Source organism: Kitasatospora sp. NPDC096204, from assembly GCF_044763205.1.
Lineage (GTDB): Bacteria > Actinomycetota > Actinomycetes > Streptomycetales > Streptomycetaceae > Kitasatospora.
The window spans coordinates 557-55,473 of sequence record NZ_JBIWFT010000041.1 but is presented as its reverse complement, the minus strand read 5'-3'; the positions used below and the strand labels follow the sequence as shown (position 1 = coordinate 55,473).

Genomic DNA, 54,917 nt, shown 5'->3' with positions numbered 1-54,917 from the left:
GCTGGCGGTGACGGCGTCGGCGACGGCGAGGAGTTCCTCGTGGGCGTTGGCCATGGCGACGCCGTGGGCGGCCCAGCCGAACATCGGGACATCGTTGGGCATGTCGCCGAAGGCGATGGTGTCGGCGGCGCGGACGCCCAGCCGGCGGGCGGCGACGGCCAGGCCGGTGGCCTTGGACAGACCGAGCGGGAGCAGCTCGACCACGCCGGCGCCGGCCATCACCACGCCGACCAGGTCGCCGGCGGCGCGGCGGGCGGCCTCGGCGAGGGCGTCGTCGGTGAGGGCGTGGTGCTGGATGTACAGCTTGCTGAGCGGGGCGTCGAACAGACCGCCGCGCTCGACCCGGACGACCGGCAGGTCGGAGCCGATCAGCAGTTCGTAGCCGGGGCCGGCCAGGACCTGGCCGTCGAGGCCGTCCTGGTTGGCGGCGACGGCCAGCGGGCCGGTCTCGGCCTCGATCTTCTCGATCGCGACCGCGGCGAGCCGCCGGTCCAGGGTGAGCGAGGTGAGCAGCCTGTGCGCGCCGGCGTCGTACACCTGGGCGCCCTGGCCGCAGACCGCTATCCCGGTGTAGCCGATCTCGTCGAAGACCGGGCGGGCCCAGACCGCCGAGCGCCCGGTGACGATGATGTGCAGCGCGCCCGCGCCGGTGGCCGTGGCCAGGGCGGCGCGGGTGCGCTCGGAGACGGTCTCCCCGCTGGTGAGCAGGGTGCCGTCGAGGTCGGTGGCGACCAGCCGGTAGGGCAGGTCGCCACCGCCGCTGGCTCCGGGGGAGGCGGGGCTGGGGCTGGTGGTGCTCATGGGCCGTGCGTCTCCCGGGAGTTGCGGGTGGTGCCGGGTGGTGCGGACCGGGTTACTTGACCGGCTCGAGGACGGTCCGCCCGCCGAGGAACGGCCGCAGCGCCTGCGGCACGACGACCGAGCCGTCGGCCTGCTGGTGGTTCTCCAGGATCGCCACGATGGTGCGCGGGATGGCGACCAGGGTGCCGTTCAGGGTGGCGAGCGGGCGGGTCTTGCCCTCCTCGCGCATCCGGATGGACAGCCGGCGGGCCTGGTACTCGGTGGTGTTGGAGGTCGAGGTGACCTCGCGGTACTTGCCCTGGGTGGGGATCCACGCCTCGATGTCGAACTTGCGCGCGGCCGAGGCGCCGAGGTCGCCGGAGGCGACGTCGATCACCCGGTAGGGCAGTTCGAGGGCGTTGAGGAAGTCCTTCTCCCACTGGAGCAGGCGGCGGTGCTCGTTCTCCGCGTCCTCCGGAGTGGTGTAGACGAACATCTCCACCTTCTCGAACTGGTGGACGCGGATGATGCCGCGGGTGTCCTTGCCGTAGGTGCCGGCCTCGCGGCGGAAGCAGGAGGAGTACCCGGCGTAGCGCAGCGGCAGCTTGTCGGCGTCGAGGATCTCGTCCATGTGGTACGCCGCGAGCGGGACCTCGCTGGTGCCGACCAGGTACCGGTCGTCCTCGGCGAGGTGGTACACGTTCTCGGCGGCCTGACCGAGGAAGCCGGTGCCGTCCATGGCGGCCGGGCGGACCAGGGTCGGGGTGATCATCGGGATGAAGCCGGCCGCGGTGGCCTGGGCGATCGCCATGTTGACCAGGGCGAGCTCCAGCAGCGCGCCGACGCCGGTCAGGTAGTAGGAGCGGGCACCGGCGACCTTGGCGCCGCGCTCGGTGTCGATCGCGCCGAGGATCTGGCCGAGTTCGACGTGGTCACGGGGCTCGAAGCCCTCGGCGGCGAAGTCGCGCGGGGTGCCGATCTCCTCCAGGGTGACGAAGTCCTCCTCGCCGCCGACCGGGGCGGCCGGGTCGATGAGGTTCGCCAGGGAGCGGAGCAGGCGGTCGGCCTCCTCCTTGGCCGCACTCTGCTCGGCGTCGGCGGCCTTGACCTCGGCGGCCAGGTCCTTGGTGCGCTGGAGCAGGGCGGCCTTTTCGTCGCCCTTGGCCTGGGCGACCTGCTTGCCGAGCACCCGCTGCTCGTTGCGCAGTTCGTCGAAGCGGCTGCCCGAGGACCGGCGCCGCTCGTCGGCGGAGAGGAGGGCGTCGACCAGGTCGACGTCCTCGCCACGGACGCGCTGCGAGGCGCGCACTCGGTCAGGGTCCTCACGGAGCAGGCGAAGGTCAATCACAGGCCCAAGCGTACCGGGAGACCGTTCCTCCACCGGTACGGCTTTTCCCCTGGGGATAACTCGCCCTCACCTGTGGATAACTTCTGTGGGGAACGCTCTGGCGGCGGGTTATCCACAGGCTGCGCCCCGAACCTGTGGATCAAAGGGGAGGATTGCCTTCCGCGTGAACGAACCAGGGAATTGAGGTTTCAAACCTCAATCAACCTTCTCGGGTGAGGGAATTGAAGCACTCGGACGGGTGATTTGCTGGCAACCGGGTGACTCTGGTCCGATTGGTCATCTCTGCAACGCAAACCGATGGTCCGACCGGATCCGGGTAATGGCTATACCGGTTTGTCGACTCGTCCCCAGACCTGTGGATAACTCCGGGCTGTGGACAGTAGGGGACCCCTGTGGACAGCGGCCGCCGGCCGGTGGTCGCCTGTGGACGACGGGTGGAGTCGTCCGCCCCGCCCGGTCGACCCGGTCAGAAACGGTCGGAAAAGGCCGGAAAGACAAAAGATGCAAGCAGGATGTCCGGAAGGCGACGGAACCCGGGCGCGGACTCGAACCCGGGCGCGGACCCGAGTCCGCGCCGGACTCAGATGCCCCCGCGGCCGTCGAGCGCGCGGGAGAGCCAGTCCGCCGCCGAAGTGAAATCCTCGTCCGAGGTCCCCGGCCGCCGCTGGGTGGACTCCTGCCGGTCGGCGCGCGGATAGGAGCCGAGGTACCGCACCTTCGGGCAGGTCCGCTTGAGCCCCATCATCGCCTCGCTCACCCGGCGCTCGGACAGGTGGCCCTCGCAGTCGATCAGGAAGCAGTAGCTGCCCATGCCCTCGCCGGTCGGGCGGGACTCGATCCGCATCAGGTTGACCCCGCGCACCGCGAACTCCTGCAGCAGCTCCAGCAGCGCGCCCGGGTGGTCGTCCGGCAGCCAGACCACCATCGAGGTCTTGTCCGCGCCGGTCGGCGAGGAGACCCGCCCGGGGCGGCCGACCAGCACGAACCGGGTGGCCGCGCTCTTCGCGTCCGCGATCTCCTTGACCAGCGGCTCCAGCCCGTAGATCGGCGCCGCGAACTCGCCCGCGAACGCGCCGTCGTAGCGGCCCTCGGCGACCAGCCGGGCGCCGTCCGCGTTGGAGGCGGCCGACTCCCACGTCGCCTCCGGCAGGTTGGCCGCCAGCCAGCGCCGCACCTGCGGCTGGGCCACCGGGTGGCTGGTCACCGTCTTGACCCCGGACAGCTCGGTGCCGGGCCGCACCAGCAGCGCGAAGGCGATCGGCAGCAGCACCTCACGGTAGATCATCAGCGGTGCGCCGGAGGCCAGTTCGTCGTTGGTCGCGGTGACCGCGCCCTCCACCGAGTTCTCGATCGGGACGAACGCCCCGGCCGCCTCCCCGCCGCGCACCGCGTCCAGCGCCAGCGCCACCGAGGACAGCGGGACCAGCTCCCGGGTCGCCGCCTCCGGCAGGGTGTGCAGGGCCGCCTCGGTGAACGTGCCGGCCGGTCCGAGGTAGGTGTAGCGGGTGGCCGACATGACGCCTCCGGGGATCTCGGTGCTGCGCGGTCAGGGTGTGCCGAAGCAGTCACCATAACGATTCCGCGGCCCCGGTAGGAAAGCGTTCCAGTGGCCGGGACCGCGGCGGTGGATCCGGGTGAACCCGGGGGAACTACCCCTCCAACAACTGCTGGCCGAGGTAACCTCCGGGCGGTGCGCCCGGCGGCAGCGCGTACAGGCCGCTCGCCTCGTGCCGCAGGAAGCGGGAGAGGCCGTCGCCCCGGGAGAGCTTGCGCTGCACCGGGGTGAACCCCTTGCGCGGGTCGGCCTGGAAGGCGAGGAAGAGCAGCCCGGCGTCCGGCGAGCCGTCCGGCAGCAGCCCGTCGTGGTACGAGAAGCCGCGCCGCAGCATCGCCGCCCCGCCGTTGGCCGCCGGGGCGGCGACCCGGATGTGCGCGTCGGCGGGGATCGCCAGGGTGCCGTCCTGGCCCTGCGCGGCGAGGTCGACCGGGGTGCGCTCGCCGGCCCCGGCGGGCGCGCCGAGCGGGGCGCCGTCCGACTTGCGCCGCCCGATCACCCGCTCCTGGCGGTCCACCGGCAGCGCCTCCCAGTGGTCCAGCAGCATCCGGATGCGCCGGAACACCAGGTACGAGCCGCCGGCCAGCCAGGCCGGCTGGTCGCCGCCGGCGGCACAGAACACCTTGGCGGCGAAGCCCTCCTCGTCCGGCCGGGGGTTGTTGGTGCCGTCGATCTGGCCCATCAGGTTGCGTCCGGTCACCGGCCGCGCGGCGGCGCCGGGGGTGCGGGCGAAGCCGGCCGACTGCCAGCGCAGCGTCGCCGTCCCGGCCGCCAGCCGCTGGAGCACCCGCAGGGCGTGCACCGCGACCAGGGCGTCGTCCGCGCCGATCTGGACGAACAGGTCGCCGTCGCCGCGGGCCGGGTCGAGCGCGTCGCCGGGGAAGGCGGGCAGCGGTTCGAGCCCGGGCGGGCGGCGGTCGGCCAGCCCGGCCTTGTCGAACAGCGCGGCGCCGAAGCCGACCGTGACGGTGAGCGAGCAGGGCCCGGCGTCCAGCGCGACCTGGCCGTCGAACTCCTCGGCCGGCTCCCCGGCGGTCAGCCGCTCGGCCGCCCTCGTCCAGCGCTGCAGCAGGGTGCGCAGCCCGTCCCGGCCGACGCCCTCGGCGAGGTCGAAGGCGGCCAGCTGGACCCTGGCCTGCGCCGGGTCGGTGATCCCGGCCTGGTGCTCGCCGCGGAACGGCACCCGGGCCGTGCCCAGCGCCCCGCCGGACGGGCCCGTCGCGACGGCCGTCCCGCCGCCCCGCCCGTCCAGGGCGACCGCCCCGGCGACGCCCGCGCCGGCTCCCGCCAGCAGCCCGGCCCCGGCGGTGCCGAGCAGCGCCCGCCGGGTGAAGCCCGCGGATCCCGCCGACCCCGGCGACCCGTTCGAAGCCGACTCGTGGGCCGTCGGGCCGGCCGCCGTCGGACCGTGTTCCGTGGAAACGTCCGTCACCCCGCTCACCCGATCCTGAACTGCTGGGTCGGGGTGGTCTGGTCGATGTCGGAGGAGCGGACCTGCACCGACACCACCCAGTTGCCCGCCAACGGCAGCTGCGCGATGCCGCTCCAGCGGCCGGTGCCCTCCGGGGTGAGCTGGACCGGCAGCGGGCCGAGGTCGCGGTCCGGCAGGGTGAAGGCGAGCTGCACCTCGGGGACGTCCACCGGCTGCCCGTCCGCGCCGTCCAGCGCGAGCTGCACCTCGTTCGGCCCGGTCCGGGCCGGGTTGAGGCTGACGGTCGCGGTGCCCTTGGCGTTCGGCGTCCGGCCCTTGGTGTCGTACGGGAGCTTGAGCTCGACGGTGCGGCCCGGCTCGGTCTGCGCCGCCGCCCCGGGCCCGCCGGCCACCGCGGCGCCGGCCGCCCGGGCCTTGATCTCGTCCGCGACCCGTCCGGGCGGGGAGTTGGTGAGCATCGTGGTGACCACCAGCACCGCCACCGCGACCAGCGCCTCGACCAGCACCGAGCGGCGCAGCCCGGCCCGGGTCGGGGTCAGTCCGCGGTCGCGTCCGGCGCTCTGCCGGGCGGCCCGCTGGCGCTCCAGCTGCGCCTGCCGGACCGGGTCCTCGCCGTGCGCCGTCACGGCGACCGGCTCCGGCAGTTCGACCGGCGCGACCTCCTCCGCCTCGGCCGGCGCCGAGCGCAGCCTGGCCAGCCAGGTGCGGGACATCCAGGCGACGCCGAGCATCGCGACCACGCAGCCGCTCTTCACCAGCAGCAGCCGCCCGTACTCGGTGCCGGTCAGCGCGCTCCAGCTGCCCAGGCCCCGCCAGGACTGGTAGATCCCGGTCACGGCCAGCACGGCCACCGAGCCGAAGGCGATCTTCGAGAAGCGGTCCACGACCTCGACGCCGACGCCCTCGCGCAGCGCGACCAGCAGCGCGGCCAGCCCGCCCAGCCAGAGCGCCATGGCGATCAGGTGCAGGATGCCGAGCGGCAGCGCCAGCCAGACCTGGATGCCCACCGAGGCGTGGTCGGCGCCGACCCAGGTCGCCGCGAGGGCGACCGCCAGCACCAGTCCGGCCACACCGAGGCCCAGCCGGACCTCGCGCTGCGGCCGTTCGGCGGCCCGGCGCTCCAGCTCGCGCAGCTCGGCGGCCTCGGCGTCGTCCCCGGCGGCGGTGCCGTCCCCGTCCTCGTCCCGCGGCTTGGGCACGACCGGCCGCGGCGGCTGCCCCAGCTGTCCGACCAGGAGCGACAGGAACACCCCGCCCGCCGCGAGCAGCAGCAGCCGGGCGGCCAGCCCGGTGCCGATCCGCTCGTCCAGGGTGGCGCGCATCAGCGACAGGTCGAAGGCCTGCCCGACCCCCGTGCCGCGCTCGTACGGCCCGCGCAGCATCAGCACCGCGACGGTGGAGACCAGCAGCGCCGTCCAGCCGGTCATCAGCAGCCGCTGCACCCGGCGCCGGGCGGTGCCGGCCGGCCAGCAGACCAGCACGAAGGCGGCGACGCCGACCAGCAGCGCGAAGGCCGTGTACGCGACGGCGCGCCCGGTGCCGTACAGGGCGGCGACCAGGCCGTCGGCCTCGGCGCCCTGGAACGCGGTCGCCGACACCGTGGTGTCCGAGGGAGCGCCGATGGAGAAGGTGAACGCCCCGCCGACCGGGTGCGAGTCGTCCGAGACGGCCCGCCAGGCCACCGTGTACGTGCCGTTGGCGAGCCCGTCCTGCAGCCCGACCCGGGCGGTGTTGCCCTTGCCGTCGGCGTGCGCCGGGTTGCCGGTGTCCACGGCCTTGCCCGCCGGGTCGAGCACCCGCACGGAGTCGCCGGAGAGCGAGACGGACTCGCTGAAGGTCAGCGTCACCGCCCGCGGGGCGGTCCCGACCACCGAGTTCTGCGACGGGTCGGTGGAATCCAGGGTGGCGTGCGCGGAGGCCGGCCCGGCGCCCGCGAGCATCAGCGCGAGCAACGCGCCGAGCACTCCGAGCACCCCGGCGATCCGGCGGTGGGTGGCCTTCTCCAGGCCGGCCGACTGCATGCTGGCGGTCCCCTTAACTCTGGCCGGGTCGGTAGGTGAGCTCCTTGACCGGCACCTTGACGGAGATGGTGCCGGACTTGGCGAAGGTGAGGTCGAGTTCCAGCTCGTCGCCGAGGGCGGGGGCCTTCTGCCAGCCCATGATCATGAGGTGGTTGCCGCCGCGGGCGAGCTGCAGGGCGCCGTGCGCGGGGACGTCCAGGCTGTCCACCTGCTCCATGGTCGACGCGGTGGAGCGGTGCATGGTGACGGACTCGGCGGCCGGGCTGGTCACCTTGAGCAGCTGGTCCTTCCCGCCGTCGTTGCGGACGGTCAGGTAGCCGGCCGCCATGCCGCCGGCCGGGGGCAGTGGGATGTACTCGTCGGCGACGCTGATCCTGGCCGGGCCGGAGGAGGCGCCGTTCTGGCCGCCCGTCCCGCACGCGGCCAGGATCGCGCCGCCGCCCAGGGCGGTCGCGACGACGGCGCCGAGCAGGGCACTGCGGCGGAACCGGCTGGTTCCGGTCTGGACCGGGCTCACGCCGCGACCCCCTTGGCGAGCAGCGGCAGGTCGTGCTCGTAGGTCTTCTCCTCGGTGCCGCTCATGTAGAGCACGTGCGCCTTGTCGTCCGAGGGGAGGAAGGCCAGCACCTGCGCGCCGTGGGTGGAGGTGACGGTGCCGTCCCCGTTGACCACCGGGTCCTCGATCATGATGCCGAGCGACCTGGCGGCGGTCTTCACCTTGGCCAGGTCCCCGGTGAGGCCTATGAAGTCGCTGCCCATCGAGTCCAGCCAGGTGCGCAGCACCTTGGGGGTGTCGCGCTGCGGGTCGGTGGAGACGAAGACGACGTTGATCTTCTGCCGGTCCTCCGCCGGGAGCGCCTTCATCGCGACGCCGATGTCGCCCATGGTGGTCGGGCAGACGTCCGGGCAGCTGGTGTAGCCGAAGAACAGCAGGGTGGCCTTGCCGTTGGTCTGCTGGCGCAGGTCGAAGGGCTGGCCGGAGGTGTCGGTCAGCTGGAGGTCCGGCTTCTCGAAGTTCTTGGCGAGCTTGGTGCCCTGGTACGGGGTGTCCTCCTTCTGCCGGGTGACCTTGGCGGCGGTGGAGTCCCCGCCGCCGGAGGACCCGCAGGCGGAGAGCGTCAGGGCGGCGGCCAGCGCGAGGGCGGCCGCGCCGGCCAGGCGGGTGGTGCGGGTGGTGCGGGACATGCGGGTTCCGATCGTGCGCGGTGGACGGCCGGCGGTGCCGCACCCGGTGCGCGGGTGCGGCACCGCCGGCGCGGTGGGTCAGGAGGCGGAGCCGCCGCTCTTGCGGCGCAGGCCGAGCACGCCGACGGCGGTGCCGATCACGCCGACCACGATGCCGACCACGCCCAGGGTGCGGGCGGTGGAGTCGCTGGACTTGGCGTCGCTGGAGGCGGCCTGGTCGGAGCTGTCCCCGTGGGCGCCCGCGGCGGGGGTGGCGGTGACACCGTGGCCGTCGCCCCCGGCGGCCTTGGTGAGCTTCAGGACGGGCGCGGGCTTGGCCGGCTCGGGCTGGCCCTCCTTGGACTCGTCGATCCAACGGGCGACGTCGCCGTTGTCGTAGGTCTGGAGGGTCTTGAACTCCATGCTCTCGGTGTCGGTCGGCAGCGGGCCGAGCGAGACCCGGAACTCCTGGAACTGGCCGGGGGCGATCTTGGTGCCGGCGTCGGCGGTCCAGGTGATCTTGGAGACGGCCTCGGTGACGTCGTTGCCGTGCACCTTGATCGGCTTGTCGAGCTTGGCCTTCTCGACGGTGGCGGTCCAGCCCGGCAGCGGCAGGGTCCGGACCGAGGCCAGCGGGTGGTCCAGCGGGAGGTTGACCTCCAGCTTCACGGTGCTCGCGGTGTCGCTCTCGTTCGGCACCCGGAAGTCGACGGCCGTGTAGCCGCCCTGGGTGGCCGAGCCCGGGTTCACGGTGACGTGCGCGAAGGCGGGGCCGGCCAGCGCCACCACGGAGGCGGCGGCGGTGAGGGCGACGGCGGCGAGACGGCGGGTGGGAAGGGAACGCATGATGCGGGTCTCCGATCGGAGCTCGGCGGCGGCCGGAACCGGGCGACGGACGTGAGCCGTGCCGCGGGGCCGCGCGTGGGGAGGTGGGGGCAGAGCCTCGGGCCGCCCCGGTGGTCGGGGGAACGGCCGGACGGTGCGCACGCCGCGAACCCGGCCCGCACGGGGCACCAGGAACGTCGGGTCAGTACGCGAGGGCCCCGCATGGCGGGCCGCGCCGCACCACGCTGTGCCGCAGCACGGCACCCGCCGGGAGCAGGCTCTCCCCGCCCCGGGCACCGAACCGGCGGGCCGGACCGGCCTCGCCGAACAGACCGCGCAGCAGCGCGGCCACCAGCGCGAACACGGTGCGCAGCGGAGCCGCCCAGTGCTCCCGGGCGGCCGCGGCGGCCACCCGCAGCAGCCGCCACAGCGCCGCCTCGCCGCGCCGCAGCCACCAGCCCGCGACCAGCGCGGCGCCCAGGTGCCCGACCAGCATCGACGGCGTCATGCCGAACAGCCCGGCCTGCCACCAGGGCACGGTGGCGAACGCGTGCGGGTCCAGGCCCGCGGAGGAGACCAGCTGCTCCGGGGACGAGCCGCCGGGCAGGCCGACCAGCGTGCCGGGCCTCGCCTCGTTGCAGATCAGCCGGCCGGCCACCTGCGGGACGGTCAGCGGACCGGCACCGCCGTGGTGCATGCCGGACATCGCGCCGTCGAAGCCGTGGAAGAGGAAGTGCAGCCCGAGCTGCCCGGCGCCGAGCGCCCCGGCGATGGCCGCCAGCGAACGCTCCCGCCCGCCGCAGACCGCCGCGAACGCCAGCACCGCGGCGAAGCCCAGCGCCAGCGCCGTCGGCGGCACGTTCCCGCCGCCCGCCAGGGAGTGCCCGGCGGCCGCGATCAGGGTGCACACCAGCGCGAACGGGACCGCCCGGGCAAGCCGCAGGTCCCAGGCGGCGGACCCCACCGGCTGAGCCGGTCCGGGGGCGCCCGGGAGCGGGGCGGCGGCGAGGGCAGTCATGGCCGGGCCATCCTCTCATTGCGTACGCCGCTGACACGGGCAGGGTGGGAAATCCCTACGAATGCCCCTTTCGGCCGCGGCGTGCGGAGGGGCGTACGCGTCGCCCGGCACAGACCACGTCCCCCGGTCCATCCGCCGAACGGGCGGTAGCGGGCCCCGGGCACGGTTCACCCGGGAAACGCCCGGAGATACCTAGTTGTATGTGGAGCCGCAGCCAGGAGGGACCTCCCGTGGACATCTGGTGGACTCTGCACCTCAAGCGCGACCCGGCCAGCGTTCCGCTGGCCCGGCGCATCCTGCTCGGTGCGATGGCGACCGCGGGCGTCGACCCGCAGATCGCGGACGACCTCGGTGTCGCCCTCACCGAGGCCTGCGCCAACGCCGTCGAGCACGGCGCCACCGGGCGGCCCGACGACGGCTTCCAGGTGACCGCCTCGATCTGCGGCGACCGGCTGCGGATCGAGGTCACCGACTCCGGGCCCGGACTGCCCACCCCCGCGGTGCCCGCCGCACCCGCCCGCCGCCCGGCGGCCCCGGCCGAGGCCCGCCCGGCGCCGGCCGGCCGGGCGGCCCGGCGCACCCGCCGCGGCCGCGCCACCGTCCCGGTCCGCGTCCTCGCCGCCCACCGCCCCCGCCGCGACGGCCACCCGTACGACACCCACGTCCTGCCGTCCCGCCCCAGTGCCCCCACGCTGCGCCCGGTCGACCTGGACACCCTCCCCGACCTCACCGCCGAATCCGGCCGGGGCCTCTTCCTCATCCACGCCCTCACCGACCACGTCCAACTCCGCAACCACCCCCTGCGCGGCGCGATCGTCAGCTTCGACAAGATCCTCAAGTGGCAGGACGGCGCGCTGCTGCAGGCGGCGTCCTGAGGACGGACGTGCGTCGGCGCGCGGCCGGGGGCGCGGTCCCCGGCCTGCGGTTGCCGGGGGTGGGGGCCGGCCGGACGATGGGGGCATGAGGCACCAGATGCGGGCTGAGTACGGCCAGGGCGGTGCGGCCGCGGGGGTGCGGCTGTGGCACGTGGTCCGGGGCGAGGAGAGCGTCGCGATGTGCGGGCGCGAACTCGAGCCGGGCGCGCGGGTGCGGGAGGCGGTGGACTGGGGGAAGACCCCGGAGCTGTGCTGCCACACCTGCGGGGCGTACTTCCTGCGCGAGGCGCCGTACTTGGCGGCCGAACACCACCAGTGAGGCCGGTCGCGTGAGGCCGTCTACTGTGACCGGCATGGAGGAACCCCTCGTCCGGCCGCGGCCGTTGACCACCGAGGCCGCCGGACTGCGCGCCGGTGCGCCCGAACTGCCCGAGTACGTCGACCGGTTGTGCGCCCTGGTCGAGCGGGTGGACCCGATGATCCACGCGTTCGTGCCGGAGCCCGGGCGGCACGGGCGGCTGCGGTCGCAGGCGCGGGAGCTGGCCGAGCGGTACCCGGAACCGGACGGGCGGCCGCCGCTGTACGGGGTGGCGGTGGGGGTCAAGGACATCGTGCACGTGGACGGGCTGCCCACGCACGGCGGTTCGGCGCTGCCGCCCGGGGTGCTGGCCGGGCCGCAGGCCGCGGTGGTGGACCGGCTGCGGGCGGCGGGAGCGCTGGTCGCGGGAAAGACGGTGACCGCCGAGTTCGCCGCGAGCGCTCCTGGCCCGACCCGCAACCCGCACCATCCGGGACACACCCCGGGCGGTTCCAGCAGCGGCTCGGCGGCGGCGGTCGCGGCCGGGCTGGTGCCGCTGGCGATCGGCACCCAGACCGTCGGCTCGGTGATCCGCCCGGCCGCGTACTGCGGGGTGGTGGGCTTCCGGCCGACGTACGGGCGGATCCCGGTCACCGGGGTGATCCCGAACGCGCCGAGCCTCGACACCCTCGGGACGTTCACCGCCGACCTGGCGGGCGCGGCCCTGGTGGCCCCGCTGCTCTGCGACGGCTGGCGCGCGGAGCCCGCGGCGCCGTCCGCGCCCGTGCTCGGGGTGCCGGACGGGACGTACCTGGAGCACGCCGAACCGGCCGCGCTGCGCGCCTTCGAGGAGCAGGTGGCGCGGCTGGCGCGGGCCGGGTTCACGGTGTGCCGGGTCGAGCTGTTCCCGGACTTCGCCGGGATCGTCCGGCAGGTGCAGGCGGTCAACCGCTTCGAGCTGGCCCGCAGCCACGCCGACTGGTTCGCCCGCTTCGGCGGGCTCTACCGGCCGGAGACGGTGGCGAGCATCCGGACCGGGCAGGGCGTCCCGGCCGAGGACCGGGCGGCCGGGCTGCGGTTCCGGGAGGAACTGGGCGAGCGGGTGGCCGCGGCGGGTGCGGCGGCCGGGGTGGACCTGTGGCTGGCGCCCTCGGCCACCGGCGGGGCGCCGGAGGGCCTGCACAGCACCGGGGACGCGGTGATGTCGCTGCCGTGGAGCTTCCTCGGGCGGCCGGCGCTCGGCCTGCCGGCCGGGCGGACCGCGCGGGGGCTGCCGCTGGGGCTCCAGGTGGTCGGCGCGGCGGGCGGGGACGAGCGGCTGCTGGCGCAGGCGGCGCTCCTCGAGGGCGTTCTGGCGGAGCGTTAGGCGCGCTGCCGGGGCTGCGCGCGGCCCTTCAGGAGGTCCGGGAGGCGCCGGTGCCCCCGGTGTTCGAGCTCCGGGCGGTGTCGGGGCCGCGCGGCTCGTCGGGGAAGCGCGGCCCGCCGATCAGGTAGAACAGGGCGGCGGTCGGGAAGCCGAGCGAGGCGGCCAGCAACACGATGAACTCCCAGAACATCTTCCGCTCCTCGTCAGTCGCGGGCGGCCCGGGCACCCGAAGGTGATCCCGAACCCGGCCCGCTCCGATGGGCCGAATCGTCCGGTCACTGTCCGACGGTATGGCCGAATCGCCCCGGCTGCCACCGGGCGCCGCGCCCCGGCCCGCGCCACACCGGCGCACGGGTCTGGGCGCGGGCGGGGGGCGGCGGCCACACTGTCGGGATGCAGCTACAGCTCGCAGGGGAAGCACGGCGGCCCGACCGCGAGAGCGAGGACTTCGCGGCGGCCTCGCCGGAGGCGGTGGTCCTGCTGGACGGCGCGAGCTCGCCGGCCGGCCTGGAGTCCGGGTGCCGGCACGGGACGGCCTGGTACGTGCGCAGGCTGGGCGTGCACCTGCTCGCCCGGCTCACCGACCGGGCGGACCGCTCGATCGCCGAGTGCCTGGCCGACGCCATCGTGGAGACGGCCGCGCTGCACGGCGGCCGCTGCGACCTGGCCCACCCCAACACCCCCGCCGCGATGGTCGTCGCGGCCCGGCGGCACGGCGAGGCGCTGGAGTACCTGGTGCTCGGCGACTCCCTGCTGGTGCTGGAGTTCAAGGACGGTCCGCCGAGGGTGATCGGGGACAACCAGCGCTTCCCCGGCGGGGAGGAGCTGCGCCGCCAGGTCTGGGAGACCGTCCCCGGCTCGGCCGAGCGGGCCGCGCTGCACCTGGAGTACGCGCTGGCCGTGCGCGCCGCCCGCAACCGGGGCAACGGCCCGTGGATCGCCGCCGCCAGCCCGCGGGCGGCCGAGCACGCCGAGACCGGCTTCGTGCGGCTGGACCGGCTGCACGCGCTGGCGGCCCTCACCGACGGTGCCTCGCGCTACACCGAGCGCTTCGGTCTCGGCAGTTGGGGCGACGCGCTGCGGCTGCTCGCCGAGTCGGGGCCGGGCGAGCTGATCGCCCAGGTGCGGGCGGTGGAGCGGGCGGACGCCGACTGCGCGCGCTGGCCGCGGGGCAAGACGCACGACGACGCCTCGGCCCTCTACGCGCTGCTGTAGCGGGGGACGGCGAGAACGGCGGAGCGGCCGCAGGTGGCACCTGCGGCCGCTCCGCCGTTCCGGCTCCGGAGCCCTCAGCGACCGGAAGCGGGGATGGTGCCGAGGCGGCCGGCCTGGAAGTCCTCCATGGCCTGCTGGAGTTCGCGGTGGCTGTTCATGACGAACGGGCCGTAGTGGGCGACGGGTTCGCGGATCGGGAGGCCGCCGAGGAGGACGACCTCGAAGTTGTTGTCGCGGGAGTCCTGCTTCTCGTCGGCGCGGATGGTGATCGAGTCGCCGTCGCCGAAGACGACGGCCTGGCCCCGGTGGAAGGGGCGCCGCTCCGCGCCCGCCGAGCCGCCGCCGGCGAGGCCGTAGGCGAGGGCGTTGAAGTCGGAGCGCCAGGGCAGGGTGATCTGGGCGCCGGGGCTGACCGAGGCGTGGATCATGGTGATCGGGGTGAAGGTGGTGCCGGGGCCCTGGTGGCCGTCGAGCTCGCCCGCGATCACCCGGAGCAGCGCGCCGCCGTCCTCGGTGCTGAGCAGCTTGACGCTGCCGCCGCGGATGTCCTGGTACTTCGGGGCGATCATCTTGTCCGAGGCGGGCAGGTTCACCCACAGCTGGAGGCCGTGGAAGAGGCCGCCGGACATCACCAGCGACTCCGGCGGGCTCTCGATGTGCAGCAGGCCGGAGCCGGCCGTCATCCACTGGGTGTCGCCGTCGGTGATGGTGCCACCGCCGCCGTGCGAGTCCTGGTGGATGAACGTTCCGTCAATGATGTAGGTGACGGTCTCGAAGCCGCGGTGCGGGTGCCAGGGGGTGCCCTTGGGCTCGCCGGCCGCGTAGTCCACCTCGCCCATCTGGTCCATCATGATGAACGGGTCGAGGTACTTCTGGTTGATCTTGGCGAAGGCGCGGCGGACGGGGAAGCCCTCGCCTTCGAAGCCCTCGGGGGCGGTCGCCACGGTGAGGACCGGCCGGGCGCTCGTGACGGCGGGGTCCGGCGTGGTGACGCGCGGGAGGGTCAGTGGGTTGTCGACGGTCACGGCGGGCATGTCGGCCTCCTTCGGGGGGTCTCTGGCCTACGTGCACGAGGTTAGTTCAATCCTCAACAACAAGCAAGTTGAATGTTGAACTATGTAGGGACAAAGGAGCGCGGGCTCCTCGTCCAGGATGGATCAGCCGTACATCCGGCGCATCGTGAAGTCGACCATCTGCTCGACGGCCTTGGCGTCGAACACCATCCGGTGCTCGCCCTCCATGTCCAGCGCGAAGCCGTAGCCGGTCGGCAGCAGGTCCAGGACCTCGGCGCCGGTGACGGTGAAGTGCTTGGAGTCCTTGCCGGCGTAGCGGCGCAGCTCCTTCAGCGAGCTGAACATCGGGATCACCGGCGTCGGGGTGTTGTGCAGCGCCAGGAAGCCGGGGCGGTCGCCGCGGGGGCAGTGCACCTTCGAGGTGATGAAGATCGCCTGGAAGTCCTCGACCGCCATCGAGCCGGTGGTGAAGGCCCGCACGGCGTCCGCGAGTGAGGGCGGCGAGGGTTCGGGGTACAGGGACTGCTGGGGGGCTTGCGCCTGCCCGCCGTAGGCGTCCGGTCCGGGCATGCCGTTCATGCCCTGCTGCGGTCCCGCCTGCTGCTGGTAGGGGTCGCCCGGGTATGTGTTCTGGTCATATCCGTACACACGGACAGGCTAGCGGTCGCGCACCCTCCTCCGCTGGCGCCGATCCTGACAAAGGAGTGGCCGTCCCGACTGTGGGACGTGACCACGTTCATAGCGGCGGATTCCCCGGCGGGGGCTTGCCCAAGTTACCGCTGGGTAGCATCATGATGCCTACTGGTGGGTACGGGACGCCGGAACGCGGCGGTCTCCCGGAAGCGACGAACCGGAGATAACGGCCATGGGTCACTACAAGTCCAACCTGCGGGACGTGGAGTTCAACCTCTTCGAGGTGTTCGGCCGCGAGCAGGTGTACGGCACCGGACCGTTCGCGGACATGGACGTCGAGACCGCGAAGAACATCCTCAGCGAGATCTCGCGCCTCGCCGAGAACGACCTCGCGGCGTCCTTCGCCGACACCGACCGCAACCCGCCGGTCTTCGACCCGGAGACCAACACCGCGCCGATCCCGGCGGCCTTCAAGAAGAGCTACCAGACCTTCATGGACGCCGAGTGGTGGCGTCTGGGCATCCCGGAGTCGATCGGTGGCCAGGTCACCCCGAACTCGCTGATCTGGGCCTTCGCCGAGCAGATCCTGGGCTCCAACCCGGCCATCTGGATGTACTCCTCCGGCCCGGCCTTCGCCGGCGTCATCGCCGAGGAGGGCACCGAGGAGCAGCTCGAGGTCGCCAAGCGGATGACCGACCGCCTGTGGGGCTCCACCATGGTCCTCACCGAGCCCGACGCGGGCTCCGACGTGGGCGCCGGCCGCACCAAGGCGATCCAGCAGGAGGACGGCTCCTGGCACATCGAGGGCGTGAAGCGCTTCATCACCTCGGGCGAGCACGACATGTCCGAGAACATCATCCACATGGTGCTGGCCCGCCCCGAGGGCGGCAAGCCCGGCACCAAGGGCCTGGGCCTGTTCATCGTCCCCAAGTTCGACTTCGACTGGGAGACCGGCGAGCTGGGCGAGCGCAACGGCGTCTACGCCACCAACGTCGAGCACAAGATGGGCCTCAAGGCCTCGAACACCTGCGAGATGACCTTCGGCGCCAAGCACCCGGCCAAGGGCTGGCTGCTGGGCGAGAAGGTCGACGGCATCCGCCAGATGTTCAAGATCATCGAGTTCGCCCGGATGATGGTCGGCACGAAGGCCATCGCCACCCTCTCCACCGGCTACCTGAACGCCCTGGAGTACGCCAAGGAGCGCGTGCAGGGCGCCGACATCTCGCAGTTCCTGGACAAGACCGCCCCGCGCGTCACCATCACCCACCACCCGGACGTGCGCCGCTCGCTGCTGACCCAGAAGGCCTACGCCGAGGGCATGCGCGCGCTGGTGCTGTTCACCGCGTCCACCCAGGACGACATGATGGCCGCCAAGCTGCGCGGCGAGCGCGACGAGGCCGCCGAGCGCCTCAACGACCTGCTGCTGCCGATCGTCAAGGGCTACGGCTCGGAGAAGTCCTACGAGCAGCTCGCCCAGTCCCTGCAGACCTTCGGTGGCTCCGGCTACCTGCAGGAGTACCCGATCGAGCAGTACATCCGGGACGCCAAGATCGACACCCTGTACGAGGGCACCACCGCCATCCAGGGCCAGGACTTCTTCTTCCGCAAGATCGTCAAGGATGGCGGCCAGGCGCTCACCGCGCTGTCCGAGCAGATCCAGAAGTTCATCGGCTCCGCCGCCGGCGGCGACGCCCTGGCCGCCGAGCGCGACCTGCTCGCCAAGGCCGCGGGCGACCTCGAGGCCATCATCGGCAAGCTCCTGGCCGACCTCTCCTCGGTCGAGCAGGACGTCAAGAACATGTACAAGGTGGGCCTCAACACCACCCGCCTGCTGATGGTCTCCGGCGACGTCGTGGTCGGCTGGCTGCTGCTGCGCCAGGCCGCGGTGGCCCTGGCCAAGCTGGAGGCCGGCGCTTCGGAGAAGGACGTCCCCTTCTACCAGGGCAAGGTCGCGGCGGCCCGCTTCTTCGCCAAGAACGTCCTGCCGACCGTCGCCCCGCAGCGCCTGATCGCCGAGGGCATCGACAACGAGATCATGGAGCTGGCGGAGGAGGCCTTCTGAGCCTCGGTCGCTGACCTGACCGCCTGACACACCCTCACACCGAAGGGCCCGGCTGCCACCGGGCCCTTCGGTGTGTCGGTGCCGAGGTGCCGAGGTGCCGATGCGCTGTGGTGCCGCGGTGCCGAGCCGTCGACGTGCCGTGGTGCCGTGGTGCCGTGGTGCCCGGGGCGGAACCCCCCGCTCCCGCAGGGCGGTTCGCGGGCACGTGCGGGGCACATCTCGAACGAGGTGTTCCGAATGCCCTGTCTGTGTACGGGCATATGCTCAGGTGCGAAGCCGACTCCCCATCCGGCTTCGGCCCTCACTCGACCCAGGAGCAGTATGTCGACCGCCGCCCGCCAGGCATTCTTCGACCGGACGCACAGCGACGACCTGATCGCGTTCCTCGGCACCTCGCCGTCTCCGTACCACGCGGTGGCGAGCGCCGCCGAGCGGCTGGAGAAGGCGGGCTTCCGGCAGGTCTCCGAGACGGACGCGTGGGACACCGCGGCCGGCGGGCGCTACCTGATCCGCGGGGGCGCGCTGATCGCCTGGTACCTGCCGGAGGGAGCGGGCCCCGAGACGCCGTTCCGGATCGTCGGCACCCACACCGACTCGCCCAACCTGCGGGTCAAGCCGGTGCCGGACACCGGTTCGGAGGGCTGGCGGCAGGTCGCCGTGGAGATCTACGGCGGCGTCCCGCTGAACACCTGGCTGGACCGCGACCTCGGCCTGTCCGGCCGGCTCGCGCTCAAGGACGGCACCGCCCGGCTGGTCCAGCTGGACGAGCCGCTGCTGCGCGTGCCGCAGCTCGCCATCCACCTGGACCGCCAGGTCAACGAGGGCATGAAGCTCGACAAGCAGCGCCACCTCACCCCGATCTGGGGCCTCGGCCCGGTCGACGAGGGCGCGCTGATCTCCTACGTCGCCGAGCGGGCCGGCCTGGCCGCCGCCGACGTGGTCGGCTGGGACCTCATGACCCACGACGTCCAGCCCGCCTCCTACCTGGGCCGCGACCGCGAGCTGCTGGCCGCCCCGCGCCTGGACAACCTGCTCTCGGTGCACGCGGCCACCGCCGCGCTCGCCGCGGTCGCCACCGCCGACGGCGCCGCCCGGCTGCCGTACATCCCGGTGCTGGCCGCCTTCGACCACGAGGAGACCGGAAGCGAGTCCGACACCGGCGCGCAGAGCCCGCTGCTCGGCAACGTGCTGGACCGGACGATCCACGCGCGCGGCGGCACCACCGAGGACCGGGCCCGGGCGCTCGCCGGCACCGTCTGCCTCTCCTCGGACATGGGCCACGCCGTCCACCCGAACTACAGCGAGCGGCACGAGCCGGGCCACCACCCGATGCCGAACGGCGGGCCGATCCTCAAGGTCAACGTCAACAACCGCTACGCGACCGACGGCGTCGGCCGGGCGGTGTTCGCGGCCGCCTGTGAGAAGGCGGGCGTGCCGTGGCAGACCTTCGTCTCCAACAACGCCATGCCCTGCGGTACGACGATCGGCCCGATCACGGCGGCGCGGCTGGGCATCAGGACGGTGGACTGCGGCATCGCGGCGCTCTCCATGCACTCGGCGCGCGAGCTGTGCGGGGCGGAGGACCCGTACCTGCTGGCGAGCGCGCTCAAGGCCTTCCTGGAGGGCTGAGCACGGCTCGCGGAAGGGGCCCGGCGGACGACCGCCGGGCCCCTTCCCGTTGCTCCGCTCCGTGCGCCCCGGGCTACTCCATCCCGGCCAGGACCAGCGGGAGGCGGCGGGCGCCGTCGGCGACCAGCTTCACCGGCACGCCCCAGTCCTGCTGGTGCACGTGGCAGGCCGGGTACTCGATCTCCGGGTCGTCGTCGCAGGAGGCGGCCATCGCCGAGACGTGCAGCACGCCCTCGGCGACCTCGGCGGAGAGCACCAGCTCGCGGGAGAGGTCGCTGTCCGCGCCGGCTCCGGAGACCAGCAGCTCGGGCGGGGTCGCGCTGACCAGCAGCCGGGTGGACGGGCCGTAGCGCTCGTCCAGCTTCTGGCCGTTCGGCGCCTCGAAGACCACGTCCAGCCGGAAGGCGCCCGGGGCGACCTCGGTGGCCGCGCGCTGGGTGCGGTGCGCCACCGACTCGACCCGTACCGCCTCCTCCGGCAGCCGCAGCCTGGTCAGCCGGTGCCGGGCCGACTCGACCACCACCACGTCGCCGTCCACCAGCACCGCCCCGGAGGGCTCGCGCAGGTCGGTGGCCAGCGTCCCGACCTCGCCGCTCGCCGGGTCGTAGCGGCGCAGCGCGTGGTTGTAGGTGTCGGCGACGGCCACCGAGCCGTCCGGCAGCACGGTGACGCCCAGCGGGTGCTGGAACAGCGCCTGGTCGGCCGCGCCGTCGCGGTGGCCGAAGTCGAACAGGCCGGTGCCGACGGCGGTGTGGACCGTTCGTGTTTCACGTGAAACCCAGCGCAGCGCGGAGGTCTCGGAGTCCGCCACCCAGAGCCGCTCGCCGTCCGCCGAGACCGCGAGGCCGGATGGCTGGGCGAACCAGGCCTCGGCGACGGGCCCGTCCACCAGGCCCTCGTTGGTGGTGCCGGCCGCGACCGCGACCGTGCCGGCGGCCGGGTCGTACGACCACAGCTGGTGCACGCCGGCCATCGCGATCCACACCCGGCCGTCGAACCAGGCGACGTCCCACGGCGAGGAGAGGTCCACCTCGCGGGCCGGGCCCTCGGTGGCCGAGCCCTGCCACCACTGCCGGCCGGTGCCGGCCAGGGTGGTCACCAGGCCGTCGGAGAGCCGGACGCCGCGCAGGGCGTGGTTGACGGTGTCGGCGACGACCACGTCGTACTCCGAGCCCTCCGGCAGCAGCGCGAGGCCCTGCGGCTCGCTGAACCGCGGGCCGGCGCCGTCCGTGCCGTCGCCGTCCACCAGGCCGCGCTGCCCGTCGCCGATCCGGCGCACCACCGTCTCGCCGTCCTCGGCCAGCTCGACCAGCGAGTGGTGGCCGGAGTCGGCGACCAGGAAGTGACCGTTCGGCAGCCGGAGTGCCTTGCCGGGGAACTTGAGGTCCCCGGCGGTCGGCTCCGGCGCCACGTACGGGCCGTCGCCGCGGCGCAGCGTGCCCTTCGCGGCGTGCTCGGCCTCCAGCTCCTCGACCAGCCGGGCGAGCGCGTGGGCGTGGCCCTCGCCGGCGTGCTGGGCGACCACGTAGCCCTCCGGGTCGATCACCACCAGGGTCGGCCAGGCCCGGACGGCGTACTGCTTCCAGGTGGCCAGCGCCGGGTCGTCCAGCACGGGGTGGTGCACCTCGTAGCGGGCGACGGCGTCGACGACGGCCTCGTGGTCGGCCTCGTGCACGAACTTCGGCGAGTGCACCCCGACGATCACCACGGTGTCGCGGTGCTTCTCCTCCAGTTCCCGCAGCTCGTCCAGGACGTGCAGACAGTTGATGCAGCAGAAGGTCCAGAAGTCCAGGATGGTGATCTTGCCGCGGAAGTCGGCGAGGGTGAGCTCCTTGCCGCCGGTGTTCAGCCAACCGCCTGCCCCGACGAGTTCGGGGGCGCGTACACGTGCACGAGATGCCATGCGTCAATCAAACCGCACGGCGGGGGCCCGCATTCCGGGTGAGGTCGGCCTGCCAGCGGGTCTCGCCGTCCTGGGTGCGGGTGGTGGGGTGCAGGCCGAGGGCGCGGGCGACCTTGGCGGAGGCGTGGTGGTCGGGGTGGATGTGGGCGACGGCGGTGCGGACGCCGGCGGCGGCGAGGTGGGCGAGCAGGGCGCGGGCGGCCTCGGTGGCCAGGCCGCGGCGCTGCCAGGGAGTGCCGACCACCCAGGCGAGTTCGGCCTCGTCGGGGCGGACGGTGGTCTGCACGTAGCCGGTGAGGGCGCCGTCGGCGCGCAACCGCAGCACCCAGTTGCCCCAGGCCTCGGCCGGGTCGGGGGAACCGGCGGCGAGCCGGGCGCAGCGGGCGCGCTGCTCCTCGACGGTGGCAGGTCGGCCGCCGGTGTGGGCGTGCAGGGCCGGGTCGGCGAGCGCGGCCGCCAGCTCCTCGGCGTGCTCGGGCGCGATCGGCAGCAGGTCGAGGCGCTCGCTGCGCAGCTCGGCGGTGGTGAGGTCGGGGTGCATGGCGGTATTGAAGGGGATCGGGGGCCGCCGCGCGAAGGGGTTTCCGGCCGGTGTTCCCGTGGCGGTGCTTCTCCGCGGCCGGGGGCTCGGGGTCGAATGGGACGACGTCAACACGAGGAGGTCGCACGGTGCGGTACCTGGTCAGGGAGAAGCTGTTCGCGGTCGGCGACGACTACTGGATCGAGGACGACCGGGGCCACAAGGCGTACCTGGTGGACGGCAAGGTGATGCGGGTGCGGGACACCTTCGAACTGAAGGACGCGCACGGGCGGGTGGTCGCGGTGGTGAAGGAGAAGATGCTCACCGTCCGCGACGCGATGAGGATCGAGGACGCCGACGGCGAGGTGGTCGCCACCGTCCGGGAGAAGCTGTTCACCCCGTTCCGGGACAAGTACCTGGTGGAGCTGGCCTCCGGCGGCGAGCTGAAGATCCACGGCAACCTGATCGACAAGGACTACCGGATCGAGAACCAGCACGGCGACGAGCTGGCCAGAATCAGCCGCACGTGGTTCCGGATCCGGGACACCTACGGGGTGGAGATCGCCGACGGCGCCGACACCGGTCTGCTGCTCGCCGTCGCGGCCTGCGTCGACCACCTGGTGCGGGAGGAGGACTGACCCGTCCCCGGTTTCCTGATCCCGGTCCGCCCCTCACCCGGGTGGGGTATCTTTTGCCAACCCTTGACCGTGTCGGTCGGGGGCCCTGACCGACAGGTCGAGGGGTACGGCGTGAGCGGACCGGGGGCTGGAACCACGATGAACGACATCCTGCACGGGCTCGGCGCGGCGGCCGCCTACGGCGCCCTCGGTGTGGTGCTGCTGCTCCTCGGCATCGGCTTGGTCGACCTGCTGACGCCCGGCAGGCTCGGCCACCAGATCTGGGTCGAGCGCAACCGCAACGCCGCCGTCCTGCTCAGCTCCGCGCTGCTCGGCATCGGCGGCATCGTCTTCACCGCGATCGTGTACACCTACGCCGACTTCGCCAAGGGCCTGGTGTCGACGGCCTGTTACGGCCTGCTCGGGCTGGTGCTGATGGCCGTCGCGTTCTGGCTGGTGGACCTGCTGACGCCGGGCAGGCTCGGCGCGATCCTGGTCGAGCCGGAGCCGCACCCGGCGGTGTGGGTCTCCGCCGCCTGCAACATCGCGGTGGCGGCGGTGGTGTCGGCCGCGATCGCCTGACGACCGCTCCGGGTGCCGGGTCGGGCGTTCGGCTGCCGGGCCGGGCCGGGCCTTCGGGAGCGCTACGCCAGGTGCGGCGCCTTGCCCAGGACGTGCTGCTCCCCCCAGTCCCCCAGCGGCCCCAGCGCCGTGTTGAGCCGGAGCCCCGCCTCGGTCAGCTCGTACTCGACCCGCGGCGGCACCTCCTCGTACGCCTCCCGGTGCACGATGCCGTCCGCCTCCATCTCGCGCAGGTGCGCGGCCAGCACCTTCTCGGTGATGCCCGGCAGCAGTCGGCGCAGCTCGCCGAAGCGGCAGCGCGGGCGTTCGGCCAGGGCCCAGAGGATCGACACCTTCCACCGGCCGGCGATCACGTCCATCGCGGCGTCCGTCCCGCAGACGTGTGCCCCCGGCCTCGGCACGATCGCCATGCCCACCCCTCCCGGTCCCTGTGAGCTCGATGCTCACCCCAGGGTAACCGCCCACTTCGAAGTGCGTACTTGATCGTTCACCGGGGTCGCGCGGAGGCTGACTGCCATGGCAACCAACCCCGCTGAGAACCCGTCGAAGACCCCGCTCACCCTGCTCGGCCTCGGTGCGATGGGCACCGCGCTGGCCGAGGCCTGGCTCGCCGCCGGGCACCCGCTGACCGTCTGGAACCGCACCGCCGCCCGCGCCGAAGCGCTCGCCGCCCGCGGCGCCACCGTCGCCGCCACCGCCGCGGAGGCCGTCGCGGCGAACCGGCTGGTCGTCGTCTGCCTGCTCGACGACGCCTCCGTGCTGGAGGCGCTGGACGGCGCCGACCTGACCGGCAAGGACCTGGTCAACCTGGTCACCAACACCCCCGGGCAGTCCCGCCTCCGCGCCGCCTGGGCCGAGCGGCACGGCGCCCGCTACCTGGACGGCGCGATCATGGCCGTCCCGCCGATGATCGGTGTCCCGGTCTCCGGCGGGTACGTGTTCTACGGCGGCTCGGCCGAACTGTTCGAGGAGCACCGGGACACCCTCGCCGCCCCGGCCGACACCCGGTACGTGGGCGCGGACGCCGGGCACGCGGCGCTGTACGACGTGGCGCTGCTCAGCGGGATGTACGGGATGTTCGCCGGGGTCGCGCAGGCCTTCGCGCTGATCCGCGGCGAGTCCGTGGCCCCGAGCGAGCTGGCGCCGCTGCTGGGCGACTGGATCTCAGCGATGTCCCACTCGGTGGGCACGACCGCGGAACAGCTGGAGAGCGGCGACTACACCAAGGGCGTGGTGTCCGGCCTGGCGATGCAGGTGGCCGCCAAGGGGACCATCCTGCGCACCGCCGAGGAGCAGGGGGTGAGCCCCGAACTGATCGAGCCGTACTTCCGGTTGATGGAGCGTCGACTGGAGATCGGCAGCGGCGAGGAGGACCTGTCCGGGGTCGTCGACCTGCTGCGACGGTGAGGCCCGGCCGGTAACGTACCGGCATGGCAGACCTAGAAGAACGCGCCACCGTCGTCGCGTCCGACCCACGGCAGGCCGGGGCGGGGGTGGTGGTCCGACCGCGCCGCGCCGACGACCTCGCCGACTGCGTCCGGGTGCTGGGCGACGTCCACGCCGCCGACGGCTACCCCGCCGACTGGCCCGACCGGCCCGCCGCCTGGCTCACCCCGGACGGCCTGCTGGCCGCCTGGGTCGCCGAGTCGGACGGCCGGCTCGTCGGCCACGTGGGCGTCGCCCGCAGCGCCCCGGGCGACCTCGCCCCCGCCCTGTGGAGCCACCGCACCGGCGGCCGCCCGGAACTCGCCACCGTGATCGGCCGGCTCTACGTCGCCCCCGGGGCGCGTGGTCGCCTCATCGGCGCCCGGCTGCTGGCCTGCGCCGTGGCGCACGCGCGGGCGCTCGGCCTGCACCCGGTGCTCGACGTGCTCGCCACCGACACCGCCGCGGTGGCCCTCTACCGCCGCCTCGGCTGGACCCACCTCGGCGGCGGCGACCAGCGGTGGGCCTCCGGACGGACCGTCACCGTCCACTGCTTCGCCGCGCCGAGGGGGTGAGCCCGGGCCCGCCCGGCCGCCGTGGCCGGGCGGCCTCACGGCGGCCGGGAGAACGGCGGACCACGCCTCCAGGCCTACCGGCCGTCGGGCCCCGGCCGGTGTCCCCGCCGGTGTCCCAGCCGGGGCCTCGGCCATGGCGACGTCCTGGGAGGACTCGGCCGGCAGGACCGAAGCCACCGTGGCCTCGACCGCTGGGAGCCGAGGAAGACCGGTCGCCGCGTGGACGTCGAGCCGGCCGGGTCGGAGCCGTCCGTTCACGCGTGCCCCCGAGGGGCGCCGCCGACCCGGTCCTCGTCGCCGTGGAAGGCGTCGGCCTCGGCCTCGGCCCGCATCCGCGCGGCCTCGACCGCGGGATCGCCCCGCCACCCGCGTCGGAGCTCTGCCACGGGAACGAAGCGCCGGCGGTTGTCGATCGGCCGGATCCCGGCGATCTCCGCACCGGCGCGGGTGATGCGGTAGATCTCGCCGGCTTCGACGTCATCGGGTACGGCCTTGGACCGCGCCGCGAGTTCGCGCTGCGTGACGGTCTTCATGGCGCCACTGTCCCGCGCCGTGGAGCTTCGTGTCGCGCTTCGGGGGCCGCCCCGGTCCCCCGGGTGGGGGAGCCGGATCACCGCGTCGGGGGAGGGGCGGTGCGGGCGGCGCGGGCGAGCCTGGCGGCATGGTGAGAAACGGGTGGGCGGTGACCGGCTGGGGCCTCGGGTGCGCCGGGTTCGGGCTGGGGTGCGCGCTGAACGGGACGGAGCTGTTCGGGGCGGGGCGGTCGGGGTGGGTGGTGGCCGGGGTGGGGGTGGTCTCGGCCGCCGCCGGCCTGGCGGTGGTGCGGCGGCAGCCGGTGCTCCGGCTCCGATGGCTCCGGTGGCTGCTGTGGGCGCTGTGCGGGGCGGCCGCGGTGGGGGCCTGGGGACTGCTGATGGACGGGGTGACGCTGCTGTTCGGCCAGTCGGTGGACAGCGTCCCCGACTCGGTGGAGCGCGCCCTGGCGGCGGTGGGGGCGGTGCTGCTGGCCCGCACCGCCCTGGGGGCACGGCCCGGTGGCCGGGGCGGTCGGGCCGGACGGGCCGTGCCCGCTCCCACGGCGGCTCCGCCGCTCGTCCAACTCGCCGCCTGGGCGGGAACCCTGGCGTTCGTGCCGTATGTGCTGATGAAGCTGGTCTGGGCGCTCGGCGGTTCCTTCGCCGGAGTCGGCGGCGACCGGATGTACGACGACTACGTGCGCAACGGGTCCTCCGGGCTCTGGCTCGCCCTGGAGCGCTGGGGGCTCGACGGCACGATGCTGCTGGCGCTGCTCGGGGTGTTCCTGCTCTGGGGGCTGGTCCGGCCGTGGGGGCAGGTCTTCCCGCGCTGGACCCTGCCGCTGCGCGGCCGCCGGGTGCCGCGCTGGCTGCCGCTCACCCCGGCCCTGCTGGGCGCGGCCACGCTGGCGCCGTACGGGGTCCTCGGGATCGGCTACCTGACGCTGTGCACCGCCGGGGTGACGCGGATCAGGCTGGGCGCCTTCGCCAGTGAGCAGAGCGCGTTGGAGGTCGGTTGGGTCGGGATGTGCGGGTTCGCCGGGTACGGGGTCGCGCTGATGGTGGCCGCCCGGTCGTACTGGCGGCGGACGGGTGGGTCGGCCGGGGTGCGCTGAGGCCGGGGTTTGCCGAGGCCGGGGTTTGCTGAGGCGGCAACAAAGCTTGCCGGTGTCGTGAGGCGGGCCGCAGCCTGGCGGTGGAGGTGAGCGCCATGGGCGAGACGGCCGGGATCGGGAAGAGCGAGCGCTACGACGCGGTGGTGGTCGGCGCCGGAGCGGCGGGACTGAACGCCGCACTGGTGCTGGGCCGGGCCCGGCGCCGGGTCGCGGTGGTGGACGCGGGGGAGCCGCGAAACGCGCCCGCCGCGCACATGCACGGCTACCTGAGCCGGGACGGCCTGCCCCCGGCGGCGCTGCTGGCGGTCGGGCGGGAGGAGGTCGCCCGGTACGGGGTGGACCTGATCGACGCCCGGGTGGAGCACATCGAGCACATCCGGCCGGAAGGGCCGGACGGGCCGAGCGAGTCGGACGGGCCCGGCTTCGCGGTCCACCTGGCCGGCGGCCCGGTGCTGCACGCGCGCCGGGTGGTCGTCGCCACCGGGCTGCGGGACGGCCTGCCGGAGCTGCCGGGCCTGGTCGAACGGTGGGGCCGCGACGTGCTGCACTGCCCGTACTGCCACGCCTGGGAGGTCCGCGACCGGCCGCTCGGGGTGCTCGGCACCGGTCCCGGCGCGGTCGACCAGGCGCTGCTGCTGCGGCAGTGGTCGGCGGACGTGGTGCTGCTCGCGCACACCCTCCGGCCGACCGACGCCGAGCGGGAGCGGCTCGCCGCCCGGGGTGTCCGGGTGGTCGAGGGCCGGATCGTCCGCCTGGTGTCCGAGGACGGGCGGCTGCGCGGCGTCGAACTCGCCGACGGGCTGGTGGTGCCGCGCGAGGCGGTGTTCGTCTTCCCGCAGCCGGTGCCCAGGGACGCGCTGCTCTTCGGCCTCGACTGCGCCCGGGACGACAACGGCTGGGTCACCACCGACCGGACCGGCCGCACCAGCCTCCCGGGCGTCTGGGCCGTCGGCAACGTCGCCGACCCGCGCGCCCAGGTGGTCACCGCCGCCGGGGCGGGCGCGGCGGCCGCCTTCGCGCTCGACCACGACCTCGTGGCGGAGGAGGTCGACCGGGCGGTGCGGCGGTACCGCGCGTCCGGCGCCGCCCTGCCCGCCTGAGCGGGGAAGCTTTCGTCAACCCACGATCGGAGAATCCGGATGTCAGCGCACCAGCACGACCCCGCCCACTCGCACGGGCACTCCCACGGCCACGGCCACGGGCACGTCCCCGCCGCCGACTTCGACTGGGACGCGCTCGCCGCGCACCTGGAGCTGGAGGCCGACCTGCGGGCCGATGCCGTCACCGAGGCCGGCCGGTGGCTGCTCGGCCTGCACGGGGAGGGCGCGGTGCGGCGGGTCCTCGACGTCGGCAGCGGGCCCGGGGTGATCGCCGGACTGCTGGCGGAGGTCTTCCCGGCGGCCGAGGTGGTGGCCGTCGACCAGTCGGCCGCCCTGCTGGAGCGCGCCAGGACCCGCTCCGGCGGTCGGCTCGGCACCCAACAGGCCGACCTGCCCACCGAGTTCGGCAAGCTCGGCGAGGCCGACCTGATCTGGTCCGGCAACGCCATCCACCACCTGGGCGACCAGCAGGCCGCGCTCAGCTCGCTCGCCGGCCTGCTGCGGCCCGGCGGTCTGCTCGCCGTCGCCGAGAGCGGCCTGCCGGCGCGCTACCTGCCGCGCGACTTCGGCCTCGGCCGGCCCGGCTTCCAGGCCCGGATGGACGCCGCCCACGAGGACGGCTTCAGCGCCATGCGGGCCGAACTGCCCGACAGCATCCGGGAGATCGAGGACTGGCCGGCCATGCTGCGGCGGGCCGGGCTGACCCCGACCGGGACCCGCACCTTCCTGGTCGACCGCCCGGCCCCGCTCGCCGGACCGGTGCGCGGCTACCTGCACACCCAGCTGACCCGGCGGTACGACCAGCTCGCCGAGCAGCTCGACGCCGAGGACCGGGCCACCCTGGAGGCCCTGCTCGCCGAGGACGCCCCGACCGGCATCCTGCACCGCCCGGACGCCTTCTACCTCTCCGCGATGACCGTCCACACGGCCCGCCGGGACTGACCCGCCGGGACCGACCTGCCGGGACCGACCTGCCGGGACCGACCCGCCAGCCGCGGGCCCGTCCGGCCCGCGGCGTCAGCGGGTGAGGAAGCCGGCCACCGTCCGGCAGAACGCGGCCGGGTCGTCCAGCCACGGGTAGTGGCCGGCGGCGGGCTGGACGGCGGTACGGGCGTGGCGGAACAGCGCGGCCGTGGCGCGGACCGCCCCGGGCCGCGGGTCGGGGTCGTACGCGCCGGCCAACAGCAGTGCGGGGGAGGCGAGTTCGGCGACAGCGGCGCGAACGGCAGCGGGTTCGTAGCCGCCGCCGTGGTACCCGGCGGTGGCCGCCGGGTGGCTCTGGGCGGCGCGGGTGGCTTCGTGGGCGCGGGCGACGGCGTCCCAGCGGCCGTGGAAGAGCGGCGCCAGGTCGTCCGCGTCGGCGGCGCCGCCGGCGAAGGCGGTGCGGACGGCGGCCCGGGCGGCCGGGTACCACTCCTCGTGGGTGGCGCCGCGGGCCTCGGCCGCCTCGCGGTAGTCGTCCTCGGTGGAGGCGCCGCCGAGGATCCGGAGGCTGGGCGTGACCAGCACCAGCCGGCCGGTGCGCCCGGGGTGGCGCAGCGCGTACAGGACGGCGAGCGAGCAGCCGGCGGAGTGGGCGAGGAGGTCCACCCGGTCGAGCCCGAGGTGCGCCCGGAAGGCCTCGACGTCCGCCACCTGCCGGTCCACCCGGTAGCTCGTCGGGTCGGCCGGGTGCTCCGACCGGCCCGTTCCCCGCAGGTCGAGGACGTACAGAGCGCGGTGCGCGCCGAGGCCGCCGAGGTCGCCGAGGTACGCGGAGTCGCGCATCGCTCCGCCGGCGAGGACGAGTAGCGGCTCGCCCTCGCCGAGGACCCGGAAGCGGAGCCGGGTGCCGTCGTGGCTGGTGAAGGTCGTCACCGGGTGATCGTGGCAACCGTTCGCGGCCCGGGCAACGGGATTGCGGGCCGGGCAACGGGATTGCGGGCCGGGTACCGTCGGGGCATGACAGCGAGCGAGCAGCGCTTCGTCGTGGTGACCACGACCCACGAGAGCGAGGAGCGGGCCAGGGCCCTGGCGTCCGCCGTGGTGCGGGAGCGGCTGGCGGCCTGCGCCCAGGTGTACCCCGTACGGTCGGTGTACTGGTGGGACGGCGAGGTGCAGGACGCCGGGGAGTGGCGGATCGACCTCAAGACCAGGGCCGAACTGGTGGACCGGCTGGGCGCGTTCGTGGCCGGGCGGCACTCCTACGAGACGCCCGAGCTGATCGCCGTGCCGGTGACGGGCGGCAGCCCGGGCTACCTCGCCTGGGTGGCCGGGGAGACGGCGGGGGCGTGACGGCGCCGCGGGCACCACGGCGGCGGGGCCCGGGATCCACCCCGGGCCCCGCCGCCGTGCGTCCGCTACTCCGCCGAGCCGCCGAAGCGTTCCGTCCAGGCCGCCACGTCGTCCTCCGTGACCTTGGCGAACAGCACCGGCGGCACCGTGAACGCCGTCCCGGCCGGCACCAGGTCGAGCGCCCGGGCCTCCTCCGGGGCGATCCAGTCGCGGGTGGCGGCCGGCGAGTCCTCGGGCAGTGCGAAGGCCCCGCGCATCGCCGCGGCCGTGGCCGGGACGAACGGCTCGGAGACCACCGCGTAGAGGTGGATCAGGTTCATCGCGGTGCGCAGGGTCAGCGCCGCCGCGTCCGGGTCGGTCTTCACCTGGAGCCAGGGCGCCTTCTCGTCCAGGTACGCGTTGCCCGCGCTCCACAGCGCGCGCAGGGCCTGCGCCGCCTTGCGGAAGTTGAGCGCGTCCAGCTGGGCCTCGTACTCGGCAAGCAGGCCGGCGATCTGCTCGCCGAGGCGCTGCTCGGCCTCGCCCGGCGCGTGCCCGCCGGGGACGTCGTCGCCGAAGCGCTTGCGGCTGAAGGAGAGCACCCGGTTGACGAAGTTGCCGAGGGTGTCGGCGAGGTCCTTGTTGACCACCGAGGCGAACAGGTCCCAGGTGAAGCTGGAGTCGTCCGACTCGGGCGCCTGCGCCATCATGAAGTAGCGCCAGTAGTCGGCGGGCAGCAGGTCCAGGGCGTCGTTGCCGAAGACGCCGCGCCGCTGGCTGGTGGAGAACTTCCCACCGTAGTACGTCAGCCAGTTGAAGGCCTTGACGTAGTCGACCTTCTTCCACGGGCGGCGCGAGCCGAGCAGGGTGGCCGGGAACATCACGGTGTGGAACGGGACGTTGTCCTTGCCCATGAACTCGGTGTACCGGACGGTCTCGTCGGCCTCGTACCACCAGGACTTCCAGTCCCGCAGCTGCCCGGCCGGGGCCGCGTCCGCCCACTCCTTGGTGGCGCCGATGTACTCGATCGGGGCGTCGAACCAGACGTAGAACACCTTGCCCCCGGCGGCCAGTTCGGGCCACACGTCGGCCGGCACGGGGACGCCCCACTCCAGGTCGCGGGTGATCGGGCGGTCCTGGAGGCCTTCGGTCAGCCACTTGCGGGCGATCGAGGAGGCGAGCACCGGCCAGTCGTCGGCGTGGCCGGCGACCCAGTCCTCGACCTCCTCGGTGAGCTTGGACTGGAGCAGGAACAGGTGGCGGGTCTCCCGGACCTCCAGGTCGGAGCTGCCGCTGATGGCCGAGCGCGGCTCCAGCAGGTCGGTCGGGTCCAGCACCCGGGTGCAGTTCTCGCACTGGTCGCCGCGGGCCTTGTCGTAGCCGCAGTGCGGGCAGGTGCCGACGATGTAGCGGTCCGGCAGGAAGCGGCCGTCGGCGTTGGAGTACACCTGGCGGATCGCGCGCTCCTCGATGAAGCCGTTGCGCTGGAGTTCGCGGGCGATCTCCTGGGTGATCTCCCGGTTCTGCGGGGAGGAGCTGCGGCCGAAGTGGTCGAAGGAGAGCTCGAAGCCGTCGTACACCGCCCGCTGCGCGTCGTGCGCCCGGGCGCAGAACTCGGCGACGGGCAACCCGGCCTCCTGGGCGGCGAGTTCGGCGGGCGTGCCGTGCTCGTCGGTGGCGCAGATGAACAGCACCTCGTGCCCGCGTCGGCGCAGGTAGCGGGCGTAGACGTCCGCCGGGAGCATGGACCCGACCATGTTGCCCAGGTGCTTGATCCCGTTGATGTACGGAAGGGCGCTGGTGATCAGGTGCCGAGCCATCCTCGGATGCTCCGATTTCTCCCGCACGCGCACCCCCACCCGGAGTGCCGTGCCAGGCGCAGGGATCCACTGTGAGCCGCAAGCCTAGCGGGCGGTCGGGCGCCGGGCCGGGACGTCACGGCCGGGTGAAGTCGCCGTACCGGTCGAACTCCCCGGACTTCACCCCGCGGACGAAGGCGGCCCACTTGCGCGGGGTGGTCCGTACGACGACCTCGGGCCGGTCCGACTCGCGAATCTCCACCAGCTCGCCCGCCGACCTGACCTCGACGCAGTCGGTGCTCTCACCGCTGGCCGAGGCCTTGCGCCAGCCACTCATGCGAAGTCTTTCAGTAAGGCCCGGATGAAGTCCCGGGACTCGTCCGGTCCGAGCGCGATCGCCGCGGTCTCCTCCTTGATCCGGCGGTAGGAGGCCAGTTCGACCTGGGTGTGCACGAACGTGGGCCCGTGGGAGAGATCGATCTGGACGGTGTCGAGTTCCGGGACGGGACCGCGGGCGAGGTACAGGCTCTCCCCGGAGCCGGTGTAGGTGGGCACGCTGAAGGGGATCACCCGGATCTCCACCCCGGGCCTCTCGGAATTCGCCAGCAGGCTCCGCAACTGCTCGCGCAGCACGTCCGGTCCGCCGAACTGCATGCGCAGTGCGGACTCGTGCAGGAACGCGCTGTACGGCTTCGGGTGGTCGTCGAAGAGCTGCTGGCGCCGAATCCGGAACGCCTTCCGGACCTCCGCCTCCTGCCGGTACTGCGGGGGCAGCCGCTCGAACACCGCGGCGGCGTACTCCGGGGTCTGCAGCAGTCCGGGGATGAAGGTGCTGTTCAGGATGGACAGGGAGGACGCGTGGTGTTCCATCTCCGCGATGTCGATGATCGCGCTCGGCAGTCGGCCGCGGTAGCCGTCCCACCAGTACTTGCGCCGGTCCTGCGTCATCGCCAACAGGGCGTCCAGATAAGGGCCGTCCTCGCACGCGCAGGTGCGGGCCCAGATCCGGAGCCGCTCGGCGCTGATCCCCGACTTCCCGTTCTCCATCTGGGAGATCTTGGGCAGGTCGGTGCCGATGGTGGCGGCCAGGCTCTTGGGCGTGACGCCCACGCGTTCGCGCATCCTGCGCAACTCGATCCCGAGGCGCTGCTGGCGCACGGTCGGCGACAAGCGGGGTGGCATGACTCTCTTCTCCGGGTCGCGGCTGGCGTCGATGCTTCCGGTGAAGTGTGCCGCGCACACAGGGCCCTAGCTACTGAAACGGGGGATACCCCACGATGGAGTGAACGTCCTCGCGCTCGGTAGCAACTCTGGCACCTTGACCCTATGGTCGTCCGTGTCACTCGCTGACTTGTTGCCGTCTAAACAGTCGTCAATCGGCCCTCGACCGGCCGTAATGACACACCAGATGCATGGTCGCGGCACCCGAAATCACCGACCGGAGACTGCCATGCCCCTCCCCTCGCCACCAGGCCCTTCCCGCCGGCCCCACCCTCCCCAGCGCTTTTCCGCATCCGGGTGAATGCGCTTCTCGTCGCCGGACTGTCGGCGCTCCTGCTCGCCGTCCTGTTCGTCGGCTGGCTGGTCTGGCTGGTGAACATCCAGCCCTATGAACTCCGCGCGGCGAAACGCGAGTTGGCTGCGGCCCATGCCGCCCGGGGCAAGCGGAAGTAGTCGCTGCGGGCCGGGCCGCCGGGGCGCGGCCCGGGGCCGGACCGCGCCTCAGCCCCGGGAAAGCCGTTCGGTCAGACGGGACTTGGCCGCCGGCCACTCGTCGGCGAGCATCGAGAAGTAGGCGCTGTCCCGCCAGGTGCCGTCGGGGCGCCGGCGGTGGCGGCGGAAGGTCCCCTCGTACTGGGCGCCGAGGCGCTGGATCGCCGTGCGGGAGCGCTCGTTGCGGGCGTCGGTCTTCCAGAAGACGCGGCCCATGCCGAGGTCCTCGAAGGCGTGGCCGAGCAGCAGCAGCTTGGCCTCGGTGTTGACCGCCGTGCGCCAGACCGAGCGGGCGTACCAGGTGCCGCCGATCTCCACGAACTCGTCCTGCGCGGTGAAGTCGTGGTAGCCGGTGGCGCCGACGGCCCGGCCGGTCGCGAGGTCGACGGCGGCGAAGTTCACCGACTCGCCCGCGGCCGCCTCCGCGATCCGGGTGTCGACGATCGCGCCGAACTCCTCCTCCGAGGCCGGCGGGAGGTGCATGGTCCAGCGCCAGACCTCGGGCTCGGAGCCGACGGCGGCCCAGAGGTCGGCGAGGTGGCGGCGCTCCAGCGGCTCCAGGCGGATGTGGCGGCCGGTGAGGACGACGGGTGTGGGCAGCTTCGCGGTCATGATCCAAAAGTAGCCCGGCTCTGCATTAGAGGCAATAGATGTTTGAACTAGTGCAAAACTGGGGGGCGGGCAAAGCGAAGGGCCCCGCGGGACGGTGCGTCCTGCGGGGCCCTCGAAGCGCTCGGGCTCGGAAGCTCGGGCTCGGATGTCCGGGCTCAGATGAACGAGTTGATCTGGATCGTCTCGTCGCGGCCCGGGCCGACGCCGATGGCCGAGATCGGGGCGCCCGACATCTCCTCCAGCGCCTTCACGTACGCCTGGGCGTTCTTCGGCAGCTCGGCGAAGGACTTCGCCTTGCTGATGTCCTCGGTCCAGCCCGGCAGCGTCTCGTAGATCGGCTTGGCGTGGTGGAAGTCCGACTGGTTGTAGGGGAGCTCCTCGACCCGCTTGCCGTCGATCTCGTACGCGACGCAGACCGGGATCTGCTCCCAGCCGGTCAGCACGTCCAGCTTGGTGAGGAAGAAGTCGGTGAGGCCGTTGACCCGGGTCGCGTAGCGCGCGATGACGGCGTCGAACCAGCCGCAGCGGCGGTCGCGGCCGGTGGTGACACCGCGCTCGCCACCGATCCGGCGCAGCGCCTCGCCGTCCTCGTCGAGCAGCTCGGTCGGGAACGGGCCGGAGCCGACGCGGGTGGTGTAGGCCTTGAGGATGCCGATGACCCGGTCGATCTTGGTCGGGCCGATGCCGGCGCCGGTGCAGGCGCCGCCCGCCGTCGGGTTCGACGAGGTCACGAAGGGGTACGTGCCGTGGTCGACGTCGAGCAGGGTGCCCTGGCCGCCCTCCAGCAGGACGACCTTGTTCGCCTTCAGCGCCTCGTCCAGGACGAGGGTGGTGTCGGAGAGGAAGGGCCTGATCTTTTCCGCGTAGCCCAGGTACTCCTCGACCACGAGGTCGGCCGGGATGGTGCGGCGGTTGTACAGCTTGACCAGGATCTGGTTCTTGTCGTGCAGCGCCGCCTCGATCTTCTGGCGCAGGATCGACTCGTCGAACAGGTCCTGGACCCGGATGCCGACGCGGTTGATCTTGTCCGCGTAGGTCGGGCCGATGCCGCGGCCGGTGGTGCCGATCCGGCGCTTGCCGAGGAAGCGCTCGGTCACCTTGTCCAGGGTGCGGTGGTACGGCGTGATCAGGTGGGCGTTGCCCGAGATCAGCAGCTTCGAGGTGTCGATGCCGCGCTCGTTCAGGCCGGCCAGCTCGGAGAGCAGCACGGCCGGGTCGATCACGACGCCGTTGCCGATGACCGGCGTGACGTTCGGGCTGAGGATTCCGGAAGGGAGCAGGTGCAGGGCGTACTTCTGGTCGCCGATGACCACCGTGTGACCGGCATTGTTGCCGCCCTGGTAGCGGACCACGTAGTCGACGGAGCCTCCGAGGAGGTCGGTGGCCTTCCCCTTGCCCTCGTCTCCCCACTGAGCACCAACGAGCACGAGTGCCGGCACAGGCGTACACCCCTTCCGGTTGGGGCATCCTGCGTAGGCCGCAGTCTGCCCCGAGATAGACGAAGCCCCTGGCGCAATGGCGCAAGGGGCTCTTGCACCGAGAGATTACCTGAGGAAGGACCGGTCGTGTCGTCCCTGTCCACGCCTGCTACCGGCGGCCCGGAGCCGCTCCTGCTGCTCCTCGACCCGGTGGCCCGGCAGACCGACGGCGAGTCGGTGCGGATCGCGAAGGACGTGCTCTGCGGGGGTGCGGACGCCAAGGTGGCCTTTCCGGAGAACCCGTCCGAGCTCGACCGGGTGCTTTCGCATCGGGGTCGGAGGCGACCGGTCGTGATCGGTTCCGACCTCGCGTTGCAGAGGGTGCTCCAGGCCCTGCATCGCCAGCGTGAGCTGGGTGCCGAACCGGTCGGGATGGTTCCGGTCGGGCGCTCGGAGGAGCTGGTCGCGGCCCGCGCGCTCGGGGTGCCGGGGGAGCCGGTCCGGGCCGCGCGGGCGGTGCTGTCGGGCGCGCCGCGCCGGCTGGACCTGTTGGTGGACGACGGGGGCGGGGTGGCCCTGGGAGGGGTCCGGATCACCGGCGGGGGCACGCGTCGGCCGGTGGGCCGTACGGGCGGATGGCGTTCGCTATGGGCGAAACTGGCTGCGGCCGAGCAGGCGAACGTGCTCACCCCGGACGGCACCGACCACAGCTCCCGGGTCCGGGTCGAGGCCGACGGGCGGCTGCTCGCCGACGTCCACCGGCCGGTCCGGCTGGTCCAGGTCACGCTCCCGTCCGGCGCCTCGGACGGGACGGGCGAGATGGAGGTGGTGGTCGCCGCCTCCGGCGACCTGGTGCGCGCCCGGGCGGCGAGCGTCTCGGTGGTCGGGCGCGGCTTCGGCTACGAGGCGGACGGCCACCCGGTCGGCCCGGTCCGGGCCCGGACCTGGACGGTGCACCCGGGTGCCTGGGGCCTGCTGCTGCCGGCGGCCTGAGTCGGTGGCCCGACGGCAGCGGCGAGGAGATGTGACCGGCGGGCGACCGGCGGGGGAAGCCCGGGTGAGCAGGCTCACGTTCCGCCGTGCCCCGACCCCTCCCGCCGCAGGTGCCGAACTCCCCAACAGGCGCGAACCGCAAGGCCAACCGCCACCCGTCGGAATTCCCCCCACCCGAAATCCCGGACCTGTAAGGGGTTTTGTCTACGCGCGTTAACTCGTGGTCGGCGGACAAACCCCCAGTCCCGGGGTCCGGAAGCCCTGGTCAACTGCCCTAGACTCGAAGGCGTGCCACGTGGTGACGGAAGACTCAACCACGATCTTCTTCCCGGTGAGAAAGGCCCCCAGGACGCTTGTGGCGTCTTCGGTGTCTGGGCTCCCGGCGAGGAGGTCGCCAAGCTCACGTTCTTCGGCCTTTACGCCCTGCAGCACCGCGGTCAGGAATCCGCGGGCATCGCAGTGAGCAACGGCTCCCAGATTCTCGTCTTCAAGGACATGGGGCTCGTCTCCCAGGTCTTCGACGAGGCCTCGCTGGGGTCGTTGCACGGGCATATCGCCGTCGGACACGCCCGCTACTCGACCACCGGTTCCTCGGTCTGGGAGAACGCCCAGCCGACCTTCCGGGCGACCGTCAACGGTTCGCTGGCCCTCGGGCACAACGGAAACCTGGTGAACACCGCCGAACTGGCGGCCATGGTCGCCGAGCTGCCCGGCGAGGAGCACGTCTCGCGCTCCGGCCGGACCGCCGCGACCAACGACACCGACCTGGTGACGGCCCTGCTCGCCGGCCACCCGGACCTCTCCATCGAGGAGACGGCCAAGGTCGTGCTGCCCAAGGTCAAGGGCGCGTTCTCGCTCGTCTTCATGGACGAGCACACCCTCTACGCCGCCCGCGACCCGCAGGGCATCCGCCCGCTGGTGCTCGGCCGGCTGGAGCGCGGCTGGGTGGTCGCCTCCGAGACGGCCGCGCTGGACATCTGCGGCGCGTCCTTCATCCGCGAGGTCGAGCCCGGCGAGCTCATCGCCATCGACGAGAACGGCATGCGCAGCTCCCGGTTCGCCGAGGCCAAGCCAAAGGGCTGCGTGTTCGAGTACGTCTACCTGGCCCGCCCCGACACCTCCATCTCCGGCCGCAACGTGCACCTCTCCCGCGTGGAGATGGGCCGCCGGCTGGCGAAGGAGGCGCCCGTCGAGGCCGACCTGGTGATAGCGACGCCCGAGTCCGGCACCCCCGCCGCGATCGGCTACGCCGAGGCCAGCGGCATCCCGTACGGCTCCGGCCTGGTGAAGAACGCCTACGTGGGCCGCACCTTCATCCAGCCCAGCCAGACCATCCGTCAGCTCGGCATCCGGCTCAAGCTCAACCCGCTGCGCGAGGTCATCGCCGGCAAGCGCCTGGTGGTCGTGGACGACTCGATCGTGCGCGGCAACACCCAGCGCGCCCTGGTGAAGATGCTGCGCGAGGCGGGCGCCGCCGAGGTCCACATCCGGATCTCCTCGCCGCCGGTGAAGTGGCCCTGCTTCTTCGGCATCGACTTCGCCACCCGCGCGGAGCTGATCGCCAACGGCATGACCATCGAGGAGATCGGCCGCACCCTCGGCGCGGACTCGCTCGCCTACATCTCGATCGACGGCATGATCGAGGCCACCAAGCAGCCCAAGGACAAGCTCTGCCGGGCCTGCTTCGACGGCGAGTACCCGATGGAGCTGCCGGACCCGGCCCTCCTCGGCAAGCTCCTGCTGGAGGCCGAGATCAAGGGCGGCCAGGCGCAGCCCGCCGTCCGAGGCAAGCCGACCAGCGGCAGCGACCTGGACGGCGTCCAGTCGCTGCTCGGCGGGGCGGGCGCGGCCGACGCGCTGCGCCGGCCGTAAGCGTTCTCACGGTGGGGTCCCGAGAAACGGGGCCCCACCGCTGTTCCAACCCCCACCTGACCCGAGAGGGCCGCACGCAGTGACCAGCAACCAGAACGGCGCCACCTACGCCGCCGCCGGCGTCGACATCGAGGCGGGCGACCGCGCCGTCGAGCTCATGAAGCAGTGGGTGAAGAAGGCCAACCGCCCCGAGGTGGTCGGCGGTCTCGGCGGCTTCGCCGGCCTCTTCGACGCGTCCGCCTTCAAGAACTACGAGCGGCCGCTGCTGGCCTCGGCCACCGACGGCGTGGGGACCAAGGTGGCCATCGCCGCCGCCATGGACAAGCACGACACCATCGGCCACGACCTGGTCGGCATGGTCGTCGACGACCTGGTCGTGTGCGGCGCCGAGCCGCTGTTCATGACCGACTACATCTGCGTCGGCAAGGTCGTCCCGGAGCGGGTCGCCGCGATCGTCAAGGGCATCGCCGAGGGCTGCGCGCTGGCCGGCTGCGCCCTGGTCGGCGGCGAGACCGCCGAGCACCCCGGCCTGCTGGGCCCGGACGAGTACGACGTCGCGGGCGCCGGCACCGGCGTGGTGGAGGCCGACGCGCTGCTCGGCGCGGACCGGGTCCGGGCCGGCGACGTGGTGATCGCGATGGCCGCCTCCGGCCTGCACTCCAACGGCTACTCGCTGGTCCGCCACGTGCTGCTGAACGAGGCCGGCTGGAAGCTGGACCGCAAGGTCGAGGAGTTCGGCCGCACCCTCGGCGAGGAGCTGCTGGAGCCGACCCGGATCTACTCGCTGGACTGCCTGGCGCTCACCCGCGCCACCGAGGTGCACGCCTTCTCGCACGTCACCGGCGGCGGCCTGGCGGCCAACCTGGCCCGGGTCATCCCGGACGGCCTGCACGCCCGCCTGGACCGCGGCACCTGGACCCCGCTGCCGGTCTTCCAGACCGTCGCCGAGGTGGGCCGGGTGGCCACCCTGGAGATCGAGAAGACGCTGAACATGGGCGTCGGCATGGTCGCGGTCGTCCCGCCGCACTCGGTGGACGTCGTGCTGTCGATCCTGGAGGACCGCGGCGTGGAGGCCTGGCTGCTCGGCGACATCGTCGAGCGCACCGACGAGCACGAGGACGGCGCGGCCCTCTACAACGCCTACGAGGGCTTCCGGGCGAGCTGACGCCCACGTGGCGAGCTGACCCGCACGTGACGACGAGAGGGCCCCTCCGGAGCACCGGAGGGGCCCTCTCGCGTGCGATGGGGGCCGCCGGGGGGACAGGGGCCGGTCCCGGACGAGGGAACGCCGAAGACCGGCCCGGCGCCCTGGGCGTCCGGACCGGCCTGCGGGAATGCTGTGGTTACGAGCGGCGGGAGGCCTGCGACGGCCCGGCGCCCGGCTCGTTGTCGTCCTCGTCGTCGAGGTCGCCGTAGCGGGCTGCGTACTCCGCGTACGGGTCGTCGTCGTCCTCTTCCTCGATCGGCTCAGGCTCGATCGAAGCGGTGGACGGCGATACGCCCAGCTCGTTGGACAGACGGTTAGCGTCGAAGCCGCCGCTGTTGTACTTCAGCTGGCGGGCGACCTTCGTCTGCTTGGCCTTGGCCCGGCCGCGCCCCATGGGTCGACCCCCTCAACGGCGGGGCTCACGGCCCCGAGTCTGACACGTGTTCATGTTCAGGATCGGCCTGCCCGAAGTGGAGAAGCCGTCCCCTGGAGCATTAACGGTACCTGTTTCCGCCGCCGGACGGTACGTCGTCGGTGTGACGTGGCGCGCACAGACCGCGCCCGCGACCGGGTCTTCCCAGGTCAGCGGAGGTTTTGCCGCGGTTTGCGCGCTGTTCGGTGGTGGCTTGGCTCCGTCGTTCCGGGATCGATTATCCCCCCAAGGGGGACCTCGGATCACCCGTTCGGGCGGAGAAGTGAGAATCCGGTTCCACATCGTGATGCGCGGGGGGCCGTAGTGACTACCCCCCGCGCATCACGCGGTCGGTCGCCGGTCCGATCAGCCGCGGCGGGCGCTGGGCAGCAGCACCGTGCGCAGGGCGCTGATCTCGCGCATCCGCTTCTCGGCCAGGCGGTCGGCGGCGACGGCCGGCGGGACGCCGTCGGCGGTGGCCCGGGTGAAGATCTCCAGGGTGGTGTCGAAGATCTTCGTGGCCTTGTTCTTGGCCCGCTCGAAGTTGAAGCCGTCGATCTCGTCGGCGACCTGGATGACGCCGCCGGAGTTCACCAGGTAGTCCGGCGCGTAGAGGATGCCGCGGTCGGCCAGGTCCTTCTCGACGCCCGGGTGGGCCAGCTGGTTGTTGGCCGCGCCGCAGACGATCGAGGTGCCGAACTCGCCCAGTGCGGCGACCGTGTCGTCGGTCAGCGCGCCGCCGAGGGCGCAGGGGGCGTAGACGTCCAGCTTGGCCTGCAGCAGGGCGGCGGTGTCGGCGACCACCTCCACCTCGGGGTGGGCGGCGCGCACGCGGTTGACCGCGGCCTCGAAGGGGTCGGTGACGACGACGGTGGCACCGTCCGCGACCAGGTGGCCGACCAGGTAGTGGCCGACCTTGCCGACGCCCGCGACACCGACCCGCTTGCCGCGCAGGGTCGGCTGGCCCCAGCGGGCCTGGGCGGTGGCGCGCATGCCCTGGAAGACGCCGAAGGCGGTCAGGATGGACGAGTCGCCGGCGCCGCCGTGCTCCGGCGAGCGGCCGGTCACGAACTCGGTCTCGCGGGCGATGACGTCCATGTCCTGGACGTAGGTGCCCACGTCGCAGGCGGTGATGTAGCGGCCGCGCAGGGACTCGACGAAGCGGCCGTAGGCCCGGAGCATCGCCTCGTTCTTGTCCTTGTTCGGGTCGCCGATGATGACGGCCTTGCCGCCGCCGAGGTCCAGTCCGGCCAGCGCGTTCTTGTAGGACATTCCGCGGGACAGGTTGAGCGCGTCCTCCAGCGCCGCCTCCTCGGAGGCGTACGGGAAGAAGCGGGTGCCGCCGAGGGCCGGGCCCAGGGCGGTCGAGTGGATGGCGATGATCGCCTTCAGACCCGAGCTGCGGTCGTGGCAGAGGACGACCTGCTCGTGACCGTCGCCGGGGGCGCCGTCCTGTTCGGTACGGAAGATCCTGCTGAGCACGCCGGGTGCGGGGTGCGTGGCGGGGGTCTGTACGTCGGTCACTGTGGTGACTCCAGTAATGAAGGCCCGCTGCTGTGGTGCGGGCGCCTAGGGCGAAGCGTAGCCGCGCGGAGGCCGTCGATCCGCTGTCTTGTCCGAGCTGGGGCAGGTCGTCCGAAGGGTGAGACGGGAAGTGGTACGCGGGTGCGGACGCGAACGGTTCGGGGGCGCGCTCTCCCCCGGTCGGGCGGCGCGTGCGACCATGCAGGACGTGACCGTCGTACGTACTTCCGTACAGCCGCCCTACGCCGCCCACCTGCGGGTCTACGAGCCGCTGGCCGCCTATCCGGAGCCCGAGCGGGCGCGCTGGCAGGCCTGTGCGGCGGAGCGCGGGCCGGACGCCGCGGAGCCGGGCCAGCCGGTGGCGGCGGCGGTGCTGGAGGAGCAGCGGGAGGCGCTCGTCGGGCTGGCCGCCCGTACGCCCCGGGCGCTGCCCGAGCGGGAGAGCGGGCGGGCGTACCTGCGGGTGGTGGACGGCGTACTGTACGTCTGCCCGTGGGCGACCAGGCTGCGCAGCTGGCAGGCGCTGGAGGAGCTGCGGGCCGGGGCTCCGGTGGCGCTGCTGGACACCGCGCTGCCGCCGGTGGCCCGGGCGGCCGCCGAGGCGGACCGGGAGCGCTGGCGGGCCGAGCACCCGGACGCCCGGCCGTGGATCCTCACCAGCCGCTGGGAGGTGCCGGTGCGCTGGTTCCTGCCGTTCGGGGACGAGGACCGCTGCTTCGTGCCGGGCGGGGACGCGGCGGCGGACGGGGGCGTGGACGGGGGCGTGGACGGGGGCGTGGACGGTCCGCCGGGTGGGAAGGAAGGGGTGGGGGAAGGGGGAGGGGAGCACGGGGGCCGGCCGGCGGCGCTGTTCTACCTGGTGCCGATGGCGCAGGCGCGGCGGCGGGTGGCACGGGCCTTCCGGGCGCTGCGCGAGGCGGTGCCGGACGGGGAGCTGGTGCAGGGGGCCGAGCGGGTCGGGCGCTGGCTGGAGGAGTTCCACCCGCGTTCGCTGGTGGAGCTGGACTACGGGGGCCTGGTGCATCTGCTGGGCCCGGAACGGCTGTTGGCGGACCGTTCGGCGGGGGAACTGGAGGAGGGGCTGCGCGCGCTGCGGGCGGGGGACACGGCCGAGGCGCTGCGCGTGTACGGGGAACTGACGGTGCGCTGGCGTCGGGTGCTGGCACTTCGGCACGCGAACTGACGTCCGACCTCGCGTGTATGACTGTAAGAGCCCTTGGCACTGCACGGGTGATGACCAAGGTCCTGGTTCGGGTCAATAGCTGCCGAACGTGACACTACTCACCGTTGACGCGAACTTACCCCTATGTGCAAAAATGGGACAACCAGCCCAACTTCACGTGAGCGTGCCCACTTTTGGGTGGTTCTGGAGTCGATGCGTGCTTTGCGGGGAAACGGAGGGTCTGGTCCCCTCGTAACCGGATGTCATCACTATGTGACTGTCCGTTATGGGGTGGTCCATCGCCATCCGTCGGCCTTGAACCCGTGAGGGGTCAATTTTGGCGGTTTGGTCGATAGGGCTGGACGGATGGTGTAGTTGTAGACACCAGGACAAGCCGTTCGTCCTATAACCGACTCGGCCCGTCTATGCCATTTCGGGCATCGCGGGCCAAGGTGCAGAATTTGAAGGATAGAACCGCCCTGGTTCGGTTCTCCCGAGGAGGCCGCTCATGACCGCTCGTACCCCTGATGCTGAGCCGCTGCTGACGCCGGCAGAGGTTGCCACCATGTTCCGCGTGGACCCGAAGACGGTCACCCGCTGGGCCAAGGCGGGCAAGCTGACGTCGATTCGCACGCTCGGCGGTCACCGCCGTTACCGTGAGGCGGAGGTGCGCGCTCTGCTTGCTGGGATTCCCGCCCAGCGCACTGAGGCCTGATAGGCCAAAGGCTCTTTAAAGGGGCCGCTTACCGGACTCCGCCGGGTCCGGTAAGCGGCCCCTTTGTCGTACCCGCACGAGGGTGTTCGGTGTCGGTCAAGCGGTCGGAATGTTGAACTCCGGATAACGATTTGATGCGCCCGGGGCGGGGGGGATTTACAGTGAATACCTGTACAATTTTACATATTAAATTAGCGAGGTTCTGGAGGGGGCTTCGGAGGGCCGGCTTCCGGGGAGGTTCCGTGACGACTGTCACACCGTCTGTCACTTGTGGTCTAGACCTGGCCGGGGTAAAGGGCCGAAAGGCCAAAAGCGAGAGGCCCGGAACCTGAACGGTTCCGGGCCTCTCGCGTTGCGGCGATCCCGACGGGACTTGAACCCGCGACCTCCACCTTGACAGGGTGGCGAGCTAACCAACTGCTCCACGGGACCAGGTTTTCCTGATCTCGTTCACTCGCTTGCCGCGCTGCGAACAAGACAGACTCTAGCCCATGATGGGCCCCCAGGTCGAACTGGCTCCTGAAGGCCCACCCGCAGCTCACGGCCGCGGCCAGGGGCGGCCGCGCACCGCCCGGGTCAGAGCGTCGCCCGAGCCGCCTCCATCGCCTTCACGATCCGCTTCTCCGAGACCGGGCTCGGCGTGCCCAGCGACTGGGCGAAGAAGCTGACCCGCAGCTCCTCGATCATCCAGCGGATCGCCCGCACCTCCGCGGAGGGCTGGTGCCCGGCCGGGACGGCCGCCAGCAGCTCCCCGTACGCCTGCTGCACCTGCTGCACCTTCAGCAGCTGCTGGGCGTCCCGCTGCGGGTGGTTGGGCAGCGCCTCCAGGCGGCGGTCCACCGCCAGCAGGTAGCGCTTGAGGTCCGGCAGCCGCTGCCAGCCGGTGGCGGTCACGAAGCCCGGGTGCACCAGCGAGGCCAGGTGCAGCCGGATGTCGTTCACCGCGTTCAGCAGCACCGGGCTGCTCACCGTCTTCAGCCGGGTCGAGGCCTTGTGGTAGGCGATCAGCGCGGTGGCCGTCTTCAGCGTGGTGTCCGCGGACAGCTCGTACAGGTCCGCGCGCACCTTGTCGTGCAGCTTGCCGAACGCCGCCTCGTCCCAGGCCGGGCCGCCGGCCAGGGTCATCAGCCGGTCCGTCGCCGCCGCCACGACGTCCTCGAACAGGGCGCCGATGGAGCCGTGCGGGCTGTGCGAGAGCGCCAGCTTCGCCTGGTTGCCCAGCCGGCCCTGGATCGACTTGGCCGGGGAGTTGGTGGTCAGCATCAGCAGCCGCCGCGTCCCCTCCCACATCGACCGGGCCTGGGCCTCGGTGGTGTCGAACAGCTTCACGGCGACCGACTGGCCCTCGTCCACCAGGGCCGGGTAGGCGCGCATCGAGTGGCCGCGCGAGCGCTGCTCGAAGGTGCGCTGGAGCACCGGCAGGGAGGCCGGCCAGGCGGTCAGCCCGCTCTGCTCGATGCCCTGGCCGGAAGCGGCCGAGGAGAGCGTCTCCTTGAGCTTGGGCTTGAGCTTCAGCCGCAGCTCCTCCAGGTCCTTGGACTCGGCGAGCCGGCGCTTGCCGTCCACCACCCGGAAGGTCACCTTGAGGTGCTCGGGCACCCGTTCGTCGTCCCAGGCCTCCGGGGGCACGGTGACCGCCGTCAGGCGCTTCAGGGCGTGCTCCAGGGCCGGGAGGAGGGCCTCGGCGGAGCCGAACGTGCCGTCAGCCTGGCGGTCCTTCACCGCACGCAGCGCCGCCTTGGCGAAGTCCGGCGCGGGGACGAAGTTGCGCCGCAGCGCCTTCGGCAGCGACTTGATGTACGCGGTGACCAGCTCCTCCCGCAGGCCGGGGATCTGCCAGTCGAAGCCCTCCGCGGTGACCTGGTTGAGCACCGGCAGCGGGATGTGCACCGTCACGCCGTCCGCGTCGCTGCCCGGCTCGAACTGGTAGGTCAGCCTGAAGCGGAGCTTGCCCTGCTGCCAGTGGTCCGGGTAGTCGGCCTCGGTGACGCCGTCCGCGGCGTCGTTGATCAGCATCGACTTCTCGAAGTTCAACAGGTCCGGCTGTTCGTGCCGGGCCTTCTTCCACCAGGAGTCGAAGTGCCGGGTGGAGACGACGTCCTCGGGCAGCCGGGCGTCGTAGAAGTCGAACAGGGTCTGGTCGTCCACCAGGATGTCCCGGCGGCGGGCCCGGTTCTCCAGCTCCTCGACCTCGCCGAGCAGTCTGCGGTTCTCCGCGAAGAACCGGTGGTGGGTCTCCCAGTCGCCCTCGACCAGCGCGTTGCGGATGAACAGCTCGCGGCAGAGCTCCGGGTCGATCCGCCCGTAGTTGACCTTGCGCTGGGCGACGACCGGCATCCCGTAGAGGGTCACCTTCTCGTACGCCAGCACGGCGCCGGCCTTCTTCTCCCAGTGCGGCTCGCTGTAGCTGCGCTTGATCAGGTGGCCGGCCAGCGGCTCGACCCACTCCGGCTCGATCTTCGCGTTGATCCGCGCCCAGAGCCGGGAGGTCTCCACCAGCTCCGCCGACATCACCCAGCGCGGCGGCTTCTTGAACAGGCCGGAGCCGGGGAAGACCGCGAAGCGGGCGCCGCGCGCGCCGCCGTACTCGCGCTTCTCCACGTCGTACAGGCCGATGTGGGAGAGCAGGCCGGCCAGCAGCGACTGGTGGATCCGGTCGGCGTCCGGCTCGGCGTCGTCATGGGGCTCCTCGATCGTGACGCCCAACTGCTTGGCGACGGTGCGCAGCTGGACGTAGATGTCCTGCCACTCCCGTATCCGCAGGTAGTTGAGGAACTCCGCCTTGCACATCCGGCGGAACGCCGAGGAGGAGAGCTCCCGCTGCTGCTCCCGGACGTAGCGCCACATCGCCAGGTAGGAGAGGAAGTCGGAGGTCTCCGAGTTGAACCGGCGGTGCCGCTCGTCGGCGGCCTGGCGCTTCTCGGCCGGGCGCTCGCGCGGGTCCTGGATGGAGAGCGCCGCGGCGATCACCATGACGTCGCGGACGCAGCCGTTGCGGTCCGCCTCCAGCACCATGCGGGCCATCCGCGGGTCCACCGGGAGCTGGGCGAGCTTGCGGCCCAGCTGGGTCAGGCGCTTGCGCGGGTCCTTCTCGTCCGGGTCGAGCGCCCCCAGCTCGTGCAGCAGGTGGACGCCGTCCTTGATGTTGCGGGAGTCCGGCGGGTCCAGGAACGGGAAGGCGGCGATGTCGCCGAGGCCGGCCGCGGTCATCTGGAGGATCACCGAGGCCAGGTTGGTGCGCAGGATCTCGGCGTCGGTGAACTCGGGGCGGGAGAGGAAGTCCTCCTCCGAGTAGAGCCGGATGCAGATGCCGTCCGAGGTGCGGCCGCAGCGGCCCTTGCGCTGGTTGGCGCTGGCCTGGCTGATCGCCTCGATCGGCAGCCGTTGCACCTTGGTGCGGTGGCTGTAGCGGGAGATCCGGGCGGTGCCCGGGTCGATCACGTACTTGATGCCGGGGACGGTCAGCGAGGTCTCGGCCACGTTGGTGGCCAGCACGATCCGGCGGCTGCGCGAGCGCTGGAAGACCTTGTGCTGCTCGGCCGAGCTGAGCCGGGCGTACAGCGGCAGGATCTCGGTGTTCTTCAGCTTCAGCTTGCCGAGGGCGTCGGCGGTGTCGCGGATCTCGCGCTCGCCGGAGAGGAAGACCAGGATGTCGCCGGGGCCCTCGGCCTGGAGCTCCTCGGCGGCGTCGCAGATCGCCTGGACCTGGTCCCGGTCGCGGTCGGCCTCGGTGGTGTCCTCGTCCTCCTCGGCCCCGTCCTCGACGAGCGGCCGGTAGCGGACCTCGACCGGGTAGGTGCGCCCGGAGACCTCGACGATCGGGGCGTCGCCGAAGTGCCGGGCGAAGCGCTCCGGGTCGATGGTCGCCGAGGTGATCACGACCTTGAGGTCGGGTCGGCGGGGGAGCAGCTGCTTGACGTAGCCGAGGATGAAGTCGATGTTGAGGCTGCGCTCGTGCGCCTCGTCGATGATCAGGGTGTCGTACTGGTGCAGGTCGCGGTCGGTCTGGATCTCCGCGAGCAGGATGCCGTCCGTCATCAGCTTGACCAGGGTGTCCTGGCCGACCTGGTCGGTGAACCGGACCTTCCAGCCGACCGCCTCGCCCAGCGGGCTGTCCAGCTCCTCCGCGACCCGCTCGGCCACCGTGCGGGCGGCGATCCGGCGCGGCTGGGTGTGGCCGACCAGGCCGCGCACGCCACGGCCGAGCTCCAGGCAGATCTTCGGGATCTGGGTCGTCTTGCCGGAGCCGGTCTCGCCCGCGACGATCACCACCTGGTGGTCCCGGATCGCGGCCAGGATCTCGTCCTTCTTCTGGCTGACCGGGAGTTCGGCGGGATAGCCGATCCTCGGGACGGCCTGCCGGCGGCGCTCGACGACCAGCTCGGCGCGGTCGATGTCGGCGGCGATCTCGGTGGCGATCTTCTGCCGGGCCTCGGGCTTGCGGACCCGACGGGCCCCCTCCAGCCGGCGCCCGATCCGCACCTGGTCGCGCAGGGTCAGCTCGGGCAGACGGACGGCCAGCTCGCCGATTCCGGGACCCTCGGCGGGGACGGCGGCGGACTGGACTGCGGGAGAACTCACTGCGGGCATCCCTCTAGGTTCGCAAGGAGGCACGGCGGAGCGCACCTCGGTTTTCGAGCCCCTCCAGTGTCACAGCCGTCGGCGGCGAATCGCGAACGACGGGCAACGGTTCAGGGCCGTCCCGGGCTCCGGGAGGGTGAGGAGGTGCTCATGGGAGCCCACAAGACCGCCCGGGACGAGGAGTTCCGGGCGTTCGTCGGCAGCGCGTGGTCACGGCTGCTCAGGACGGCGTACCTGCTCGCGGGGGACCGTCACGGCGCCGAGGACCTGGTCCAGCAGGCACTGGAACGGGCGTACGCGGCCTGGAACAGGGTGCGTGCCGCCGACGACCCGTACGCCTACGTGCGCCGGATCGTCTTCAACGAGCACGCCAGACGGTTCCGGCGGCGGCTGGTCGAGTACCCGGTCACCGCGTTCCCGGACCGGCCGGCGCCGGCCGGCGCCGACCCCGACGACCGGGCCGTGCTGCTCGCCGCGCTCGGCACCCTGCCGCCGCGCCAGCGCCAGGCCGTGGTGCTGCGGTACTGGGAGGACCTCAGCGAGACCCAGACCGCGGAGGCGATGGGCTGCACGGTCGGGACGGTCAAGAGCCAGGCCGCCAGAGGACTGGCCAAACTCCGCGGGGCCTCCTCACTCATCGGACTGACGAGCATCGGAGGGACAAGATGAGCCACGGGTACCTGCCCGGGGACACGGAGGGCGGCGACGAGCCGGCGACGGTCCGGGCGCTGGGCGAACTGGCCGGGAGCGTCGAGACCGGCGCGGTGCCGTACGACCGGCTGATCGCCGGCGGCCGGCGGCGGCTGCGACGGCGGCGGCTGCTGACCGCCGGGGCGGCGGCGGTGCTGGTCGCGGGCATCGCCGGGGGGACGGCGGTGCTCGGCGAGCGCGGCCGGCAGGCGGTCTCGACCGTGGCGGTGGCTTCGGCCTCGGCTTCGGTCCCGGGGGCCGCAGTGAGCGCTCCGGCCGCTTCCAGTGCCGCGTCGAGCGCCGCTTCGAGTGCCGCGTCGGCCGCTGGGGCAGCTGCCCGGGCGGCCCGGGACCCCTTCGCCCCCGTCCGGGTCAAGGTCGCCGAGGGCACGGCGAACGGCCACACCTGGCAGGCCTGGGCCGCGCTGTGGCCCGCCCCCTCCAGCAAGGAGGACTTCGCGAAGCAGGCCCGGCTGATCCAGGCGGAGCGGCGCGAGGCCAATCCGGAGGTGAAGCCGGTCACCCAGAAGGACATCGACGTCAACTGGGACACGCACATCGACAGGGTGAACTACTACTACACGGTCGACGGCAAGCGGCAGCCGGACGACGCCCTGCCGGCGGTCTCCGCCCCGGGCGGGTACCCGGCCGTCGTCGGGGGTGCCTCGCTCGGCGTCCACGGCGACGCGGGCGTCCCCGCGGTGGTGGTCGAGGGGGTCCAGGCCGAGGTCACGAAGGTCGTGGTCGCCTGGAAGACCGGCGGCACCACCGAGGCGGCGACGGTCACGGTCGGGGACTCCCCGTTCCGCTTCTACGCCCTCGCCGCGAAGCCGGGCACCGACGCCGCGACCGTCACCTACTACAGCGCGGACGGCTCGATGGAGCGCACCACCGAGCTCTGGCTCCGGACCTCCTGAGCCGCCCGCCGAGCCGGCCGACACGGGCGGAGCGCGGCCCGGTCGGCGGCCGGAGCCGGTCGGGGCCCGGGCGGTGGCGGATGCCCGCCGCAGGTGTCGACCACCTGCGCGGCACCGCTCCGCCACTCGGGAACAGCCTCCAGGCCCACCCACTCGACCTCGTCACCCGTGAGACGGCGCCGGGGGCGTGAACGACGAAGCCCCCGTAGCGAATTCGCTACGGGGGCTTCCCGGTTGTGGCCAGGGCCGGGGTCGAACCGGCGACCTTCCGCTTTTCAGGCGGACGCTCGTACCAACTGAGCTACCTGGCCGTACTGCACCGTCTCTTGCGAGACGAGCGATCCCGACGGGACTTGAACCCGCGACCTCCACCTTGACAGGGTGGCGAGCTAACCAACTGCTCCACGGGACCTAGAAGTGGCGAACCACTCAGGGTCTTGCGGTCTTGCGCACTGCACTTTACTACGGTACTGCGTGCCCCCAACGGGATTCGAACCCGTGCTACCGCCTTGAAAGGGCGGCGTCCTGGGCCACTAGACGATGAGGGCTTGCGGCCTGTCCCGCTGTTCCCAGCGTTCGGGGACGTCGAGAAGCATATGGGATGCGGGGCGGATCGCCAAAACGGGTTTCGCCCGGCTGGGGGTGCGGGCCCGCGGCGGGGGTCAGGACCAGCCGAGTTCGTCGAGCTCGTGGTCGTCGAAGCCGAAGTGGTGGGCGACCTCGTGGATGACCGTGGTGCGGACCTCCTCGACCACCTGCTCGCGGGTCTCGCAGTGGCGCAGGGTGGGGCCGCGGTAGATCAGGATGCGGTCGGGCAGCACGCCCGCGTACCACTCGCCGCGCTCGGTGAGCGGGGTGCCCTCGTAGAGGCCGAGGAGTTCCGGGTCGCTCGGGTCGGGTTCGTCCTCGACGAAGACCGCGACGTTGTCCATCATGGCCGCGAGCTGCGGGGGGATCTGGTCGAGGGCGTCGCTGACCAGCGTTTCGAACTCTTCCCGGGTCATCTCCACCGGATCATTGTCCGGTGTCGGATGACGGTGTGCCAGGTGGCGGAGCCCGGTGTTTGATGGGGCTATGACGACCTCGGAGGGCACCGTGGACGACGCCGTGGACGACGCCGTGGCGCGGGCCCGCACCGGCCGCCGTCCCGGCCGGCCGCCGGTGCTGCGCGGGCAGGGACGGGCGGTGGCGGTGGTCGCCGCGGGCGGGGCGATCGGGGCGAGCGCGCGGTACGCGGCGGGGCTCGGCTGGCAGACCGGGCCGACGGCCTTCCCGTGGACGACGCTGCTGGTCAACGTGGTGGGCTGCGCGGTGATCGGGGTGTTCCTGGTGGTGATCACCGAGGGGCGCCAGCCGCATCCGCTGGCGCGGCCGTTCTTCGGCACCGGCGTGCTGGGCGGGTTCACCACCTTCTCGACGTACGCGGTGGACATCCGCCGGCTGCTGGAGGGCGGCCGGCCCGGGCCCGCCCTGGCGTACCTCGGGCTGACGCTGGCGGGCGCGCTGGTGGCGGTGTGGGCGGCGGCCGGGCTGACCCGGCGTCTGATCCACCGGGCGGTCCGCCGCGGGGCCGAGCGGGGTGCGCGGTGAGCCGGCTGGGCGGTCCCGCGCTGCGGCTGACGGTGCTGGTCGGGGAGAGCGACCGGTGGCACCACCGCCCGCTGTACAGCGAGATCGTGCACCGGGCCAGGGTGGCCGGGCTGGCAGGGGCGAGCGTGTTCCGGGGGATCGAGGGGTTCGGGGCGTCGTCGCTGGTGCACACCACGCGGCTGCTGTCGCTGAGCGAGGACCTGCCGGTGGCGGTGGTGATCGTGGACGAGGAGGAGCGGGTGCGGGCGTTCCTGCCGCAGCTGGACGGGATGGTGGCGGAGGGCCTGGTGCTGCTGGACGGCTGCGAGGTGGTCACCTATGCGGGCCGGGGCCCGGCCCGGGACCCGGGCCGAGGGTCGGGCCGGGGGGAGACGGCGGGCCCGGGGGAGACGGCGCAGTGAACTGGCTGCTGGTGGTGGCGGGCGCGGTGGTCGGCGCGCCGCTGCGGTACCTGACCGACCGGGCGGTGCAGTCCCGGCACGACTCGGTGTTCCCGTGGGGCACGTTCACCGTGAACGTGGTCGGCTGCCTGATCCTTGGGCTGGTGACCGGTGCGGTGGCGGCGGGCGCGGCCTCCTCGCAGGTCCAGTTGCTGCTGGGGACGGGGCTCTGCGGCGCGCTGACCACCTACTCGACCTTCTCGTACGAGACCCTGCGGCTGGCCGAGACCGGCGCCGGGCGGTACGCGCTGGCCAACGTGGCCGGCAGCGTGGCGGCGGGGCTGGCCGCGGTGTACGCGGGCGCGGAGCTGGCCTCGGCGCTCTGGGGCTGACCGGGCGCCGGAGCGGGCGCCTCGGCGGGCGCTGGACCGGGCGCTGAACCGGGCGCCGAACCGGGCGTCGGAGGGCGCGCCCCGCACCGCCTCCGCCGGGCGAGCTTGCCCGCTGCCCGTGTCCCGCCGGGCCGGGCGCGCGTTGGGCACCGAAAGCGGCCGCGCGCGAGTGGGCGGCCCGGGTGGGGCGGTAGAGAGGGACCTCAGTGGCTTCGGTGCGGGCGGCGCGGACGGTACGGGCGGTACGGGCGGTGCGGGTGCGGCTGGCCGCCGCCCGTACGGCTCCGCGGTGGGACGCGGCGGTCCCGCGCTCGCGCGTGGTACGGGCGGCGGCGCTGCTGACGATGGCCGGGCTCGGGCTGACGGGGTGCATGTCGGTCGGCCCGGCCGCGGAGGAGAAGCACGGCGTGGCGCCGGTCGGGCAGGCCGGTCCGGCGGTCCGGCCGGGGGCGACGGGCGGGCCCTCGGCCTCCCCGGGGGCGGGGCGCGCGGGCGGGGCCTCGGGTCACCCCGAGCGGCCGGGGGGCCTCCAAGGCGACGCCGGGTCGAACGGGTCCACCGCCACGGCGCCCGGCGACTCGGCGCCGGGGTCGAACGGCGCGGGGGCCGGAGTGGTCCCGGTGCCGGGGCCGGGCGCTCCCGACGGCGGTCCGGGCGGCGGTGCGGCGGGCGGCGCGAACACAAGTCCCGCGCCGCACCCGGGCGGTGGCGCCGGCGGGTCCGGCGGTGCGGCGGGCTCCGGCGGTACCGGCGGGGCGGGCGGCACCGGCGAGGGCCGTTCCGGCGGCGGTTCGGCCGGGTCGCCCTCGTCCACCCCCAGCAGCCACCCGTCCGGCACTCCCGCGCCCGAGCACAGCTCGCCCGCCGCGACCGTCCCGCCGGCTCCGGACCCGTCCTCCGGCAGCTCCGGTTCCTCGGCCCCGAGCCCCCGCGTGGTCGGGCATTAGCGGATTGAGCAGGGGCATTTGCCTCCGATCCCCAAGCTCGTCTATGGTGGTAGATCGTTCGTTTGATCCATTTGACTGGCGCCCTATTTCCATCTGGCGCCCTTGGCGCGTTCCGGCGATCCGTGGCTGACCGCATAGAGGCGGTTGTGAAACAGAACCCCGGACTTTGGCGCGTGCCACTTCCGGAAGGTTTTGCATGTCTCTCGTTGACGACGCCCGCTTCGCCATGCCCGCGAACGAGGCCGCCGCCGATGTCACCGACACCAACGACACCCTCGACACCGCCGCGGACGAGGTGATCGCCGAGGCCGTGGAGGCCACCGAGGAGGCGGCCGCCGAGCCGACTGTCACCTTCGGCGACCTGGGCCTGCACGACGACGTCGTGCGCGCCCTCGCCAAGCGCGGCGTCACCACCCCGTTCCCGATCCAGGCCGCGACCATCCCGGACGCCCTGGCCGGCAAGGACGTGCTGGGCCGCGGCCGCACCGGCTCCGGCAAGACCCTCAGCTTCGGCCTGCCGCTGCTGACCCGCCTCGCCGACGGCGAGCGCACCAGGGCGAAGCACCCGCGCGGCCTGATCCTGGTCCCGACCCGCGAGCTGGCCATGCAGGTCGCCGACGCCCTGGAGCCGTTCGGCTCGGTGCTCGGCCTGCGCCTCAAGGTCGTCTGCGGCGGTACCTCGATGTCGAACCAGATCTACGCGCTGGAGCGCGGCGTCGACATCCTCGTCGCCACCCCCGGCCGTCTGCGTGACCTGCTGAACCGCGGCTCCGCCAAGCTGGACGACGTCAAGACCGTCGTGCTCGACGAGGCCGACCAGATGGCCGACATGGGCTTCCTGCCCGAGGTCACCGAGATCCTCGACCAGGTGCCGGCCGGCGGCCAGCGCCTGCTGTTCTCCGCCACCCTGGAGAACGAGATCGACACCCTGGTCAAGCGCTACCTGAAGAACCCGGTCACCCACGAGGTCGACCCGTCGGCCGGCGCCGTCACCACGATGACCCACCACATCCTCGTGGTGAAGCCCAAGGACAAGGCGCCGATCACCAACGCGATCGCCGCCCGCAAGGGCCGCACGATCATCTTCGTCCGCACCCAGATGGGCGCCGACCGCGTCGCCGAGCAGCTGATCGAGGCCGGCGTGAAGGCCGACGCGCTGCACGGCGGCATGACCCAGGGCGCCCGCACCCGCGTCCTCGGCGACTTCAAGGACGGCTACACCAACGTCGTCGTCGCCACCGACGTCGCCGCCCGCGGCATCCACGTCGACGGCATCGACCTGGTCCTGAACGTGGACCCGGCCGGCGACCACAAGGACTACCTGCACCGCTCCGGCCGCACCGCCCGGGCCGGCCGCTCCGGCGCCGTCGTCACCCTGGTGCTGCCGCACCAGCGCCGCGGCGTCTTCCGCCTGATGGAGGACGCGGGCGTCGACGCCTCGCGCCACATCCTGGACCACGCCTTCGACGCGGAGGTCGCCAAGATCACCGGCGCCCGCTCGCTGACCGAGGTCCAGGCCGAGAGCGCCGCCAACATCGCCGGTGCCGCCGAGCGCGAGCTCGCCGACATGACCCGCCAGCTGGAGCGCGCGCAGCGCCGCGCCACCGAGCTGCGCGAGGAGGCCGACCGCCTGGCCGCCCGTGCGGCGCGCGAGCGGGCCGAGCTGGGCATCGAGGACGAGGAGCCGGCCGCCGAGGCCGAGGCCGAGTCCGGCGAGTCGACCGAGGCCGCTCCGGCCGCCGCCGAGGCCGCCGCGCCGCAGGCCGAGGACCGCGCCCCGTCGTACCGCGAGTCGCGCGGCGAGCGCCCGGCCTTCGGTCGTGACCGCGACCGGGACCGTGACCGTGACCGTGACCGCGACGACCGCCGCTCCGGTGGCTTCGGCGGCGGCCGCGACCGTGACCGCGACGACCGTCGCTCCGGTGGCTTCGGCGGCGGCCGCGACCGCGACCGTGACGACCGTCGCTCGGGTGGCTTCGACCGCGACCGCGGTGGCTTCAACCGTGACCGTGGCGGCTTCGGCGCCGGCCGTGACCGTGACGACCGCCGTTCGGGCGGTTTCGACCGCGACCGCGGTGGCTTCAACCGTGACCGTGGCGGCTTCGGCGCCGGCCGTGACCGTGACGACCGCCGTTCGGGCGGTTTCGACCGCGA

At 73.1% G+C, this 54,917-nt stretch carries 52 protein-coding genes and 4 tRNA genes (1 of these 56 cut by a window edge); 26 read left to right on the top strand and 30 right to left on the bottom strand.

Translation table 11 applies throughout. The features are described 5' to 3' along the window. The 9 genes from ACIQ87_RS33350 to ACIQ87_RS33310 all read right to left on the bottom strand — a co-directional run. Positions 1-801 carry the 5' portion of an HAD family hydrolase gene (locus ACIQ87_RS33350; protein ID WP_402414221.1) on the bottom strand. The gene continues 54 nt to the left of window position 1, outside the view, so the window shows 801 of its 855 coding nt (coding positions 1-801); the start codon lies at positions 799-801; its stop codon lies off the left edge, out of view. Positions 802-853: 52 nt separating this feature from the next. Further along, positions 854-2,128, bottom strand: coding sequence for a serine--tRNA ligase (serS, locus tag ACIQ87_RS33345; protein WP_402414218.1), 1,275 nt, complete (start codon positions 2,126-2,128; stop codon positions 854-856). Between the two features lie 580 nt (positions 2,129-2,708). Beyond that, positions 2,709-3,644, bottom strand: a complete 936-nt coding sequence (gene pheA / locus ACIQ87_RS33340) for a prephenate dehydratase (protein WP_402414216.1) — start codon at positions 3,642-3,644, stop codon at positions 2,709-2,711. Between the two features lie 133 nt (positions 3,645-3,777). After that, complete coding sequence (efeB, locus tag ACIQ87_RS33335; RefSeq protein ID WP_402414213.1) at positions 3,778-5,115, bottom strand: iron uptake transporter deferrochelatase/peroxidase subunit; 1,338 nt, start codon at positions 5,113-5,115, stop codon at positions 3,778-3,780. Between the two features lie 5 nt (positions 5,116-5,120). Next, positions 5,121-7,136, bottom strand: coding sequence for a FixH family protein (locus ACIQ87_RS33330; protein WP_402414211.1), 2,016 nt, complete (start codon positions 7,134-7,136; stop codon positions 5,121-5,123). Positions 7,137-7,149: 13 nt separating this feature from the next. After that, positions 7,150-7,653, bottom strand: coding sequence for a copper chaperone PCu(A)C (locus ACIQ87_RS33325; RefSeq protein ID WP_402414208.1), 504 nt, complete (start codon positions 7,651-7,653; stop codon positions 7,150-7,152). Next, the gene (locus tag ACIQ87_RS33320) at positions 7,650-8,321 is read right to left on the bottom strand and encodes an SCO family protein (protein ID WP_402414206.1); all 672 of its coding nucleotides are present in this window, start codon (positions 8,319-8,321) and stop codon (positions 7,650-7,652) included. Before ACIQ87_RS33320 ends, ACIQ87_RS33325 begins: the two co-directional genes overlap by 4 nt. A gap of 78 nt (positions 8,322-8,399) precedes the next feature. Further along, entirely contained in the window at positions 8,400-9,146 is a 747-nt protein-coding gene (locus ACIQ87_RS33315; protein ID WP_402414203.1) for a YcnI family protein, read from the bottom strand. A 181-nt stretch (positions 9,147-9,327) separates the two neighbouring features. Then, positions 9,328-10,143 (bottom strand): hypothetical protein, encoded by an 816-nt coding sequence (locus tag ACIQ87_RS33310; protein ID WP_402414201.1) that lies wholly within the window; start codon positions 10,141-10,143, stop codon positions 9,328-9,330. Positions 10,144-10,373: 230 nt separating this feature from the next. Here ACIQ87_RS33310 and ACIQ87_RS33305 point away from each other — a divergent pair, with 230 nt between their 5' ends. The 3 genes from ACIQ87_RS33305 to ACIQ87_RS33295 all read left to right on the top strand — a co-directional run bounded on the left by ACIQ87_RS33305 (position 10,374) and on the right by ACIQ87_RS33295 (position 12,682). Continuing rightward, positions 10,374-11,018, top strand: a complete 645-nt coding sequence (locus ACIQ87_RS33305) for an ATP-binding protein (RefSeq protein WP_402414199.1) — start codon at positions 10,374-10,376, stop codon at positions 11,016-11,018. Between the two features lie 85 nt (positions 11,019-11,103). After that, positions 11,104-11,337 carry a hypothetical protein gene (locus tag ACIQ87_RS33300; RefSeq protein ID WP_402414196.1) on the top strand — a complete coding sequence of 78 codons (234 nt, stop codon included), beginning with the start codon at positions 11,104-11,106 and terminating at the stop codon, positions 11,335-11,337. A 34-nt stretch (positions 11,338-11,371) separates the two neighbouring features. Further along, a complete protein-coding gene (locus ACIQ87_RS33295) occupies positions 11,372-12,682 on the top strand; it encodes an amidase (RefSeq protein WP_402414193.1) in 1,311 nt (436 codons plus the stop codon). A gap of 28 nt (positions 12,683-12,710) precedes the next feature. On the opposite strand, the gene ACIQ87_RS33290 is transcribed toward ACIQ87_RS33295, so the two are convergent. Continuing rightward, on the bottom strand, positions 12,711-12,872 hold the full coding sequence (locus tag ACIQ87_RS33290) for a hypothetical protein (protein ID WP_402414190.1): 162 nt from the start codon (positions 12,870-12,872) through the stop codon (positions 12,711-12,713). A 203-nt stretch (positions 12,873-13,075) separates the two neighbouring features. Between ACIQ87_RS33290 and ACIQ87_RS33285 the strand changes: the two genes are divergently transcribed. After that, complete coding sequence (locus tag ACIQ87_RS33285; protein ID WP_402414188.1) at positions 13,076-13,897, top strand: integrase; 822 nt, start codon at positions 13,076-13,078, stop codon at positions 13,895-13,897. 74 nt (positions 13,898-13,971) lie between these two features. Here ACIQ87_RS33285 and ACIQ87_RS33280 read toward each other — a convergent pair whose 3' ends face one another. Continuing rightward, entirely contained in the window at positions 13,972-14,931 is a 960-nt protein-coding gene (locus ACIQ87_RS33280) for a pirin family protein (RefSeq protein WP_402414186.1), read from the bottom strand. Between the two features lie 123 nt (positions 14,932-15,054). Further along, positions 15,055-15,558 (bottom strand): SseB family protein, encoded by a 504-nt coding sequence (locus ACIQ87_RS33275; protein ID WP_392881702.1) that lies wholly within the window; start codon positions 15,556-15,558, stop codon positions 15,055-15,057. Between the two features lie 217 nt (positions 15,559-15,775). Here ACIQ87_RS33275 and ACIQ87_RS33270 point away from each other — a divergent pair, with 217 nt between their 5' ends. After that, positions 15,776-17,605, top strand: coding sequence for an acyl-CoA dehydrogenase (locus tag ACIQ87_RS33270; RefSeq protein ID WP_402414183.1), 1,830 nt, complete (start codon positions 15,776-15,778; stop codon positions 17,603-17,605). A 321-nt stretch (positions 17,606-17,926) separates the two neighbouring features. Further along, complete coding sequence (locus ACIQ87_RS33265; RefSeq protein WP_402414181.1) at positions 17,927-19,234, top strand: M18 family aminopeptidase; 1,308 nt, start codon at positions 17,927-17,929, stop codon at positions 19,232-19,234. Positions 19,235-19,307: 73 nt separating this feature from the next. Here the strand turns inward: ACIQ87_RS33265 and ACIQ87_RS33260 are convergent, their stop codons facing one another. Together ACIQ87_RS33260 and ACIQ87_RS33255 are read right to left on the bottom strand one after the other, a co-directional pair. Continuing rightward, the gene (locus tag ACIQ87_RS33260) at positions 19,308-21,137 is read right to left on the bottom strand and encodes an NHL domain-containing thioredoxin family protein (RefSeq protein ID WP_402414178.1); all 1,830 of its coding nucleotides are present in this window, start codon (positions 21,135-21,137) and stop codon (positions 19,308-19,310) included. 7 nt (positions 21,138-21,144) lie between these two features. Next, complete coding sequence (locus tag ACIQ87_RS33255) at positions 21,145-21,678, bottom strand: GNAT family N-acetyltransferase (protein ID WP_402414175.1); 534 nt, start codon at positions 21,676-21,678, stop codon at positions 21,145-21,147. A gap of 128 nt (positions 21,679-21,806) precedes the next feature. Here ACIQ87_RS33255 and ACIQ87_RS33250 point away from each other — a divergent pair, with 128 nt between their 5' ends. Both ACIQ87_RS33250 and ACIQ87_RS33245 read left to right on the top strand, forming a co-directional pair. After that, on the top strand, positions 21,807-22,295 hold the full coding sequence (locus tag ACIQ87_RS33250) for an LURP-one-related/scramblase family protein (protein ID WP_402414173.1): 489 nt from the start codon (positions 21,807-21,809) through the stop codon (positions 22,293-22,295). A gap of 138 nt (positions 22,296-22,433) precedes the next feature. Beyond that, the gene (locus ACIQ87_RS33245) at positions 22,434-22,856 is read left to right on the top strand and encodes a DUF350 domain-containing protein (RefSeq protein ID WP_402414171.1); all 423 of its coding nucleotides are present in this window, start codon (positions 22,434-22,436) and stop codon (positions 22,854-22,856) included. Between the two features lie 62 nt (positions 22,857-22,918). Here the strand turns inward: ACIQ87_RS33245 and ACIQ87_RS33240 are convergent, their stop codons facing one another. Continuing rightward, positions 22,919-23,266 carry a winged helix-turn-helix transcriptional regulator gene (locus tag ACIQ87_RS33240; protein WP_402414169.1) on the bottom strand — a complete coding sequence of 116 codons (348 nt, stop codon included), beginning with the start codon at positions 23,264-23,266 and terminating at the stop codon, positions 22,919-22,921. A 106-nt stretch (positions 23,267-23,372) separates the two neighbouring features. Here ACIQ87_RS33240 and ACIQ87_RS33235 point away from each other — a divergent pair, with 106 nt between their 5' ends. Together ACIQ87_RS33235 and ACIQ87_RS33230 are read left to right on the top strand one after the other, a co-directional pair. Then, entirely contained in the window at positions 23,373-24,263 is an 891-nt protein-coding gene (locus tag ACIQ87_RS33235; RefSeq protein WP_402414167.1) for an NAD(P)-dependent oxidoreductase, read from the top strand. A 23-nt stretch (positions 24,264-24,286) separates the two neighbouring features. Further along, entirely contained in the window at positions 24,287-24,856 is a 570-nt protein-coding gene (locus tag ACIQ87_RS33230) for a GNAT family N-acetyltransferase (RefSeq protein WP_402414165.1), read from the top strand. Between the two features lie 254 nt (positions 24,857-25,110). Here ACIQ87_RS33230 and ACIQ87_RS33225 read toward each other — a convergent pair whose 3' ends face one another. Further along, positions 25,111-25,389: a type II toxin-antitoxin system Phd/YefM family antitoxin gene (locus ACIQ87_RS33225; protein WP_402414163.1), complete on the bottom strand. Its 279-nt coding sequence runs from the start codon at positions 25,387-25,389 to the stop codon at positions 25,111-25,113. Positions 25,390-25,517: 128 nt separating this feature from the next. Between ACIQ87_RS33225 and ACIQ87_RS33220 the strand changes: the two genes are divergently transcribed. The 3 genes from ACIQ87_RS33220 (at position 25,518) to ACIQ87_RS33210 (ending at position 28,528) form a co-directional block, all read left to right on the top strand. Then, complete coding sequence (locus ACIQ87_RS33220; protein WP_402414160.1) at positions 25,518-26,486, top strand: hypothetical protein; 969 nt, start codon at positions 25,518-25,520, stop codon at positions 26,484-26,486. A gap of 95 nt (positions 26,487-26,581) precedes the next feature. Beyond that, the gene (locus ACIQ87_RS33215) at positions 26,582-27,586 is read left to right on the top strand and encodes an NAD(P)/FAD-dependent oxidoreductase (RefSeq protein ID WP_402414157.1); all 1,005 of its coding nucleotides are present in this window, start codon (positions 26,582-26,584) and stop codon (positions 27,584-27,586) included. 39 nt (positions 27,587-27,625) lie between these two features. Beyond that, the gene (locus tag ACIQ87_RS33210) at positions 27,626-28,528 is read left to right on the top strand and encodes a class I SAM-dependent methyltransferase (RefSeq protein ID WP_402414155.1); all 903 of its coding nucleotides are present in this window, start codon (positions 27,626-27,628) and stop codon (positions 28,526-28,528) included. Positions 28,529-28,603: 75 nt separating this feature from the next. Here the strand turns inward: ACIQ87_RS33210 and ACIQ87_RS33205 are convergent, their stop codons facing one another. Beyond that, on the bottom strand, positions 28,604-29,443 hold the full coding sequence (locus tag ACIQ87_RS33205; protein WP_402414152.1) for an alpha/beta fold hydrolase: 840 nt from the start codon (positions 29,441-29,443) through the stop codon (positions 28,604-28,606). 84 nt (positions 29,444-29,527) lie between these two features. On the opposite strand from ACIQ87_RS33205, the gene cutA reads away from it, so the two are divergent. After that, positions 29,528-29,860: a divalent-cation tolerance protein CutA gene (gene cutA / locus ACIQ87_RS33200; RefSeq protein WP_402414149.1), complete on the top strand. Its 333-nt coding sequence runs from the start codon at positions 29,528-29,530 to the stop codon at positions 29,858-29,860. A 65-nt stretch (positions 29,861-29,925) separates the two neighbouring features. On the opposite strand, the gene metG is transcribed toward cutA, so the two are convergent. The 3 genes from metG to ACIQ87_RS33185 all read right to left on the bottom strand — a co-directional run bounded on the left by metG (position 29,926) and on the right by ACIQ87_RS33185 (position 32,820). Further along, positions 29,926-31,659, bottom strand: a complete 1,734-nt coding sequence (gene metG / locus ACIQ87_RS33195) for a methionine--tRNA ligase (protein ID WP_402414146.1) — start codon at positions 31,657-31,659, stop codon at positions 29,926-29,928. Between the two features lie 115 nt (positions 31,660-31,774). Then, positions 31,775-31,975: a DUF397 domain-containing protein gene (locus ACIQ87_RS33190; RefSeq protein WP_392881754.1), complete on the bottom strand. Its 201-nt coding sequence runs from the start codon at positions 31,973-31,975 to the stop codon at positions 31,775-31,777. Then, positions 31,972-32,820 (bottom strand): helix-turn-helix domain-containing protein, encoded by an 849-nt coding sequence (locus tag ACIQ87_RS33185; protein ID WP_402414143.1) that lies wholly within the window; start codon positions 32,818-32,820, stop codon positions 31,972-31,974. The genes ACIQ87_RS33190 and ACIQ87_RS33185 overlap by 4 nt, the downstream gene beginning before the upstream one ends. Before the next feature lie 336 nt (positions 32,821-33,156). Between ACIQ87_RS33185 and ACIQ87_RS33180 the strand changes: the two genes are divergently transcribed. Next, entirely contained in the window at positions 33,157-33,312 is a 156-nt protein-coding gene (locus ACIQ87_RS33180; protein WP_402414140.1) for a hypothetical protein, read from the top strand. Between the two features lie 48 nt (positions 33,313-33,360). Here the strand turns inward: ACIQ87_RS33180 and ACIQ87_RS33175 are convergent, their stop codons facing one another. Together ACIQ87_RS33175 and ACIQ87_RS33170 are read right to left on the bottom strand one after the other, a co-directional pair. Further along, positions 33,361-33,963, bottom strand: coding sequence for a GNAT family N-acetyltransferase (locus tag ACIQ87_RS33175; protein ID WP_402414137.1), 603 nt, complete (start codon positions 33,961-33,963; stop codon positions 33,361-33,363). A gap of 155 nt (positions 33,964-34,118) precedes the next feature. Further along, on the bottom strand, positions 34,119-35,402 hold the full coding sequence (locus ACIQ87_RS33170) for an adenylosuccinate synthase (protein WP_402414134.1): 1,284 nt from the start codon (positions 35,400-35,402) through the stop codon (positions 34,119-34,121). 126 nt (positions 35,403-35,528) lie between these two features. Between ACIQ87_RS33170 and ACIQ87_RS33165 the strand changes: the two genes are divergently transcribed. From ACIQ87_RS33165 to purM, 3 genes are all read left to right on the top strand, one after another. Then, positions 35,529-36,374, top strand: coding sequence for a diacylglycerol kinase (locus ACIQ87_RS33165; protein ID WP_402414131.1), 846 nt, complete (start codon positions 35,529-35,531; stop codon positions 36,372-36,374). A 288-nt stretch (positions 36,375-36,662) separates the two neighbouring features. Beyond that, on the top strand, positions 36,663-38,246 hold the full coding sequence (gene purF, locus ACIQ87_RS33160; protein ID WP_392881767.1) for an amidophosphoribosyltransferase: 1,584 nt from the start codon (positions 36,663-36,665) through the stop codon (positions 38,244-38,246). A 79-nt stretch (positions 38,247-38,325) separates the two neighbouring features. Beyond that, positions 38,326-39,411: a phosphoribosylformylglycinamidine cyclo-ligase gene (purM, locus tag ACIQ87_RS33155; protein ID WP_402414128.1), complete on the top strand. Its 1,086-nt coding sequence runs from the start codon at positions 38,326-38,328 to the stop codon at positions 39,409-39,411. A 178-nt stretch (positions 39,412-39,589) separates the two neighbouring features. Here purM and ACIQ87_RS33150 read toward each other — a convergent pair whose 3' ends face one another. Both ACIQ87_RS33150 and ACIQ87_RS33145 read right to left on the bottom strand, forming a co-directional pair. Next, positions 39,590-39,847, bottom strand: a complete 258-nt coding sequence (locus ACIQ87_RS33150; RefSeq protein WP_402414125.1) for a DUF3073 domain-containing protein — start codon at positions 39,845-39,847, stop codon at positions 39,590-39,592. A gap of 384 nt (positions 39,848-40,231) precedes the next feature. Next, a complete protein-coding gene (locus ACIQ87_RS33145) occupies positions 40,232-41,389 on the bottom strand; it encodes a Glu/Leu/Phe/Val dehydrogenase dimerization domain-containing protein (protein ID WP_402414122.1) in 1,158 nt (385 codons plus the stop codon). Positions 41,390-41,597: 208 nt separating this feature from the next. Here ACIQ87_RS33145 and ACIQ87_RS33140 point away from each other — a divergent pair, with 208 nt between their 5' ends. Together ACIQ87_RS33140 and bldC are read left to right on the top strand one after the other, a co-directional pair. Next, the gene (locus tag ACIQ87_RS33140) at positions 41,598-42,572 is read left to right on the top strand and encodes a hypothetical protein (protein ID WP_402414119.1); all 975 of its coding nucleotides are present in this window, start codon (positions 41,598-41,600) and stop codon (positions 42,570-42,572) included. Positions 42,573-43,059: 487 nt separating this feature from the next. After that, the gene (gene bldC, locus ACIQ87_RS33135; RefSeq protein WP_014137253.1) at positions 43,060-43,266 is read left to right on the top strand and encodes a developmental transcriptional regulator BldC; all 207 of its coding nucleotides are present in this window, start codon (positions 43,060-43,062) and stop codon (positions 43,264-43,266) included. Between the two features lie 358 nt (positions 43,267-43,624). On the opposite strand, the gene ACIQ87_RS33130 is transcribed toward bldC, so the two are convergent. Further along, a tRNA-Asp gene (locus tag ACIQ87_RS33130) sits at positions 43,625-43,698 on the bottom strand. A gap of 144 nt (positions 43,699-43,842) precedes the next feature. Further along, the gene (hrpA, locus tag ACIQ87_RS33125; protein ID WP_402414116.1) at positions 43,843-47,856 is read right to left on the bottom strand and encodes an ATP-dependent RNA helicase HrpA; all 4,014 of its coding nucleotides are present in this window, start codon (positions 47,854-47,856) and stop codon (positions 43,843-43,845) included. A 141-nt stretch (positions 47,857-47,997) separates the two neighbouring features. Here hrpA and ACIQ87_RS33120 point away from each other — a divergent pair, with 141 nt between their 5' ends. Next, positions 47,998-48,516 (top strand): SigE family RNA polymerase sigma factor, encoded by a 519-nt coding sequence (locus ACIQ87_RS33120; RefSeq protein WP_402414113.1) that lies wholly within the window; start codon positions 47,998-48,000, stop codon positions 48,514-48,516. Further along, entirely contained in the window at positions 48,513-49,454 is a 942-nt protein-coding gene (locus ACIQ87_RS33115; protein WP_402414112.1) for a hypothetical protein, read from the top strand. Before ACIQ87_RS33120 ends, ACIQ87_RS33115 begins: the two co-directional genes overlap by 4 nt. A gap of 237 nt (positions 49,455-49,691) precedes the next feature. Here ACIQ87_RS33115 and ACIQ87_RS33110 read toward each other — a convergent pair. From ACIQ87_RS33110 to ACIQ87_RS33095, 4 genes are all read right to left on the bottom strand, one after another. Further along, positions 49,692-49,765 (bottom strand) — tRNA-Phe (locus ACIQ87_RS33110). A gap of 27 nt (positions 49,766-49,792) precedes the next feature. Beyond that, positions 49,793-49,866, bottom strand: a tRNA-Asp gene (locus ACIQ87_RS33105). A gap of 63 nt (positions 49,867-49,929) precedes the next feature. Further along, a tRNA-Glu gene (locus ACIQ87_RS33100) sits at positions 49,930-50,002 on the bottom strand. Positions 50,003-50,116: 114 nt separating this feature from the next. Continuing rightward, on the bottom strand, positions 50,117-50,458 hold the full coding sequence (locus tag ACIQ87_RS33095) for a metallopeptidase family protein (RefSeq protein ID WP_402414109.1): 342 nt from the start codon (positions 50,456-50,458) through the stop codon (positions 50,117-50,119). Between the two features lie 70 nt (positions 50,459-50,528). Here ACIQ87_RS33095 and ACIQ87_RS33090 point away from each other — a divergent pair, with 70 nt between their 5' ends. From ACIQ87_RS33090 to ACIQ87_RS33075, 4 genes are all read left to right on the top strand, one after another. Continuing rightward, a complete protein-coding gene (locus ACIQ87_RS33090; protein WP_402414106.1) occupies positions 50,529-51,044 on the top strand; it encodes a fluoride efflux transporter FluC in 516 nt (171 codons plus the stop codon). Beyond that, the gene (locus ACIQ87_RS33085; RefSeq protein ID WP_402414103.1) at positions 51,041-51,445 is read left to right on the top strand and encodes a DUF190 domain-containing protein; all 405 of its coding nucleotides are present in this window, start codon (positions 51,041-51,043) and stop codon (positions 51,443-51,445) included. The genes ACIQ87_RS33090 and ACIQ87_RS33085 overlap by 4 nt, the downstream gene beginning before the upstream one ends. Further along, positions 51,442-51,816: a fluoride efflux transporter CrcB gene (crcB, locus tag ACIQ87_RS33080; RefSeq protein WP_402414100.1), complete on the top strand. Its 375-nt coding sequence runs from the start codon at positions 51,442-51,444 to the stop codon at positions 51,814-51,816. Before ACIQ87_RS33085 ends, crcB begins: the two co-directional genes overlap by 4 nt. A 1,143-nt stretch (positions 51,817-52,959) precedes the next feature. Next, the coding region (locus ACIQ87_RS33075) for a DEAD/DEAH box helicase (protein ID WP_402414097.1) at positions 52,960-54,917 on the top strand (1,958 nt) is incomplete at its 3' end.

Bases quoted from the DNA above. Each gene is read 5' to 3' on its own strand.
- ACIQ87_RS33260 (WP_402414178.1), bottom strand. From the start codon at position 21,137: ATGGCATCTCGTGCACGTGTACGCGCCCCCGAACTCGTCGGGGCAGGC.
- ACIQ87_RS33270 (WP_402414183.1), top strand. From the start codon at position 15,776: ATGGGTCACTACAAGTCCAACCTGCGGGACGTGGAGTTCAACCTCTTC.
- cutA (WP_402414149.1), top strand. From the start codon at position 29,528: ATGACAGCGAGCGAGCAGCGCTTCGTCGTGGTGACCACGACCCACGAG.
- pheA (WP_402414216.1), bottom strand. From the start codon at position 3,644: ATGTCGGCCACCCGCTACACCTACCTCGGACCGGCCGGCACGTTCACC.
- ACIQ87_RS33230 (WP_402414165.1), top strand. From the start codon at position 24,287: ATGGCAGACCTAGAAGAACGCGCCACCGTCGTCGCGTCCGACCCACGG.
- ACIQ87_RS33115 (WP_402414112.1), top strand. From the start codon at position 48,513: ATGAGCCACGGGTACCTGCCCGGGGACACGGAGGGCGGCGACGAGCCG.
- ACIQ87_RS33210 (WP_402414155.1), top strand. From the start codon at position 27,626: ATGTCAGCGCACCAGCACGACCCCGCCCACTCGCACGGGCACTCCCAC.
- bldC (WP_014137253.1), top strand. From the start codon at position 43,060: ATGACCGCTCGTACCCCTGATGCTGAGCCGCTGCTGACGCCGGCAGAG.
- ACIQ87_RS33320 (WP_402414206.1), bottom strand. From the start codon at position 8,321: ATGTCCCGCACCACCCGCACCACCCGCCTGGCCGGCGCGGCCGCCCTC.
- ACIQ87_RS33190 (WP_392881754.1), bottom strand. From the start codon at position 31,975: ATGAGTGGCTGGCGCAAGGCCTCGGCCAGCGGTGAGAGCACCGACTGC.
- ACIQ87_RS33285 (WP_402414188.1), top strand. From the start codon at position 13,076: ATGCAGCTACAGCTCGCAGGGGAAGCACGGCGGCCCGACCGCGAGAGC.
- ACIQ87_RS33290 (WP_402414190.1), bottom strand. From the start codon at position 12,872: ATGTTCTGGGAGTTCATCGTGTTGCTGGCCGCCTCGCTCGGCTTCCCG.
- ACIQ87_RS33175 (WP_402414137.1), bottom strand. From the start codon at position 33,963: ATGACCGCGAAGCTGCCCACACCCGTCGTCCTCACCGGCCGCCACATC.
- ACIQ87_RS33300 (WP_402414196.1), top strand. From the start codon at position 11,104: ATGAGGCACCAGATGCGGGCTGAGTACGGCCAGGGCGGTGCGGCCGCG.
- ACIQ87_RS33280 (WP_402414186.1), bottom strand. From the start codon at position 14,931: ATGCCCGCCGTGACCGTCGACAACCCACTGACCCTCCCGCGCGTCACC.
- hrpA (WP_402414116.1), bottom strand. From the start codon at position 47,856: ATGCCCGCAGTGAGTTCTCCCGCAGTCCAGTCCGCCGCCGTCCCCGCC.
- ACIQ87_RS33150 (WP_402414125.1), bottom strand. From the start codon at position 39,847: ATGGGGCGCGGCCGGGCCAAGGCCAAGCAGACGAAGGTCGCCCGCCAG.
- ACIQ87_RS33240 (WP_402414169.1), bottom strand. From the start codon at position 23,266: ATGGCGATCGTGCCGAGGCCGGGGGCACACGTCTGCGGGACGGACGCC.
- ACIQ87_RS33220 (WP_402414160.1), top strand. From the start codon at position 25,518: ATGGTGAGAAACGGGTGGGCGGTGACCGGCTGGGGCCTCGGGTGCGCC.
- ACIQ87_RS33330 (WP_402414211.1), bottom strand. From the start codon at position 7,136: ATGCAGTCGGCCGGCCTGGAGAAGGCCACCCACCGCCGGATCGCCGGG.
- ACIQ87_RS33120 (WP_402414113.1), top strand. From the start codon at position 47,998: ATGGGAGCCCACAAGACCGCCCGGGACGAGGAGTTCCGGGCGTTCGTC.
- ACIQ87_RS33185 (WP_402414143.1), bottom strand. From the start codon at position 32,820: ATGCCACCCCGCTTGTCGCCGACCGTGCGCCAGCAGCGCCTCGGGATC.
- ACIQ87_RS33315 (WP_402414203.1), bottom strand. From the start codon at position 9,146: ATGCGTTCCCTTCCCACCCGCCGTCTCGCCGCCGTCGCCCTCACCGCC.
- ACIQ87_RS33235 (WP_402414167.1), top strand. From the start codon at position 23,373: ATGGCAACCAACCCCGCTGAGAACCCGTCGAAGACCCCGCTCACCCTG.
- metG (WP_402414146.1), bottom strand. From the start codon at position 31,659: ATGGCTCGGCACCTGATCACCAGCGCCCTTCCGTACATCAACGGGATC.
- ACIQ87_RS33265 (WP_402414181.1), top strand. From the start codon at position 17,927: ATGTCGACCGCCGCCCGCCAGGCATTCTTCGACCGGACGCACAGCGAC.
- ACIQ87_RS33310 (WP_402414201.1), bottom strand. From the start codon at position 10,143: ATGACTGCCCTCGCCGCCGCCCCGCTCCCGGGCGCCCCCGGACCGGCT.
- ACIQ87_RS33225 (WP_402414163.1), bottom strand. From the start codon at position 25,389: ATGAAGACCGTCACGCAGCGCGAACTCGCGGCGCGGTCCAAGGCCGTA.
- ACIQ87_RS33245 (WP_402414171.1), top strand. From the start codon at position 22,434: ATGAACGACATCCTGCACGGGCTCGGCGCGGCGGCCGCCTACGGCGCC.
- ACIQ87_RS33095 (WP_402414109.1), bottom strand. From the start codon at position 50,458: ATGACCCGGGAAGAGTTCGAAACGCTGGTCAGCGACGCCCTCGACCAG.
- ACIQ87_RS33295 (WP_402414193.1), top strand. From the start codon at position 11,372: ATGGAGGAACCCCTCGTCCGGCCGCGGCCGTTGACCACCGAGGCCGCC.
- ACIQ87_RS33255 (WP_402414175.1), bottom strand. From the start codon at position 21,678: ATGCACCCCGACCTCACCACCGCCGAGCTGCGCAGCGAGCGCCTCGAC.
- ACIQ87_RS33215 (WP_402414157.1), top strand. From the start codon at position 26,582: ATGGGCGAGACGGCCGGGATCGGGAAGAGCGAGCGCTACGACGCGGTG.
- ACIQ87_RS33090 (WP_402414106.1), top strand. From the start codon at position 50,529: ATGACGACCTCGGAGGGCACCGTGGACGACGCCGTGGACGACGCCGTG.